This window comes from Rhizobium sp. PvP014, from assembly GCF_017876855.1.
In the GTDB taxonomy this organism is placed as follows: Bacteria; Pseudomonadota; Alphaproteobacteria; order Rhizobiales; family Rhizobiaceae; genus Neorhizobium; species Neorhizobium soli.
The window spans coordinates 773,529-831,199 of sequence record NZ_JAGIOT010000001.1 but is presented as its reverse complement, the minus strand read 5'-3'; the positions used below and the strand labels follow the sequence as shown (position 1 = coordinate 831,199).

Below are 57,671 nucleotides of genomic sequence, written 5' to 3'. Positions count from 1 at the left end.
TGGATGGGTCGGTCAGCTTCTTGGCGGTCTCGAGCAACTCGTCCCAGGTCTGCGGCGGCTTTTCCGGATCGAGGCCCGCGGCTTTGAACAGATCCTTGTTGTAGTAAAGCGCGATCGTATTCGTCGCTTTCGGCACGCCGTAATATTTTCCGTCCCAGGTGGCGGAGGCGAGCGGGCCGGGGAAGTAGTTTTCCGGTTTGATCGTGCTTGAACCGGCAATCATGTCGGTAAGGTCCAGAAATGCCTTGCGGGACGCAAACATGGCATGATTTGGGTTGTCGATTGCGATAATGTCAGGTGCTTTACCGGTCGAATAGGCTCGCATCGCCTCGCTGACCACATCGTCGAACTGAATCTGGCGATATTCGATCTGGATGCCGTTCTTCTGGGCGTTGAATTCCTTGATGAGACTGGGGGCGGGCTGAATGTCGCGGTCGAGCGACCATAGCGTCAGCTTGACGTCTTCTGCCTGAGCGCTGAGCGCAAAGAGCGATGCAGTTGCTGCAAACGCCGTAGCGATGGCGATCGTATATGTTCGGATACCCATATTGTCCTCCTTTGTGGTTCTCCGGAATGCACTTTCGCGCGGCGCGGCCTCCTCCTTGCCGCGCCAACATTGAACGATCTAAACCGGGTCGACGACGAAATCGCCGCCGCGCGCCTGTTTCAGGTGATTGAGACCGTGAACCTGTCCGGTCATCTCCAGTCCATCCCGATAGACCGGGTCGTGCCAGCCTTCGATGTCGATGGAGCCGGACCAGCCCGCCAGTCGCAGCTCGGAGATGATGTCCGTCCAGTTGCTGTCGCCGAAACCGGGTGTGCGCATCAAGACGAACGGATGTTTGCCGAAAATGCCATGTTCGCGAATGACGTCCCACCGAATGGTCGCATCCTTGCCGTGGACGTGAAAGATCTTCGAAGCCCATTTGCGGATCTGCGGCAGTGGGTCGATGAGATAGACCATCTGATGGCAGGGTTCCCATTCAAGCCCGATATTGTCATCGGGGGTCTCGTTGAACATCAGCTCCCAGGCATCCGGATTGTGAGCGATATTCCAGTCGCCCGTCGCCCAGTTGCCGTCCATGGCGCAGTTCTCAAAAGCGATTTTCACACCCTTGTCCGCCGCCCGCTTGGCGAGCTCACTCCAAATCTGCTTGTAACGTGGAAGGCTGTCGGGCAGGGGCTTGTTGCGGATGCGGCCGGTAAAGCCGGCAACGCACGTCGCTCCAAAATGGTGGGCGTTGTCGATGCAATCCTTCCAACCCTGCAACGTCTGAAGGTCCATGTCGGTCTCTTCGAGCGGGTTACCGAACATGCCAAGTGTCGACATCGTAATGTCGCGATCTCCAATCGCCTCGCGGCAGCGCTTGCCGAGCTCGGCAATGTCCTGACCATTGGTCGTCTGCCAGAAAAAGGGCTCGAAACTTTCAAACCCCATGTCGGCGATCTGCGAAATGCGTCCTGCAGCCTGCCCCTTCGAGGCGCTGACCATGGTGCCGATGCGAATGGATTTTTCCTGCTGGTTGATCAATGTCACGGTCCCTATGCTGAAATGTCGACGGATTGGCCCGACTTGGCGCTTTCGATGGCGCCAAGCACCATGGCCAGGCTTTTGATATTGTCGTGGTTGACTGTTTCGGGTTCGCGCCCGGTGCTGATGGCATCGAGGAAATCGGCGATCACGCTGGCGTGGCCGTGGGTTTCCTCGTCTCTGGCAGGGGCAGGCACGTCAATTGACGTAAAGCCCGGGAGGAGGCCGGGATCGTTCCCGGCAACTGCAGCCCTAAACGTGTCTTCGCCATCCCAGGTCAGCATGCCTTTCGAGCCGACAATGCGCCACGCGCTTTCCCAGCTGGTGCGCTCGCCTTCGGCACACCAGGAACCTCGATAGGTAAAGACCACATCGTCCGAGAAGCGGAAAATCGCATTGGCCGCAGCGCCATGGGCGTACCATGAGCCGGCCGGATTGGTTTCAACGCAATAGACCGAGAGGGGCGCCTTGCCGGACACGAAACGCGCTGCATCAAACGTATGGATCGCCATGTCGAGGAGCAGGACATTCTCCATCTCTTCTCGAAAGCCACCGAAATGTGGGCCGAGGAAGAAATCGGAATGAATGCCCGTGACCTCACCGATCGCGCCGCTTTCGACCAGACGACGCATGCGGCGGACGCCTGCAATGAAACGTCGGTTCTGAACGACGGCATGAATACGACCCGCTGCGCTGGCGGCACGGCGCAGATCCTGCGCTTCCTCCATGGAGGTTGCCATCGGCTTTTCGCTTAAGACGTGGCAGCCATGGGCGAGGCCGGCGCTGACCACCGAATGGCGAGCGTTGGGGATGACGACATCCAACAGGATGTCTGGCCTGGTCTCCGCGAGAACAACTTCCAGATCCGTCCCGATAACCGCTTGTTGAAGATTGAATTCGGTTGCAAGCGCCTCAGCTGTCGCTCGGTCGAGATCAACGAGGCCAACGATTTCTATGGCATCTTTGATGTGGGGCGTGTCCCGCACCGCCCGGAGCCAGCCTTTGGCCATAGCTCCGCATCCACACAAAACAGCATTGTATGTCACTGGTATCCTCCTCCTTACGGAAATCGAAACTCCTCTTCCGATTTTCCGTAAACGTTTACGGTAGTATGGACAGGAGCCAGAATTTGTCAATATTGTTTTGGGCGACGCATTCGGGTCCGCGGAAAGGCAGTTCATGAAGGGCATTCGCCAGCTGGCAAATTATCTAGATATATCAATAGGAACTGTGTCCCGCGCCTTGAACGGAAAGGCGGACGTGAATGAAGAGACGCGGCGCCGGGTTCTCGAAGCGGCCACTAGACTGGGCTATGTCGCCAACCAGTCGGGGCGTTCTCTGCGCAAGGGGTCGACAGGCGTCATCGGCTTCATGATGCAGACGGGACCCGAAATTACCGGCCAGGGCGACACGTTCTTTATGAGTGTCTTTGACGGCGTGCAAACCGTCCTTGCCCGTCACAAGCTCGATCTCGTCGCACTGCTGTGTTCATCCGACCAAGACCCGGACGCCTATCTTCAGCGCGTCGTCGCGCGTGGCTTCGCGGATGCTGTCATTCTCTCTGCCACCCGTCTCCACGATGCGCGTTTCGAACTGCTCGCTCGCCACAATATTCCCTTCATCACCTTGGGGCGAAGCCAGACCGATGTCGGCCAGCCTTGGATCGATCTGGATTTCGAGGGCATGGCAGAGGTCGCCATCGAGCGGCTTGTGAAAAGCGGTCACCGGCACATCGGCCTGATCTGGCCGAATGGTGATCTGAACCTCGGCCATCTGTTCGTTCACCGATCCCAGGAGGTTCTTGCCCGGCACAATCTGTCGCTTTCGCCGGAGCACATTTTTCGTGCCACGCCGAGCGAAACGGGTGGCTATGGCGTGGCTCGTCAGATCATGGACTGCGAAACCCGTCCGACGGCTGTTGTCCTTGTCAACGAGACGTTGGTGACCGGGCTCTACCGTGGGCTGGAAGAGGTCGGGCTGATGCCCGGCAAGGACATCGCCATCATCGGGCGGCAGAGCCCGCAGGCCCAGTTTCTCAAACCAAGCCTAACCTGCTTCAGTCTTTCTCTTCGCGATCTCGGCATAAGCCTTGCCGAGGGTCTGTTGTCTGTCATGCCGGAATACAAGCTGCACTACCCTAATGCCGTCAAACGTTTGGTATGGCCCATGGATCTGATTGAAGGTGAGAGCAGCTGAGAACTGCCGCCTCTGTAGATCGGGTCGTCGATCCAAGCCAAACCCAGCAGTGGCGGTAGAATAGACAGGCGCGACGCCAATCGCGTTATGACATACGCGAGGCGGAAGGTCGGATTCTCAGGGCACGCAGGGCGTTGAGAATGACGGCGATATCGATGATTTCCTGAAACAGTGCACCTTGCACCGGCGTCAAATACCCCGCTGCGGCGAGGATCATCGCGCCAACCGACAGACCGATGCCCGCAAAAATACTCTGTAGCGCGATCCGTCGACAGGCGTGCGCAATCGCGATGCCCTCCACAATCCTGTCGAGCCTCTCCACCAACAGAACCGCATCGGCCGACTCGATGGCGGCAGCTGAGCCATGCGCACCCATGGCAAGTCCGATATTCGCTGCAGCAAGGGCAGGCGCGTCATTCACGCCATCGCCGATCATCATCACCGGCGCGCGTGTCTTTTCATCCTTGACGATGTCGATCTTTTGGCCTGGCGAGAGGTCGGCTCTGACCTCATCGAAAGGCAGGCCGGCGGTGATTTGGCGTGCGACAATCGCGCGGTCGCCCGTGGCCAGAATGATCCGCGTTACCCCAATTGCCTTGAAACCGTTCAACGCCGAAGCAGCTCCCGCCCTCAGTTGATCCGAAAACAACAAGATGCCGGCAAATTTCCCGTCGATCGCGACCGCTGCGGCGATGGTTCCCGGTGTGTGTGCGTCGTTGATTTCAACGCCGTAGGCCGAGGCGATGAAGTTGATGCCACCGATGGCAACCTTTCTGTCGCCAACCGTCCCAGCAATTCCTTCGCCGGGTTCCTCGCTCACCTGTTCCGGCGAAACAAGGCTCAAGTTCCGGGCATGCGCTGCATCAACCAGCCCCTTGGCTGCCACGTGGCTCGATGCTTGATCGAGCGAAGCGACGAGCCGCAGAAACTCGTCCTCTGCCCAAGATGTAGAAATTTCTCGCAGGGTCGGTCTGCCATCGGTCAGCGTCCCTGTCTTGTCGAGCACCAGCGTCCGGATCATGCTTAGCTCTTCAAGGATTTTTGCCCCCTTGATCAGAAGACCGGAGCTTGCCGCCCTTGAGACACCAGCAGCCCAAGCGATCGGTACGGCGAGGATGAGTGGGCAGGGTGTTGCGACCACGAGGACAGCGACGGACCTGACAGGATCCCCGGAAATCCACCAAGCTAGCAAAGCGATTGCGATTGTGACGGTCAGGAAGACCAACGCGTACCGGTCTGCCATGCGGGCCATCGGCGCCTTGCTCTGCTGGGCCGCCTCAACAAGCTTCAAGATGCCCGCATAGGTACTGTCGGAGGCTGCTTTTGTGGCGGTCATATTAAAGAGGTCACCGACATTGGCGGCCCCGCTCATGACGATATCGCCCGGGCGTTTCTTGGCAGGCAGCGGTTCGCCTGTCAGTGCGGACTCGTCAAGAACAGCCTCCCCGTCGTTCACGGTGCCGTCGACCGGCACCAGATCGCCACGCCGAACAACAAGACAGTCGCCAACTGCTATGGAATCGACCGACACTTCCTCCATCTGGCTTTCACGGCGCCTCGTTGCCACATGAGGTGCACGCGAAAGAAGCGCGGTCATCTCCCGTCGGGCTCTGCCCTCGGCGACATTCTCGAGATATTGACCGCCGGAATACATCAAGGCCACGATCGTCGCCGCAAGGTATTCGCCAAAAAGAAGGGCTCCGCCCATTGAGAGAAGCGCGATGACATCCAGACCGATTTCACCGGCGCCAATGCGCGCGATGATCTGGGCAACGAGGGCGACCATGACGAGGCCGGTCGCAAGCGCCAGCGATGTGACATAGAGATCCTGAAATCCGCCGTGCCAGGCGATCAATCCTATTGTCAGCCCGAAGATCGGGGCCGCGACGAGAAGGGGCCGTAACGGCCGGAGCCAGTGTTCCAGGGGCATAGTCATCCTCGTCTTCAAGCGCTTGTTGATGAGGCAGGGGACCGTCACCGGGATCCGCTACCAGGGACCGACCGCATGATCAGGATTGCAATCTTAGAGTGCGGTATTCCCACCCCGGTTGCCGCCGAGACGATTTGTATAGGATCGACCGGGTCAGCGACGCGGGAACGTGCTGGACGGACCAAGCCCTGAACCACGAGAACCATCGGGCGCGCGACGGCCATGAGGCCGTCAACGCGCCGGACGGAACGAGAGGCCCGACCGCAGCCGATGCCCCTAAGGTTCGAAGACTGTGCGTGACAGCCGCTCATCGGGCCATGAATATCGGAAAATCCGAAGATTCCAGCAAGGTAGCCGTCACACCGCCGAAGATACGTTCATGCAGCCGCGAATGGCCGTAGGCTCCCATGACGATCATGTCGCAGCCGGTTTCCAATGCATGCTGCGTGAGAATGTCCTCGGTTGCTCGGCCGCCGCTCGCCAGTTGTTCGACGACAACCTTGATGCCATGTCGCGAGAGAAATGCGGCAACGTCTGCGCCAGGCTCGCCCCCGTTTTTGAAGTAGGCACCATCCGGATCGACGAGAACGACATGCACGGCATCGGCTCGTTTCAGAATATCCAGTGCATCCTTGGCGGCTGTTGCGGATTCCGCTCTGGAATTCCAGGCGAGAAGAACATTTTTGGGCGGAAAAGTGATGTTGCCCTTGGAAGGGATCAGCAGGATCGGCGTGCGGGCGTCAAAGGCTGCAGCTGAGACCACCAGACGTCGCAACCCTCTTTCGCGCCGGACGCTGTTGCCGAGAATGACGAGGTCGGCATACATGGCGCGCACGCCGATATTGCTCTGAAGAATGAAGTTGTCGTCGTAAAAGTGATCGATATCAAAGGAAATGGCGCTCTGGCTGCACAGCGCCTCGGCGGCCGTCTTGACGTTGACCAGCGCCTTTATCTCTTCCTGCCGTTGCTCAAGCCAGGCGGTCCCCACGGGATAGTCGGACGTGATCGGCTGCAACGCCGTGCCGATGACCATGATCGAAAGATGCGCGTCTGACTCAATTGTCAGCTCGATGGCCTTGGCAATATCGGCGTTGGCGCCGTGTTCACCGACGACAGCAAGAATAGTTTTGAACGACATGGTTGGCTCCATCCATTTCAGAGGTTTTGGATGAAGCAAGCCTAGAAGCCTCGGAAGAGATGGCGATGATCTTTGTCAATCGATGGGTACGAAAGCGCTTTCGGGAGACCGAACAGGTCCATTATCTTCAGACCGGCCTCTTCGCACACGCGTTGCCCGGACTGGGGCGCTCGAAGCGGTGATCGTTGATGAAGATCAAGGACGGCCCGAGCCGCGGGTTTAACCTCCCGACAACGAGGGAGAAAAGACCATGCAGACCGTGCGATCAATCATGACGGCAGATCCGATTTCTGTTCACCCAGACGCCAAGATCTGGGAGGCGGCCAACACCATGTTGGATTGCGGCTTCAGCGGTCTGCCGGTAATCGATAATGACGAGCAGGTGCTGGGCGTGATCAGTGAAAGCGATTTCCTGCGACGCGGGGAGCTTCGGTCGCAGGCTTCGCCCGGGATATGGCGTAGGCTGTTTTTGTCATGCGGTGCGTTGGCGGAGGATTACGCGAAAGCTTTCGGGAAAGAGGTGAGCGAAGTCATGTCCTCGCCGGCGATCACGGTCGAGCCATGGATAACCGTCGAAGATGCCGCGAACCTGATGGGCGATCGCGGCATCAAACGCCTGCCGGTTGTCGAAAATGAAAAGCTTGTCGGCATCGTCACGCGAGCCGACATCATGCGCACCCTGATCCGACAGATGTCAGCGTCCGCCGTCGATCGGATCGATGCGGATATCAAAGCCGGACTTGAGGCTGAATATGACCGGCAACGCTGGGGTGACACCATCACGGTGGCCGTCGACGCGACTGTGGTCACACTGGAAGGCAGGGTACTGGATGCACGCGAAAAGACGGCTGCGCGGGTCGCGGCTGAGAACACTCTGGGTGTCACCAAGGTGATCGATCAGATTCTGGTTGTCGGACTACCGGAAATGCCAGTCTCACCTCCAGGATTTTAAGCCGAACAGTGCCTGCGCAGGACGGACCGTACGAAATCGCTCGCGCATGATCGTCTTCGTTTTGAGGGGCGGTCGCGGCCTGCGCCGCCTATGTGGACAACCGAAAGGCGTCAGAAAGGGCGAACGTCGCGTCAGTGGTCCAGTGTCTCAACGCAGTTGGTTTCGAAAATCAGGCCGGCTACACCAGCAACGCTTTCTGCCACGACTTGCATGGCACGCCTTTGCGCAGGCGAGGGGACAGGGCCGAAGATTTCGACGATCGAATTCCTGACCTCAACTGTAAGTCTCTCTGGCTCGAGGCCGAGCTCCGAGCGCAGCCGCGTCAAAACTGCAAGCCGCAACGCGAGATCTCCTTTTGCCACCGCATCGCGGTTTGCAGTCACGGCCCGTATGATATCGCTCCGACTGATGATCCCCACGAGCCTTTCCGACTGAAGAACGGGCAACCGTTTGATACCATGCGTCCTGACAAGCGCTGCAACATCCGCAAGCGATTGTTGTGGCGAGACGGAGATAACGTCCTTTGTCATGGAATCTGCCACGGTGGTGCCGTGCGCTCGCACGTAATTTTCGAAGAAACTATCGTCAGGGTCTTTCGGTGGAGACTGCGGGCCGAGATTGAAGACGCTCCGACTCAAGAGATCGCCTTCCGTCAGCATCCCGACGACTTGACCATCGTCGCTGATCACCGGCAGACCGCTGACCTTGTGATCGAGCATCAGCTGGATCGCATGTTTGATACTCGTGTTCGCCGACACGCAGATCGGCCTCTGTGTCATGAAGTTCCTTACCAACATCAAACAATCCTCTCGCAGCTTTTGTTCACTTTGACAGATGCGATGCTGGAGACCTTTGATCTTGCGCAACGCAAGGCGCCCGAGACGCAGCCACCGCCGGAATTCACGCCGTCGCCCGTAACGCCGCCATAGGGCTGTCTAGAGATGCTGAAGCGCGTGTGCGCAGGATTGGCAGAACGGCGTGTGCGGGACGACGTCGAGACGTTGGTCGCTGATGGCATTGCCGCATTTGGCGCAGATACCGAAAGTGCCTTCCTTTACCCGGTGAAGGGCGGCCTCGATCGCCAGCAGCTCCGTTTGCCCCGCCTCGCCGAGCTCATCCAGAACCTCGTCGTTGTTGCGTTCGACCGCACGATCGTCGTCGTCGCGATTACGAGGTTGTTCAAAGTCATGCTCGATTTTTTCGAGGCGCGTTTGCAGATACTGCTGTCGTTGGAGGAGGATCGCCTTGAACTTCGTCTCGCGCTGCTCCCGCTGCTCAAATGAGAATGTCGTCATCGTGTCCCCGAGTTTTAAGTGTGAGACCGGATATTCTTCCACTCGCAGGAAAGGGCATTGATCGTGGTCAAGCGGACTTGGTGCTTCCGCTCAAAGCAGCCCGAGCGTGATAGGTCGGGCTGCTTCGTTTGATGTCCGGCCTTTTATCCAACCGTCTTGGAGGTTTTCCATTTCCAGTCGCGAATTTCCGGCATGTCCTCGCCATGTTCGCGGACATAGCGTGTGTGTTCCGCCAGCTTGTCCTCAAGCATCGCGATCACGCTGCCTGCCTTGTCCTTCAAACCGGGTACGCGTTCGATCGCCTCGATCGCGAGATGGAAGCGATCGAGTTCGTTCAGCACCGTCATGTCGAATGGAGTTGTCGTCGTGCCTTCTTCGATGAAGCCTCGAACATGGATGTTCTGGTGGTTGGTGCGTTTGTAGGTCAGCCGGTGGATGAGGTAGGGGTAACCGTGATAGGCGAAGATCACCGGCCTGTCGGTGGTGAACAGACGATCGAACATCTCGTCTGAGAGACCATGGGGATGCTGGTCCTGCGATTGCAGGGCGAGCAGGTCGACGACATTGACGACGCGGATGCTGAGTTCCGGGATCGCGTCCCGCAGCAGGCAAACCGCCGCCAGCGTCTCGAGCGTCGGCACGTCACCGGCGCAGGCCATCACCACGTCGGGTTCGACCGCACCGTCCTCGTTGCCAGCCCAGTCCCAGATGCCGATGCCGGCCTCGCAATGCCGGATCGCTTCGTCCATGGTCAGCCATTGCGGTTCAGGTTGCTTGCCGGCAACGATCACGTTGACGCGGTCCCAGGTCTTCAGGCAGTGGTCGCCGATCCACAACAGAGTATTGGCATCCGGCGGCAGGTAGATGCGCACGATATCCGCCTTCTTGTTGGCAACGAGATCGAGGAAGCCCGGGTCCTGGTGGGAAAAGCCGTTATGGTCCTGCCGCCAGACATGCGAGGTGAGCAGGTAGTTGAGCGAGGAGACGGGCTTGCGCCATGGCAGTTCACTCGACACTTTCAGCCACTTGGCGTGCTGGTTGAACATCGAATCGATGATGTGGATGAAGGCCTCGTAGCAGGAGAAGAGGCCATGCCTGCCGGTCAACAGATAACCTTCCAGCCAGCCCTGGCAAAGATGCTCTGAAAGCACCTCCATCACTCGGCCGTCGCGGGACAGATGCACGTCGTAGGGCTCGATCTTCTCCATCCAGACGCGGTCGGTGACCTCAAAGACATTGCCGAGCCGGTTCGATTCCGTTTCGTCCGGACCAAAGATGCGGAAGTTCGAATTCGCGTCGTTGCGCTTCATTACGTCGCGCAGATACTTCCCGAGGATCTCCGTCGTCTGCACCATGTCGGCGCCCCGCGTCTTTACGGGCACCGCGTAGTCGCGGATGTCGGGGACGATGAGTTCCTTGCGCAAAAGGCCGCCATTGGCGTGCGGGTTGGCACCCATGCGGCGTTCGCCGCCGGGCGAAAGCGCCCGCAATTCCTCTTTCAGCCGGCCGTTGGCGTCGAACAGATCGTCCGGATTGTAGCTCCGCATCCAGTCCTCGAGGACCTTGCGATGCCCGTCGTCCTCGCGGCAGCCGGAGACCGGCACCTGGTGCGCGCGCCAGAAACCTTCGACCTTCTTGCCGTCGACTTCCTTTGGTCCCGTCCAGCCCTTGGGGCTGCGAAACACGATCATCGGCCAGCGTGGGAAGCCTTCCGACACCGTACCGTCGCGGGCTTCGGCCTGTATCGTGCGGATGCGATCGAAAACCGTCTCGAATGCCGCAGCCATCTGCCGGTGCATATCGGCAGGCTCATGGCCCTCCACGAAAAACGGTTCGTAGCCGTGTCCGCGGAAAAGGTGCTCGATGTCTTCGTCGGCCATGCGGCCGAGAAGCGTTGGGTTGGCGATCTTGTAGCCGTTCAGATGCAGGATCGGCAGCACCGCACCGTCGCGGGCGGGGTTCAGGAACTTGTTCGACTGCCAGCTTGCGGAAAGCGGTCCGGTCTCTGCCTCGCCATCGCCGACGACGCAGGCGACGATGAGGTTGGGATTGTCGAAGGCTGCGCCGTAGGCATGCACCAGAGCGTAGCCGAGTTCGCCGCCTTCATGGATCGAGCCCGGGGTTTCCGGGGCCGCATGGCTCGGAATCCCGCCAGGGAAGGAAAACTGCCGGAACAGTTTCCGCATACCTTCGGCATCCTCGGAGATGTCCGGATAGATTTCGCTATAGGTGCCTTCGAGATAGGTGCTCGCCACCATGCCGGGACCGCCATGGCCGGGTCCGCAGACATAGATCATGCTGAGATCGCGGTTGCGGATCATCCGGTTGAGATGCGCATAGATGAAGTTGAGGCCGGGCGTCGTGCCCCAGTGGCCGAGCAACCGTGCCTTGATATGCTCCGGCTTCAAGGGCTCCTTCAACAGTGGGTTGTCGAGAAGATAAATCTGCCCGACGGAGAGATAGTTTGCCGCCCGCCAATAGCGGTCGATGAGCGTCAGCTCCTCAGTGCTGATTTCGGGCGTGACGGGCAGGTTGTTACGTAGCTGCATCTTCTTGCTCCTTTGAAAGGGCGAGTGATCGAAAATTACTGTCGTGACTGGGAGCGACGCCTCCGCGGTGCCGTCAGGTGGCGGGATGTTCCCTCGCGCGAAAAACGGACAGGCACTCCTCTGCGATCATCTGTTCTTCATCCGTAGCGATGACATGAAGGGCAACGCGGCTTGCCGCGGTGCTGATCGTGGGCGCGTTGTTTTGATTGGCCGAACCGTCCAGCTCTACGCCCAGCCACAAAAGCTGGTCTGCAATACGCCTGCGGATCTCCGGTTGGTTCTCGCCAATGCCGGCGGTGAAGACGAGGCCGTCGAGCCCACCGAGCGTGGATGCAAGCCTCCCGACCTCGCCGGCGATCCGGAGCGTGAAGAGATCGATTGCCTCCCGCGCTTCTTCACTGTCGTTCTCCAGGAGCTCGCGCGTATCGCCGCTAAGGCCTGAAACACCCAGCAGGCCGGACTTGTGGTAGAGCATGTCCTCCACGTCTTCGACCGACTTGCCGATCGGCCCCAGAAAATGCAGCAGCACACCGGGATCAAGCCAGCCGGGTCGCGTTGCCATCGGGATTCCGTCCAGCGTCGAAAAGCCCATGCTGGAATCGCGGCTGAGACCGTTTTCGATGGCGCAGAGGCTGGCGCCGCTGCCCAGATGGGCGATGATGACCTTGCCGTCCGCAATACCGGGCGCCTTGGCGGCCAGTGCACCGGCGACGTAGCGATAGGACAGTCCATGGAAGCCGTACCGCTTGATGCCCTCGTCATGATAGGCGCGCGGAATTGCGAGACGCCGCACGAGGTCGGACTGTGTCGCATGGAAAGTCGTATCGAAGGAGCCGGTCTGGAACAGATCAGGGCGCAGGTGCCGGACGGCTTCGATCATCCGCAGCGCCTGGGGCTGATGGAGTGGCGCAAGTGCCGTCAACGACCGAACCTTCGCAACAGTCGCGGTCGTCAGTTCCACGGGACCGTCGAAGACGTCGCCGCCATGGACGATGCGGTGACCGGCGGAGGTGACGGCGTCGAGATCGAAATGGGCACTCAGTTCCCCGAACACCTTGTCCATCAGGCCGGCAAGATCGTCGCCGGAAGCGCCTTCCAGCGACAGTTCGAACTGCGCCGGACCTTCCTTGAGATGCAGCGACACGGGGTCGCTTGCAAAATCGACCACGGCTTTGCCGATCCGCTCAGGCCTTTCACCGTCCACCCTGAAGATGCCGATTTTCACGGATGAAGATCCGGCATTGAAGGTGAGGAGAAGCTTGTCCGTCATAAAGGCGTCCTTGTTTCACGTCCTCTTGCAGCCCGCGGCTCGACACGGCGCTGTAATGGCAATCATTCAGTAGTCCTGCGAACGCATGGCTGGGCTTTGGGGCCGCGTGTTCAAAACGGTCGTTCTCGGTGGCTCGCCTCCGGTAACTCTTTCACCCGGAATGGTGCGGCTCTCATTGATAAAGCGCAATGCAACGGGGCGTTGATCGTCGAGCCATTGCGGGTCAGGCGTTTGTGGCGCAGCGGATGTTGGCAGAGGACCAGTTGAAGACCGTCGCCTGATTTCCGAGCAGGCATGCCTTCCAGGTTCATCGGGCGAATGGATAAGCACATCCTTGCGCTCTCCTTCGATCCTCACGCTACGCGCTGAAGAAGGCGCTTCAGCGTCCATATTGCGTCTTTCTTCACCCGCGCTGACCCTTCGACATCTGCAGTCGTTGCGTTGACCGCCGTCAATGCAGGCTCAGCCGGTCCACCAAAGAGTAACGGTGCAATGGGGGGATGGAGATGGATGCGGACTATACGGTCAGTGCACTTCGAGCCTCGGACGTTGCTCGTGCTTACGCAATCGTTCGGCATCTCTTTCCGAACATTGATCTTGCCGAGTGGCAGGCAGCGACTTCCACAGAAGACCTCCGGAGAAATTGGCTTACTGTAATCGACCCGGCAGGGGTTGTCCGCGGGATTTCCCTGGTATTTGTCAGCCCGCAAAGTGGCTTGAGCAAACAGCTGGAAGTTCCTGTTCTCGCGTCCGTAAGTCTCCTCAATGAGCACAGCGTGGCAGGGCGCTTGTTGGAGTATGCGAAACGCCGCGCTGGAGAGGAAGGATGCAATCGCATCCACGTCTGGCCCGTCGCCAAAACCGACCACTGGCTTCTGGGCGACACCTCGACTTTCAAAGTACCGCGGGCCGGTTTAACGTATGACCTATCGCCCTCTAAGCAACCTTCGCCACGCTGACGCGTGCGGCGAACATGTAGCCGACGCCCCGGATGGAGCGAATTATTTGCGGCTGTTTGGGGTCGATCTCCACCTTGCGCCGGATCCGGACGATTTGAGCGTCGATTGCCCGATCATAGGCATCGAGATGGCGCCCTTTTGTTTCCTCTAGCAAGAAATCTCGCGACAGCACGCGTCCTGGATGGGCCACAAAGGCAGCAAGGAGGTCGTATTCGCCTGTTGTCAGATGGATACCTTCGCCATCCGCTGATGACAGCTCGCGTCGCGTAAGGTTCAGAGCCCAGCGGTCGAAATGGACGATCTTGTCGGTCTCTTGCTGCTCGGAAGGTTGCACGTTTCGCCTGCGCAGAATGGCTTTCAGCCTGGCGTGCAGCTCCCTGAGGTTAAACGGCTTCGCGAGATAGTCGTCGGCGCCCATCTCAAGCCCGATGATCCGGTCCACAACGTCATTTCGACCGGTCAGCATGATGATCGGGGTATCGGACGCCGCTCGCACCTCCCGAACAAGATCAAAACCATCGGCCCCTCCGGGCAAAGAGACGTCCAGCAGGATGAGATCGACCTGTGTGTGCGCAAGTTGCAGGCGCATCTCCTCACCGTCCTTGGCCTCGCTGGTTAAATAACCCTCTTCGTTGAGATATCGCTTCAACATTTGAGTGATCCTCACATCATCATCGACGATGAGGATGTGAGCTGTCGCAGGATTTTGCCGCGCCATTATCCCCTCCTGTTACAATGTGTTACGCAATTCCATAGATTGTCACGGAAACAGCATCCGCCCGTCACGCCACGCGAGTCAACTGCGCGCATCGAGATTGGAGGCACGGTTATGCTCAGTACAACTCAGAATTATGAAAGTGGGACGACTGCTCTTCACGCAGTCCATCACCAAACCAGCCTTCACAGCCTGTTCTGCAAGCAGCCGTTTGAACATTTGACAGCGGGAAAAGCGCTTTTCTTTGAGAGCGACGATGCGGTCGATGTTTTCGAAATTCTCGAAGGTACGTTGAGGATTTTTCGGATCATCGCCGACGGACGGCGGGTGATTACCGGCTTCCTCTATCCAAACGATATCGTCGGCATCTCGCTTGGCGGGCGTTATCTCTACAGTGCCGAGGCGGTGACGTCTGTAACCCTGAGGCGATTGTCACGACGCCGGTTCGATGCAGCGGTGACCGAGAGTGATCACTTGCGCCCACAGCTCTTCGCTCTGGTCTCCGACGAGATGGCGGCAGCGCAGGATCAGATGGTACTCCTGTCGTCCAAGAACGCGGAGGAACGCCTTTGTTCCTTTCTGCTGGCGACACTCCGGCGCCAAGCGGCTTCCTCAGGCAACCGGACCACGCTGGAGCTTCCCATGGGGAGGCAGGACATAGCCGATTACCTTGGACTGACAATCGAAACAGTCTCGCGCACCATGACAAAGCTCATCGGCAAGGGTGCCATCCAAATCGACGGTGTGGCGGCTCGAAACGCGATAACGATCTGCCGTCCGGTTCTGCTTGCGCAGATGGCCGGAGATGAAGATGATCGCTCCCGCGAGCCCCGGTTAACGATCGTCCGCGGGGGACGGTCCCACTGAGCGTGCGATCATGGGAAAGCTATGTCATATAGAGGCAGTCGAGATGAGCTCGAACGACAGCTTTCTGCTGTTACAGGCTTGCTGGATGCGGCAAACATCATTGTTCACGGAACGGATGGTATCATCCGCAGCTGGACTGCAGGATGCGAAAACCTCTACGGATGGTCACGCATCGAGGCCGTTGGCCAAGAGGTTCACGAGCTTCTCGGCACGCAGTTCCCTGAATCTGTTGAAGAACAACGAAACCGGTTCTTGGCTGCGCAGTCTTGGAGCGGCGAAGTCATTCATCACCACAAGGATGGCCGTCCTCTCTTCATTGCGACCCACTGGGTTCTTCTGTCGCCGCTGGGCTCGGCCGAGCAGGTCGTGGTCCAGACAAACAACGATGTCACGGCAATGAAAGTGATGCAGGAAACCGTCGCCGAGCGCGAGGCCCACCAGCTTTCTATCCTGGATACCGTTCCTGACGGGATGGTCGTCATTGATGAAGCGGGCATCATCTCGTCGTTCAGCGCGGCTGCGGAACGGCTGTTCGGATACAAGGCAGCAGAAGTCTGCGGACTGAACGTCAAAGTTTTGATGCCCGACCCCGACCGCGCGGCGCACGATAGCTACATTTCCAATTACCTGACGACCGGCGAACGGCGCATCATCGGATATGGCCGGGTTGTGACCGGACGACGCAAGGACGGCTCGACCTTTCCGATGGAGCTTTCGGTGGGCGAAGCAGCAACCCGCAACAAGCGGATCTTTACGGGGTTCATCCGGGACCTGACGAGCCGACACAAGATCGAGGAAGAACTGCGCCAATCGCAGAAGATGGAGGCAATTGGCCAGCTGACCGGCGGTTTGGCTCATGATTTCAACAATCTTCTGACCGTGGTCAGCGGCAATCTGGAAATGATCGACAACAAGCTTGAGGATCCAAAGCTTCGAGTGCTCCTGCGTGAGGCGCAAAGCGCGGCAGATGACGGTGCCAAACTGACGAGCCAGCTTCTCGCATTCGGACGGCGTCAAAGCCTCAATCCGAGAACGGTGGACATAGGGCAACTCGTCGGCGGCTTTTCGGACCTGTTGCGCAGAACCCTTGGAGAAGCCGTTGAGCTTCGCACGGTTATATCAGGCGCGGCCATCGAGGCTTCGGTCGACGGATCGCAGCTTCAGAATGCCATCCTGAACTTGGCGATAAATGCGCGCGACGCTATGCCAAAAGGCGGAAGGCTGACGATCGATATCTCCAGCGTCAAACTCGATGCTGACTACGCGAAAACCTATCCGTCAGTAAGGACTGGTGACTTTGTCTTGATCTCAGTAACGGACACGGGTTCGGGAATGACGGCCGAGGTTCGCGAAAAGGCTTTTGACCCGTTCTTCACAACGAAGGGCCTTGGTGCCGGCACAGGTCTGGGTTTGAGTATGGTCTACGGTTTTGCCAAGCAATCCGGTGGAAACATCCAGCTCTACAGCGAGCCCGGGCAGGGAACGAGCGTCCGGCTCTTTCTGCCTTCCGCCCGGTCAAAAGCTGACGAAGAGATCACGCATTTCGACACGGCAGAAACCGCTCCGTTGCCCCGAGGCTGGGAAAAGATTCTGGTCGTCGAAGACGATCCGAGGGTGCGTCGAGTGGTGGTCGCACGGCTTGCAGACCTCGGCTACCAAATCATCGAAGCAGCAACTGGAATTGAGGCGCTCGAACTCCTCCAAAAGCACGATGACATCTCGCTCCTCTTTACCGACATCGTCATGCCAGGCGGCATGACAGGCAACGAGCTTGCGGATCAAGTGAGGATGGCAAAGCCGACGATAAAGGTTCTGTTCACGTCCGGATACGCCGAGCCAACCATCGCCGGTAAAGAACTGGCTCAGTCAGGACGATGGTTGCGGAAACCACATACTGCTCGGGAGCTCGCGACCGTCTTGCGCGAACTTTTGGATTGACTCCCCTGAACACGGCGTCCGTTTTTCTTCTGCTTTCGCATACGCTTTGAATGATCGGTCTTTCACCCCGTGTAACTCTATCCGTGACCGCAACGGCTCGCGCGGATGAACCTTTCCACGGCGACCGGTACGGTGTTCGGGCCGTCCGGAACGGGACGTCGTGGCGGCTGGGTCTCTCTAGCTGGTGCAATCACGAAACGCTTCGAGACCGCGTCATGGCAGCGGAAGCAGGCGTTGGGAAATGACCCTGACCGCCTTCAGTTCAATGTCAGCTTCGGCCTCTAGTCGATCATCGTGACAACCGAAGGAATGAAACGGTGCGTGTGAGACTGAAGTCCCCGCACCAAGCGATCTCGATGATCAAACCCAATGCCCCGTCGACGCTCACCATCCGATCGCCCCATGCGACGTCTGAGACAACCACGATGGAAGGATCACCAATGACAACGTCTAGACCTCTATCATTTTCCGTATCTCAACGCGTCCTGCACTGGCTTACCGCTGCGCTCGTCACTTTCAACCTCGTCCTGCCCGATGGCATGAGCGACTGGAACCGGAGTATGGAGCGAGACGGGATGGCCTCTGCCGACCAAGTGGCAAGTGCCAATATTCACGCCTATGTGGGCATTTCTATTCTGGCTCTCGTCGTGCTTCGCCTGATCATCCGCTTCACCCGTGGCGTTCCGGCATCCCCGCCGCAGGAACCCCCGATTTTTCGGATGGCTGCCACAGCCGCGCATGCCGCGCTCTACATTCTGCTCGTCGCAATGCCGCTGACTGGCATGGCTGCATACTATCTTGGCTACGGCAGTGCAGGGGAACTGCATGCCGATGTCCTCAAAGTCGCCTTATGGGTGCTGATCTCCGGCCATGTGCTGGGCGCTCTTGTCCACCAGTTCTATTGGAAAACAAATGTTCTGCGCAGGATGACGACTGGCTAGAAGGCTGCGCCGGCCAACACAGGTGACGCCGGCCCAGGCTCACGCCCTCGGATAGACTCGCCTCGTCAATCAAACGGCCGCTCGAGAGAGGACGACGGCTGCGTGAAGAAGGCGGGCCCCTCTTCGGTCATGTAGATGATGTCTTCCAGGCGGACGCCGCATTCGCCGTAAAGTGCCAGCATCGGCTCGTCGGAAAACACCATGCCGGGAGCAAGCGGTGTCTTGTTGCCGCGAACGATGTAGGGGTCTTCGTGCATGTCCATGCCGAGCCCGTGTCCGGTCCGGTGGGGCAGTCCGGGCACCTGGTAATCGGGGCCGTAACCGGCGTCGGTCAGCACCTTGCGGGCGGCAAAATCAACCTCTTCGCAGGCGATCCCGATCTTTGCCGCGTCAAAGGCGGCGCGATGGGCTTTCTGTTCGAGCGACCAGATCTCGCGCTGCCGTTCCGTCGGCTCTCCGAAGACATAGGTGCGGGTGATATCAGAGCAGTAGCGGTGGATATGCGCGCCGAGATCGATCAGCACCATGTCGCCCGCCTTCAGCGTCTGCGCATAGGGAACGCCGTGCGGATAGGCGGTCGCTTCGCCGAACTGCGCGGCGGCAAAGATGTGACGCATGCCGAGCTTGGCATGGGCGGCGGCGATGAAATCGGTGACTTCCGTTGTCTTCACGCCCTCGTAGAGACCTTCCCAGACGGCCTTGTGAACACGAAGGCTCGCGGTCATCGCGGCCTGGATGATCGCGATCTCGTTCGCCGACTTGATCTGCCGGCACTGGGCAATCAAGTCCTTGGCGCCGGTAACCGTCAGGCGGTCGCCGAGATGCGTGGTGATTGGGCTGGAAAATGCGAACGGCGTCGCCGGATCGAAGGCCAGAATGTTCCCGTCTGCGGCAAGGCTGCAGATCAGGTCAGCGACCAAACGGGCCGGATCCTCATGCTCCTCCCAGACCGCGATCTCGCCGGGGATCGTGATTAGCGTCTGGGTCTTCGGCTCCTCGAAGGCTGGGCTGATATAGATCGGAGCGCCGCGCGAAGGGATGATCGCACCATGCATGCGTTCGCTCGCCCCGAGCGTCATGGCGGTAAAATAGGTGAGGCTCGTCGATGTATCGAGATAGACCGCCTTGACGCCTCCGTCGCGCATCAGCCCCTGCAGCTTGGCTATGCGCGCGTTCAGTTCCTCCTTCGAGATCGGCGGAACCGCGGCAGCAATATTGTCAAAACTGGCAAGCGACTGTTCGAACGATATGTAGGCAGGGGCACTCATGCTGGGACTTTCTTGAAAGCGCTGTTCGGCCGGCGGGGCCTACGCGAGGGGTGAGATCTTTGAGCGTGCGCAGTTGGCGTAGCGGTAGCGTTTGGCGATGAATATGCTGCTGGCGACGGTCGTCAAGACTTTCGTTCAAATTGCCGGACGGGCTGACGACGAGGAGAGGATGCAGTAGTGCATGAATGACAGATAAAAACTTTGTGGGTGCCGGCATGGACGACAGCAATCAAAATCATGCGCTGGAGCGCAAGAGGGGGTCCGGCGCGAGGCAGGTCTATGACCTCTTGCGGGATGAAATCCTTGATCTTCGCCTCGCCCCCGGAAGTGCGATCGACGAAGTGCAACTGGCAACGCGGTTCGGCATGTCGCGCACGCCGATTCGTGAAGCTCTGGTGCGGCTTGCCGGAGAGGGGCTGATCGAGACCCTGCCGAACCGGTCGACCATGGTGTCGAACATCGACTTTCTCGGCATGCACGCCTATTTCGATGCGCTGGGTCTGATGTACCGGGTCACGACGCGGCTCGCCGCGCAGCACCACAAGGCAGGCGACCTCGACATCATTCGAGCTCATCAGGTAGAATTCAAAGCGGCTGTCGAAGCCCAAGACGCCTTGGCCATGATCGCAACCAATGCAGACTTTCACGCGGCGATCGCTGCGGCTGGCCGCAATGAATACTATGCGCGCTTCTTCGAGCGTCTGCTGGGCGAAGGGCGGAGGATGCTGCGTCTCTACTACCAATCCTATGATGATCGGCTGCCATCCCGCTTTGTGGACGAACACGAGGAAATCATCGCGGCGATCGAAGCGCGAGACGTCGAGGCCGCGGACAGGCTCGGCCGCGCTCACAGTGAGCAGATCGAAGCCCAGATCGAGCGGTTGCTCACCCGCCATGACAGGCTCGACATCCTCCTGTAGGTCCTTGTATTTTTCTTGTCGACAAGATTGAAGAAGACGCTATGCTGCTCGTCGATAGGGATAGGGGCGTGTTTCCGTGCGCCGAAACGAAGGAGCTTTCCGTGACTGCAAGCATATTTTCGGGCGTCGTTCCGGCGCTGATGACACCGTGCACCGCAGACCGCATGCCGGATTTTGACGCGATGGTCCGTAAGGCACAGCAGTTGATCGAAACGGGCATGTCGGCAGTGGTCTATTGCGGATCCATGGGTGACTGGCCCCTGCTCACCGATGCGCAGCGCATGGAAGGCGTCTCGCGTCTGGTTGAGGCTGGCATCCCCGTGATTGTCGGCACTGGCGCGATCAACTCCGCATCTGCCGTCGCGCTTGCCGCACACGCCCAGAAGGTCGGCGCAAATGGTCTCATGGTCATCCCGCGTGTTCTGTCGCGCGGCTCCGTGATCGCTGCTCAGAAGGCGCATTTCAAGGCAATCCTGTCCGCGGCACCGAACCTGCCAGCGGTCATCTACAACAGCCCCTATTACGGCTTTGCCACGCGCGCCGATCTGTTTTTCGCGCTTCGCGCCGAGCACCCGAACCTCGTTGGTTTCAAGGAATTCGGCGGTCCGGCCGACATGCGCTATGCGGCCGAAACCATTACCAGCCGCGATGACGGCGTGTCTTTGATGATCGGCGTCGATACGGCCGTCTACCACGGCTACGTCAATTGCGGCGCAACCGGCGCCATTACAGGCATCGGCAACGTTCTTCCCAAGGAAGTGCTGCATCTGTGCAACCTCGCGAAAGCCGCGGCCACGGGTAACGCAGATGCACGCTTGCGCGCCAAGGAACTGGAAGAAGCGCTCGGCGTGCTTTCCTCCTTCGATGAAGGCCCGGATCTGGTTCTCTATTTCAAGCACATGATGGTCCTGAAGGGCGATGCAGAATATGCACTGAACTTCATCGAGACGGACGTGCTCAGCGACAGCCAGCGCGGCTATGTGGAAGCCCAGCTGACGCTGTTCGACACCTGGTATGCCGACTGGTGCACGCTCCCCGGCGCTGTACAGACCTGCAAGCCCTGATCTTTGCGCTCGCGGGTAAAACGGTTCCTGTTTCCGCGACGATAAATGCCGTGGCCGTGTTGAACTCAACGCGGCCCCGGCACTGCGGTGATCAAAGTCATTGTTGCCCCGAAGATTTCCGGCCGCCAGTGAACCTGCAGGATTTCAAATCAACGCGCCCTGGAGCGTAAGCGCTGCCCGCACGTCGTCGGCCGAAACTGTGGTGCTCGAGGCGCGCAATGCTGCGGCAATGCCGGCTGCATGCCCTGTTGCGAAAGCGGTTCCCATCACCCGCAGCGAACCATAGGCTGCCTGATCGGCCCCGGCGACGCGGCCCGCGAGGAAAAGATTGGATGCTCCGGCAGCCTCGATCGATCCCATCGGGATGTCTGCAAATCCTTCTCCCCCAAGATCGACGAAACGTACTTTCCCAGGCGCCTCATGAACTTCCATCGGCCACGCTGCGCGGCCGATACCGTCTTCGCGCCGCTCGCCTTTTGCCAGGGCCGCGCCGGTCAGATCGTCGCGCGACCGTGGCCGGCGCGTTTCGCGGATGCCGATCTGCGGTCCGGTCGCCGCGATGAAGGCCTTTTCAAAGCCCGGTAGCTGCCGCAACAACTGAAGGTTTCGCCACGCTTCTCGTCGTGCCTGGCGTTCCGCTGATCCAAGACTTGCGCCGCTCAAACCGTCCGTGTCGAGGTCGATCGTCATCCACCAGTAGTCGTTCGATGTCGGAAGCCGCAGCATAACGCCCCCGTCTGCACGGTGAATTTGCGTATCGCCGCTCTCGTTGTGCCTTGCAATCAGGTCTGCCATCCGCGCCCGGTCGAATGAGACCCCTGGCGCTACTCCGCCGATGCGAACCGGCATGGAGGCCGGCTGAACCTTGTCGCCTGCCATGCTGTTGACTGTCATTTCGAACCCGGCGAGCGATGCGAGCGCTGCCTCGCCACTGGCATCGACGAATGCGGCGGCAGTGATCTCGTAGCAACCGGCGTGGTCAGTCACGGTGATTGCGGTCAGGCCGTCCGAGCCGGTTGCGACGGCTGTCACGCGAGAGTGCAGCAACACGTCGATACCGGCAGCGTCGGTCATCTGGTCGAAGCCGAACTTGATTGCCTCCGGATCCAGCATGACGATCCAGTTGCCGCTGCTCGACCTGATCGGCGCGACCTCCTGGCCGAGCGTGCGGAGGGTGTGCAAGAGATCCGCACCTATTCCGCGCACGGCAAAGACCGGTTCGGGGCCTTTCTGGTAGAAGCCGCAATAGGCGAGAACCAGAGAATTTGCGGCTGCGCCGCCGAGAAATCCGTACCGCTCGACGAGCAGAACTCGTGCGCCCGATCGGGATGCGGCCACCGCCGCGCTCATGCCGGCTGCACCGCCTCCGACCACCACGACATCATATCGACCACCACGCATAATGCTCATCCTATGGTTCTCAATCGATGATGCTCACTGCGGTTGCGAGCATAAAGGCGACGATAGGCGGCCGCGGGTATTGACGCCAATACAGTTTCCGAACCAGGGTATAACCCGGATTTATAGGACGGAGACCCGTGGCGGATGCCGAACCCCAAGCTCAAGGAACGGCAGATCGAGATTTTTCGGACGATCATGGCGACGGGTTCGCTGACGGTTGCCGCAAGACATCTCGGCGTTTCGCAGCCCAGCCTGTCGACCGCGATCAAGCGTCTGGAGGACCAGCTCGGCATCGCGCTGTTTGCCCGCATCTCCGGCCGGCTGGTCCCGACGCAGGAGGCCGAACTCATTCTTGCCGAGGTCGAGCATGTTCATCAGCAGTCGGAAATACTGTCCGATGTCATCTACTCGATTGCCCGGGGCGACGCGTCCACCTTCCGCTTCGGCTCCACGCCAAGCCTTGGCGCCCGGCTGATCCCGAAGGCACTGAAGCGCTTGCAGCAGCAAGGCACCGCCGGCACTTTCTACAGCGATTCCTTGTCGCAGCGCGATGTGCGTGACTACCTCCTCTTTGGCCAAGGGGCCTGCGTCGCGACGATCGCGGAGGTTAACGATCCGGTTATCCAGACTGTCCCGATCGCCACCGCTGGCCTGGTCTGCGTGGTGCCTGCTGGCCATCCGCTGGCAGGTAGACGGTCCGTCAGGCCAGCGGATCTTTCGGACGAACAACTAATTTCGTTTGGCGCGACCACGACGCACGGTCTTCTGATCGATCAGACCTATCAGCGCTGGGGCGAGACGCGCAAAACGGCGGTCTACGTCCATTTTGTCGACGCCGCTCTCGCCTTCGTCGCCGAACGTATCGGCATCAGCGTTCTCGATGCCTTTTCGGCAATCGACTGCGATGTCCATGGGTTGGTGGCAATACCGATCGAAAACAGCGCCAGCGTTTCCGCCTATGTTCACGTCTGCGACCGTCGTCCAAGACAGAAAGGCGTCGACAGCCTAATAACCGCGCTCCGAGAAATCGCGGCAGCTGTGACAAACACGCAAGCAGGAGCAAAAACCGATGAGTAGACCGGCAAACGCCCTGTTCCCGGGGTTCAAGGACCGTCGCGTCCAGACGGCTGATGTCGATTTCGCCGTCCTCACCTCAGGCTCCGGCCCTGCCATCCTGCTGCTGCACGGCTATCCGGAAACCCGTTCGGCCTGGCACCGGATCGCGCCCGTGCTCGCTGCTTCCTATTCCGTGGTCGTGCCCGACCTGCCGGGTTACGGCGATAGCCGGGTCACCGGGACGCTCATGGATATGGGGTCCAAGCGCCAGATGGCGAAGAGCCTGCACGAGATGATGCGAGCCCTTGGGCACGACCGCTTCGTCGTCGTCGGCCACGATCGCGGCGGAAGGGTTGCCTATCGGCTCGCGCTCGATTTCGAGGAGGAGGTGCGCGCACTGGTTTCCGTCACCGTCGTGCCGACGCCGGAAATGTGGGAAGGGGCAGGCAAGGCTTTCGGGCTTGGCGCCTGGCACTGGTTCATGCTGGCGCAACCCGCACCGCTGCCTGAAACGCTGATGGCGGCCGATCCGCGTTTTCTTATCGACTTGACGCTCGGCAAGATGGCCGGCGACATCCGCCTGATCGATCCTGTGGCACTGGAAGACTACCGGATGGCCTTCGGCAGCGCCGAGGTCCGTCATGCGATGTGCGAAGACTACAGGGCTGGCGCGTCGGTGGACGAGGCAGACGACCTTGCCGATCGCAACTCCGGTCGAAAGATACAGGCGCCGGTGCTGGTGCTCTCCGAACAAGGCCGGCTCTACGGTGGCGGACGCACGCCGCTCGACATCTGGGCGGACTGGGCGGTCTCGGTAGAAGGCGAGGGCCTTCCAGGCGGACATCTGCTGCCCGAAACGTCGGCTGACCAGATGATCGAGAGGTTGCTCGCCTTCCTTGGGAAAATCACCGATGCCCGCTGAGAACGACGACGACCAGCACAGGGTGCCGGCCGCCACCGACGGATTGCTGAGCCTGCGCCAGATGGAGGTTTTCCATGCGGTAATGCAGGCGCGTTCGATCACCGGCGCCTCCAAGGTTCTCACCATATCGCAACCGGCGCTCAGCCGCACGATCCGCCGGATTGAGGACCTACTTGGAATCGCGCTTTTCGCCCGTGATCGTAACGGGCTGGTGCCGACGTCCGAGGCGCTGGAAATATACGCGGAAATCGATCCGTTGATCCGCCAGCTGACCGGTGTTGGAACGCAGATCGGCCGTATCGCGCGCGGCGAAACCGCCGTGTTTCGGGTCGGTTCGACGGCCAGCGTGGCGCGGGCGCTGGTTCCGCAGGCGCTGCGGACGCTCTCCGTCGAAGTGCCGGGTATCGAGTTGTTCTTCGACGTGCTGCCGGTCGACCAGATCGAGGAATATCTGATTACCGGCCGCGGTGAAGCGGTGGTGACGATTGCATCGCTGGACCATCCGCTGATCGAAAGGGAACATGTCGGGCGCGTCGATCTGGTCGCCGTCATTCCCAAGAGCCATAGCCTTGCGGCCCGTCCCGTCATCCATGCAACGGATCTTGCCGACGTGGATTTCATCAGCTTTGCCGCCGGGGGTGCCCATCAGACAATCGTTGATCGTTTCCTCAGCCGCGAGAAGCTCAAGGTCAACACCCGTGCCGTTGCGCGCTTTTCCGACACTGCCTTGGCGCTGGCGAACGAAGCCATGGGTATCGTCCTTGTCGACTACGTCACGACCCTCGGCCCGGTTGGCAGCAATCTTGTCATCCGGCCGATCCACAACGCACCTCAGTTCTCGATATCCGTCCTGTGGAACCGTCGTCGCTCGCACTCTGCCAACCTGCGCAAACTGATCGAGATCCTCGCCGCACGACTGTCAGCCCTGCCGCCGCTGCCCTGAGAGGCCAGGTAACATGCTCTGAAGGCATGGGAGGCATAATCATTGTTTGTTGTCTTCTGGTGCGGTGAGTGGCAATGAGGGGCACTGGCGTAACGCAACGCCGTCCTTGGAGGAGGATAATCATGAAGTTTCAAATGAACCGCCGTCAGGCACTCATCGGCATGGGTGCACTCGGCAGCGCTGCGGCTTTTGGTCTGCCTGCGCGGGCTGCAACCCGTAACCTCGCCGTGCTTCACCTTGCCAGCCACGCACCGAGCTTCATTGCCTTCGAACGCGGTTACTACAAGGACGCAGGGCTGGACATCGAACTGAAGTTCTTCGAAGCAGCGCAGCCGATGGCCGTGTCAATCGCTTCAGGTGATGCCGACTTCGGCGTTACGGCGATGAGCGGTGGCCTGATCAGCCTCGCGCAAAAGGACGCCATCAAGGTTATCGGCGGCGCGCTGACCGAACAGAAGGGCGTTACCGGCGCGATCATCCTGGCGTCGAACAAGGCTTATGAGGCCGGTCTCACCGACCCTTCGAAACTGTCCGGCAAGAGTTTCGGCATCACAACGGCCGGTTCCTCCTTCCATTTCATGGCGCACAAGATTGCCACAGCCAACAACATCAAGCTGTCCGACATCCAGCTGCGTCCGCTGCAGAAGCTCGGCGCAATCGTCGGCGCCCTGACCACGGGTCAGATCGATGCCTGGGCCATTCAGCCGAATGTCGCCAAGAAGATGATCCGCGAAGGCGCTGCCAAGCAAATCGGCCTCGTGTCGGACTACGCACCGGATTACCAGGTGACGACCGCCTTTACCTCGACCAAAAACGCCGCCAACGAGCGCGACATGACAGCGTCTTTCGTCAAGGCCTATTCGCGGGCGATCGCCGACTACAACGCTGCCTTCGTTGACAACAAGGCAGATGACGCCGAGCGCGACGCTCTGGCCAAGATCGTCCACAAGTATGTGGAAAGCGACAGCCCATTCGAAACGGCCAAGCAGAACCTGATCGAAGGCGCCATGCGCGTCAACGAGGGCCTCGCATTGTCGCTTGGAAGCTGTGTCGAACAGCTCGAATGGTTCAAGTCCGAAGGCATGGTCAAGGACGCGATCACCAACGAACAGCTGTTCGATACGTCCTACGTCAAGACCATCTGACCGGTCGAACCCGCGGCAGCACTGTGGCCTGCCTGGAGTACCCATGGATCTGAAGCTCAACAACATCAGCCACTCCTATGGAGCCGTCGAGGTTCTGAAGGATATTTCGCTCGACATTCCGCAAGGGCAGATCATCTGCCTGATTGGACCGTCTGGCTGCGGCAAGTCGACCCTGCTTCGGTTCCTGGGTGGCCTGGAGCGGCCGACCTCCGGCAACGTGCTGCAGGTCGGCAATCCGCCGGCAGATTCGCTCAACCCGCTGACATACGTCTTCCAGCATTTCGCTCTGCTGCCCTGGCGCACGGTCGAGGGCAATATCCGGTTGGTCCTCGAGGACCATGGGCTGAGCGGACGTCAGATGGACGAAATCGTGACGGATGTTCTCGATCGCACCCGCCTTTCCGAGTTCCGCAAAGCGCTCCCCAAGCAACTGTCGGGCGGCATGCGCCAGCGTGTGGCAATCAGCCGGGCGCTTGCGGTCCGTCCCGCAGTCATGCTGATGGACGAACCGCTATCAGCCCTCGACAGCCAGACCCGCGAACTGCTGATGGATGACCTGATCTCGCTCTGGACGCGCCAGCCGTTCACCTCGGTTTATGTAACCCACAATCTCAACGAAGCGGTCCGGCTCGGGCACCGCGTCGTCGTCTTGTCCCGCCGGCCAGGCCGGATCCGCGAGATCGTCGATATCGACATTCCACTGTCGGATCGGCATCTCGGCGATCCTGTACTGGAAGAAAAACAGAAGCAGCTCTGGGACTTGATGCGCGAAGAGGCCATGGCGGCCGACAAGGAGTTGGTCAATGTCTGACGTCACCACGTTTTCCAGCCCTGTAGAGACATCAAGCAAGGGTGAAACAGGAAAGATATCGACCGTATCGTTCCGCGGTGGCGGCTTTGCGCCGATCCCGGTGCAGGGCGTCGGCATTGCAGTCTTTGTCGTTCTGATTGCGCTCGCCGAAATCGGCACCCGTAGCGGGTTCATCTCGAACCTGACGCTGCCACGGCCCTCGGCGGTCCTCGATACCTTTGTCCAGCTTTGGCAGACGGGTCTGCTGTGGAAGCATCTTCTGCCTTCACTGCAGCGGCTTTTCGTCGGTGCGTTCATGGGCATTAGCGTCGGCATAGCGGTCGGTGTGCTGATCGGTCTTTTCAGTTATGTCCGCGCCGGACTGGTCCCGCTTGTCGCGGCGCTGTTCCCGATCCCCAAGATCGCGCTCCTGCCTCTGTTCGTCATCTGGTTCGGCATCGACGAAATGTCGAAATACGCACTGATCGCTTTTGGCACGTTTACGCCAACCGTGGTTGCCACCTATGGAGCCGTCGACAACGTCGATCGCACGCTGATCCGCATGGGCCAGAGCTTCGGGCTGAATTGGTGGTCGATCGTCCGCAAGATCGTCCTGCCCGGGGCATTCCCGGCCATCCTTTCGGGTCTGCGCGTCTCGATTTCGATCGCGATCATTCTTCTCGTTGCCGCAGAGATGCTCGGTGCGCAATACGGCGTCGGCTCTTACATCCTCGAGGCCGGCTCGCTCTACGACCTGGAAAAGCTCTTTGCCGGCGTCACCATCCTCTCGGTCATGGGACTGCTCGTGAATTTTGTAATCGGGCAGGTCGAAAAGCGCTTTCTGAGCTGGCGCGGCTGAACACCTAAATATTATCGAAGGGAACGACACCATGCTGGCATTGCAAAAGGTCCGGCCCGCCAAAGGCGTGGAGTTTCGCGAGATCGGCGTGCCGGAAGCTCTTGCTCCGCGCGACGTTCTGGTCCGTGTCCATTCGGCCGGCATCTGCGGAACAGACCTGCACATCGCGGAGTGGACCCCGGGTTACGAGTCGATGGAGCGCGCCATGCCCGTCACCCTTGGCCACGAGTTTGCGGGCACGATCGAACGGGTAGGGGAGGCTTTGTCGGAAACGATTATCGGCACCCGCGTTACCGCAAGACCCTCTACCACCTGCGGCCGTTGCGATGCCTGCCTTCGCGGCGACGAAGACAATTGCACGGCGCGCAAAGGCATCGGCATCGGCCGCAACGGCGCATTTGCAGGGTTCGTGTGTGTGCCCTACCATAACTGCCACGTCCTTCCCGACAGTCTCGACATGGATGTCGCGGCTTTGACAGAGCCGATGACCGTCTGCGCCGAGGCGGTCGCGACTGCGGAGGTCCAGTCGGGGCAAACCATTCTGGTGATCGGTCCGGGTTTCATCGGGCAGGGCATCGCCATCATGGCACGGGCGATAGGTGCCAAGGTCGTAGTGATCGGCCGCGATGACGGGCCGCGGCTGGATGCCCTCCGCGCGGCCGGTTTCGAGCAACTGATCGATACGGCGAAGACAGACATGGCGGGCGCCCTGGCGGACCTTGCGCCGTTCGACGCGATCATCGAGGCGGCCGGTGTACCCGCGCTCGTCAGCGCGACGCTGCCGTATCTCAAGAAGCGCGGGATCTTCACCGTTGTCGGCATCCACCCTCGGCCAGCCGAAATCGACCTCACATCCGTCGTGCGCATGCATCAGCAGATCCGCGGCTCCTACCGGGCACCTGCTGCCGACTGGGACGGCGTCATTGCCTTTCTTGACGCCAATCAGCCGCTGATGCGACAGCTGATTTCGCACACGCTCCCACTGTCGGACGCGCTAACGGGTTTCCAGGCCGCGCAGGATCGGGTCGCGTCTAAGGTCGTCCTGCGCATGGGAGAGCCCTGATGAGCCCCGCCATTCTAGCGCTCTGGAACGATTACCCCGCCACCATGGCCGAAGAATACGAGGCCTGGCACACATTCGAGCACGTGCCCGAGCGCCTCACGGTCCCCGGCATGCGTGCCGCCCGTCGATACGTGTCGGCAGCCGGAAAAGAGAGCTATTTCACCCTCTACGAGCTTGAAAGTCTCGCGGTGATCGAGCAGCCGTCCTATCTCGATCTTGTGCGAAATCCGACGCCCTGGTCTCAGAAAATGCGGCAGCATTTTTCGAGCGTGCTGCGGATCCCGGGCGAGATCGCTGTGAAAGCTGGAAGCGGTATCGGAGGCGCAACACTCGTGCAGGCCTATTCTGTCGAAAGCGGAAAGGCCCATGCATCGATACCGACGATGGAAGAAATTCTGCGCCAGCTGATGACCCAGACCCGCATAACGGGCTTCCAGGTCGTACTCGCCGAGCCCAACCAGGTGTACGAGGTTTTCGAGCAGGATGAAGCGACCGACCCTGATACGGTCAATGTTGTCATCATCGCCGAAGGAACCTCCGTCGAAGCTTTATCGGTCATGCAGGCCGCATTGACGCGGCAGATCGAGCACCGTCTCGAACCCCGCAAAAGGCTGCGCAGCGACCTGTTCAAGCTGCTGATCAGCTACCGCGGCGAAGACTTTCCCTCGCATCGGTCCGAGATCGACACCAACACGATGTGGCATAGCGGCGATCACACCTGATCCAAATCGACGTCAGAAACGGAATGGATCGACCTCTTTCGAAAGACCGATTCCGCGGTCGCTTGGTGGGTGCCGCAGCCGTGCCGATGTGACGATGAACAGGACCGGGGTTGAGTACTGCTCATCGCCTCAAGATGGCGTGATTAGCGGATGTTCTGCGTCGCCAGCAGGAGAATGACATAGGCGAGGACGGTCAGGACCAGTCCGCGGAAGGCGAACGACACGCACTTGTACTTACGGCGCGAGATCAGCGACAGGATGTCGGCGTTATCGAGATATTCGTTGAACAGGTAAGAGACATCGCGGTTCGCCGCAGCGAGCTCGAACAGCGGGCGATGATGCGGCCAGGTTCCCCAGAAGAGAGACGTCGAGCGGGGGATGTTGCGGGGGAGGACAACCAGGATTGCGCAAATGATTGAAAAGACTGACGCGCAGGCCAGTATCGCGCGAAGCAATGCCTCCGGAATGTCTGCCTTTGCATAGAGCGCCCAGTCGAACACACTTCGCCCTTCCGCAGAAGAGATCAAGAAAGCCAGCATGAACGTGAAGATATAGGCGGCCTTTTGGTCAGCTATCTTGATCTGGTCATAGAAGACGTCGTTGATCTTTCGGATGTGGTTTATGTACTCCTCCGTCACCTCACCGCTCGCCATGGTCAGGTCAAGCATCTCCGTAGGTGCGCTATCAAAGTCACTCACGTGAAAATTCTCCGCTTACAAAGTATCCTCTCTAATAAGACTCTGGCGGCTATTCAATAGTCTTGCTAGGGCGACTACGACACTTAGTTGCTTAAGGGTGGAGCGGCGGGGGATGCCGGATTGTAGAGTGAAACTTTTTAAGGCAGCAACAGTGCTGTCGCTGACGACGGCTGTTCTGTTGTCGGCTGCACTTGAGCCTGCGGGTGCGGAGCCCGTTCCGCGCTCAGGTACTGCAGCTGGGGCCGTCATCGCACGCAAGACCGGCGAGGAAGTCCGCTTTATTGACGTGTCCGACTGGCAGTCCGTCGATCTCAAACAGGACCTGATGAGCGGCGATATCCTGCGCACGAACGAGGTCGGCCAGCTCGCCATCGTTTTCTCGGACCGTACCCAGGTCAGGCTCGGCCGCAACACCTCGATGGTCGTGAAGCAGATCACCAGCGAGACGAGTTCCGACACGGTGTTGCAGCTTCAGTCAGGAACGATCTGGGCCCGGGCCGAGCGCGGAGGGCCCGGCGTACAGGTCCAGACTGCCGCAGCGGCTGCCGCTATTCGAGGGACCGACTGGACCATGACGGTCAGCGGCAACGACACGTCGCTGACGGTTCTCGACGGGGTCGTGCAACTCGCCAATCCACAAGGCATGGTCGACGTGCGTGCGGGTGAGGCGGCAGCAGCCACCTTGGGTCAGGCGCCTCGCAAGGTGGTTATCGTCGACTCCGATGACCGCGAACAAATGCTGTTCTACCTTCCGCCGCGAGAAGCGTTCGAGCGTATGCCGCCAGCAGCGGTCCCATTTGCAGACATGCGCCGAAATGCCGATCGTATTCTGGCGATTCCACCTGCGAAGCGTTCGACCGCCGACCTGGTCGATCTTGCGGAAGCGCAGTTGTCGCTTGAAGGCCCGGCAAAGACAATGGAGATGCTTGGTGCGCTGGAGCGCACGCAGTTATCATCAACCCAACGGGACCGGCTGATCCTGATCAAGGCCATCATCGCAGCCAACCAAGCGCGATACGGTGAAGCGGCGGCCCTTTTCGCGCAGGTTTCTCACCGCCTCGATCCCCGCAGGAGAGCGATCGCGCTCTGGGGTGGCTATTATGCTCGGTCGCTGGCAGATCCAAGCCGTGTCGAGCCGCTGCCACCGAGCGCTGGAGGACCGGAAGCCGCTTTTCTGCGGGCCTATGCGGTCGGTTTCCTGAAGGACCTGAACGCGTCGATCGAGGCTCTTCGCGAAGCGGAGCGACAGTACCCTTCCGACCCCTCGCTTCCGGCCTATCGCGGCTGGATCGCACTGTTGTTGAATGACCGCAAGCAGGCGGAGGAGGCGATAAACCGCTCACTGTCTCTCGATCCGCATGAGCCCACTGCGCTGGAGGCGCGATCTCATTTCAAGGCAGGGTTCCAGGGCGATAACGACGGAGCGCTGGCAGATCTCTACGAGGTTCTGAAGGTAACGCCGGGAAGCAGCACCACCTGGAATGCGATCGCCGACATACACTCGACCAGGGGTGCCAATCGAGAGGCAGAGGCAGCGCTTCGAAAGGCGATCGAGCTGGATCCGATCGATCCTATATCGCACTCGAATCTGGCGATCTTCTATCTGGACACAAACCGGGTGAAGGAGGCGAAGCGCGAGATCGATCTTGCCATGGCTGCGGATCCGGCGCTGGATCAGGTTCTGATTGCGAGAGGTCGCTACTATCTCCAGACAGGCGAGCCCGACAAGGCGGTCGAAGACCTGCTTGCAGGCACCGTTTCCAATCCGGCGGATGCCCAAGGGCAGATCGTCCTTGGTGCAGCCTACTACCAGAAAGGGGACCGTGTCGCTGCAGAACAGGCGATCGACAATGCCGATAGACTGGATGACAATGATCCCGTCATCTCGGCGGTTCGGGCCTCGGTGGCCATTTCGGAGTATGATGCGCCGGGTGCGATCCAACATGCGCGAGACTACGTCCTGCGTGCGCGAGCGCGCGGTGGTGAGTACACGTCGCTTGGCGCAAACCAGCAGGCGGGTTCGATTCTCAACAGTGCGTTCCGCTTTCAAGGCCTGAACGCCTGGGGCGAATTCTACAGCGATGCCGTCTTCGATCCATTTTCCGGTGCTGCCTATATCGATGAAAGCATCCGTGGCAGCGTCAACCCTTTCGCGAACAGCTACCTCTATGGTGAAGACGTCATCAACAACGCCCCGAACGGGCAATTCTTTTCATCAACGCTTCAGGGGCTCCTGCTGGAGCCGACACTGATCTCGTCTCCCAGTCGCGGGTTTGACATTCTCACCCGGCCGTTCTTCGAAGTATCTGTCGGAGGTGGCTTCACTGCGGCGGGCGGAGGCACCGGCGGGACGGGCGAGGCAGAGATTCAGGGCTATACGAACTTCCCGAACCCGACGAGCTACTATGCCAATTTCGAATGGCAGAAGTCACTCGACGCCCGCGACGCCGGCTTGATCACGGATATCGGGACAGAGCTGGAGGTGCTCGGCGGCAATGTCTTCCTGACCACCAGTCCGACCTATTACGATCGCATCGTTCTCTATTACAACGACGCCAAGAGCACCTTCGACCAAGAGGTGACAAGCTCTGGAGCCTTCCCCCTTGTGAGGAATGAGATCGTCGGGAGAAGCCGCAACGGCGGCTTAGGCTGGAGCCACACATTCGCCTACGAGAATGTCATGAACGCGGCCATTCTGTACAGCGGGACGAGGCGCAATGACACCCGGTACAGCGAGATCGACTTTGGACCTCCGTTCCCGACCCTTCCATTCGCGCGGGAAAGCGATGAGTTTGAAGAAAATGCTTATATTGCCGCAGCCAGCCATACGTTCAATGCGGGTGATCTGACCTGGCGCTATGGTGTTGAAGGAGGCTGGATCTCCGAATCCCAGTCACAGACGTTAGAAGACCTTCTTAACGGGGGTGCTAGGACCGCCAGCAGCTCGGATCGCACGAGCGTCGCAAGCGTTTATGTCGATCTGCTCCACGAGATCCAGTCAAACTTGAAGGCTGAGTACGCCGTATTCGGTAACTACCTCAGCAACGACGCATCTGACGGTGTTCGCCTTGAGCCGCGTCTCGGCCTTGCCTGGTCACCGGTCGAGGGACAGTGGCTCCGCGCTGCCGTGATGCGCAGCAGCACGGATCTGTCGACGCCGACGCTGTCGCCGGTCTCTGTCGTCGGCCTGCAGCCGAATGCTTTCGACGTTGCACCCGAAGGACGTGCCGATACGGTCGCACTTCGGTGGGATGCCGAGTGGACAGACCGGTTCTTCACGGCTGCGGAGTTCCAGCACCAGGACGTGCGCGACATGCAGATCGCAGTTCCACTGACAGCCGTTCCCTTCACCACCAGCGAGGGACGCATCGATAGGGCGAGTCTGACAGGCAATCTTCTCTTAGGGCACGGCTTCGGTCTCTCGTCCACGATCGCCTACGCGGATTCGGAAGAAAAAGGCGGCAGCCTGCCCGCCGGCTCATCCTTGCCGTTCATCCCGGAATGGGCAGGCCAGCTGGCGCTCACCTATGTCAATCCGGCCAATGTCCAGGTTTCGCTGGCCGCCAACTACATTGGCGAGCGGATAGGCAGTGCCGGGACTGGCCTTGGTGACTACTGGACCCTCGACAGCAAGCTGACCTGGGAGCCTCTCGACAAGCGGATGGCGCTGGAACTGGAGGCTTTCAATCTGCTCGACGAAGAGTTCGAAGTCGACGCCGGCGTTCCCGCCTGGGGAAGATCCTTCAAGGGTACGTTGAAGGTTCGTTTCTAGATGTCAGGTAGTCGGTCGAATGCCCGCGGCGGGCCCATGCTCCGGTCTCGGCAGCTAAAGCTCACGGCGCTGTCACTGATAATCTACGTCGCATTGACGTTGATCGCTCAGCTTCCAGCTTGGTCGCTGCTCGACAACCGTGCGTTCGACTATCTCTCGACCCTCAACCCTTTGCCGCTTGCCTCGGACAGCCCGATCGTCGTTGCGATCGACGAACCTTCTTTCGCCGAAATCCAGAGCCAGTGGCCGTGGCCACGAGGCCTGCATGCCAGACTGATCACGGCGTTGCGCGCGGCCGGTGCCAGGACGATCGGTATGGACATCATCTTCGCGGAGCCGTCCAATCCGGGAGACGACGCCGCCCTTGCCGCAGCGCTTGGACCAGACGTCGTGCTCGCCGGTGACGAAACGCTTGTGACGTCTGCGCAGGCGGATCAGTTTGTGCGGGTTCTGCCGCTGCAAATGTTCAGTGACGCCTATGCTTTGACGGGCATTGCCTCGATTACGCTTGATCGCGACGGCGTTCTGCGTCGTCTGCCACCCTATGACGATGGCTTCGCCGCCACGGTTGCGACTGCTGCAGGTTTCGAAATTCCTGTGGGAGTGCCGAACAAACTGCTTCAGGTTTACGGGCCAGCCCGCACATACCCGACAGTTTCCTATTACCAGGCGCTCGAGCCGGAGCGGTTCCTGCCCGAAGGGTTTTTCAAGGATAGGATCGTTCTGGTCGGTCTAAGCCTTCAAACCGCAGCGACGGTGGAGAAGGGCGGAGCGGACGCTTATGCAACACCCTACACCGTCCACACCGGTCACCTGACGGCCGGCGCTGAAATCCAGGCGACGATCGTCGACAACATCAGACTGGGATCTTCCGTTACAGAAGCTGACCAGGCACTGCGTCAACTTCTGCTGTTTGGTGCGGTCGTCATCGGGGCGTTGCTGGTTCGCAAGGATACGGGTTGGAAAATCGTGTTGTACAACAGTGTCGCGCTTGTCGTGTTGCTGGGTGGAGCTTACGCGGCGTTGCGGCTCGGGAGGGTCTTTGTGTCTCCGGTCTCACCCGCATTGGCGATGCTCAGCCTGAGCACTGCGCAGGCGGGGCTGGATTACGCGAAGGAGCGGGCGGGCCGTCGCCAGATCACGCAAGCGTTCGCTCAGTACCTATCGCCTGACCTTGTTTCTCAACTAGCCAGCGATCCGACCCGTTTGAAGCTTGGCGGTGAGAAGAAGAAGCTGAGCGTCCTTTTCTGCGATGTCCGCGGGTTCACGACAATCGCCGAGCAGCTAAAGGATGACCCTCAACACCTCACCGAGCTGATAAACCGGCTGTTGACGCCGCTGTCGGATATCGTGCTCTCCCATGGGGGAACGATCGACAAATATATCGGCGACTGCCTGATGGCATTCTGGAATGCGCCGCTCGACGATCCCCACCATGCCGATCACGCGGTTTCAGCCGCGCTCTCAATGCTCGCTTCAATGGAGAGCCTGAACGCCGAGCTCGCGCGTGAGGCGGAGATCGCCGGTCGAACGCATCACGAGCTGCGTATCGGCATCGGCATCAACACGGGTGATTGCGTCGTGGGCAACATGGGTTCGACCCGGCGCTTTGACTATTCCGCACTCGGCGATGCCGTCAATCTGGCAGCACGTCTCGAGGGGGAATCCAAGAACCTCGGCGTCTCCCTATTGATCGGGGCAGGGACTGCGGCCAGCCTGGCCGACACGAGCGGTGTGAGGGAGCTCGGCCGCATCCTCGTCAAAGGCAAGAGCGAGGAAGTCTCGGTTTTCACTGTTGTGCGGTAGGAGATCGGACAGGAAGAATTTGACGGGAGAAAGCGTGCATCGATAGAGACGAGCCGAAGAGTGTGATCCCGATCAACTGCCGTCGGAATGTCCACCGGCCGGAAGAATGAGCATTCCAATCTTTGATTTGGTCGAGCTATAGTCCAATCCGCGGCGCCGCACCGTCCGGTCACCATGCGGGCCCGCCTGAATATGGGGGTTCACGTGCCGTATCATTTCCTGGAAGTCGCCGTGACGCCGAGCGTCAGAGCCGCACAGGCGGATATGGGTGTGGATCAAATATGGTTGGGCGACCACGACCGCCCCTCAGATACATTCACGCAAAACGAAATCGCCTTCATCGCCTCGCGCGACAGCTTCTACATGGCATCGGTGTCTGAAACCGGGTGGCCATACGTTCAACACCGTGGAGGGAGAGCTGGTTTTTTGAAGGTCGTCGATCATCGAACCATGGCATTTGCCGACTATCGAGGTAATCGCCAGTACATCAGTGCAGGAAATTTCGCAGCAAACGACCGGGCCTGCCTGTTCATGATGGACTACGTCCGACGAGCCCGGCTCAAAATCTACGCACATGTCGAGCGGCTAACGCTCGATGCCGATCAGGCTCTTACAGATCTGGTCTCCGATCCCACCTACAAAGGCAGGCCTGAGCGGTTATTCAAGCTTCGGCTCGAGGCTTACGACTGGAACTGCCCACAACACATCATCCCGCGCTATACCGAGCAGCAGGTCGAGGAAGCGGTAGCACCCCTTCGTCAAAGACTGCATCAGCTGGAAGCCGAAAACGCGACACTGCGGGCCCGTTTGGAAGGCAAAGCCTTGTGACCGACGCTCGAACGATCGTCTAAGACTTACACACGAGATTGCATGGTCGGTCGCCGGGCAGAGTTACCTCAGCCGCTGGTCTCAACGTTCGTCGCCGGATGATGGTATAGCAGGCGATCCCAGCTGTACGTGGCTCGCCCGTTCGCTGATGTGACGATCAAGGGACGCGATCATCTCTTGGGGACTGTCGCAGCCAGCGCTATATGCCCTCAACAGATAGGCAACTGCTTCCTCCCCCAACACGCTGGTCGGCTCAACGGTGTTAACGGCGCACCAGTCGAGGTGCGCGTCTCTGATCAAGTTGAGTTGCGTAACATCAAATACACCCGCCGCCATCGTCGTCTCCATTGTCGATCTCTTCGCAGTTACCATGAGACCGTTGCGACGATAACGCATGGACGTGGTTCTTGTTGCCGGCGACGACGCCTGTTTCTTGTGACAATGCCTCGTCCAGGAGACACGGAGAACCTTTATGACGTAGGCCCCGCGCTGAAGGATGGGCATCGCCCGCAGACTTGAACACGGCTGCTCGGCATCACATCTATTGCCAGTAAAGTCCGCTCCATCTTGAAAATCTCATCAAACTGGAACGGTAACGTTTGTTTTCTGCACGCTTCGGTGCAGACTGTCACTTGGAACGATTCCGGTTTTTACTCTTCAGTCGACTCCACGACGGGCTTACTTAACGAGGTACTCGGTGATTGATTTCTTCGGCACAACGCAAGGTTTCATGACGTTGGGAGCGCTGATTGGCGCTGGTAGCTTTGCTCTGGGATCCGCCAGTCGGTCCATCCACAAACTCGGCATTCTCGTCCGTCCGGGACAGACAAACCGGAACGCGCGCAGCCTTGCAATGCGAACGATGCTGGCGCTCGATGACTACGTCGGGGCTGCCTACGCAGCCGTCCATGACCGGCCTGAGTTCAATCCTATGGACCAGGAGGAGTTCGCGTTCCATCTTCCCGAACCAGTGCTGATCCTTCCTGACGACGCGGACTGGCAACTTTTCGGGGCGGATCTTGGCGAAGAGATATTGTGGTTTTCAAACCGTGTTAGCAACCACGAGAACGCTCTCGAAAGCCTCGATTTGTCGAAACCCGCGCATGACGGCTTTTTCGAGCGCCGCATTGAGGGTTACGCCCGGCTTGCTGCAAGAGCGATGGATCTGATTGCTCGGATCAGCAGCGAGTTCGACCTGACCCTTCCTGAAAAACCGGACTACTATCGTCAGGCGGAAGGGCTAGCAAAGATTCTGCACGGCCTCGATAAGGCGACCGCAAACAAGCTCCAACCCGCCACCGGGAATGCAACCACGAATGTGACTCCACTGTTCCCAAAGTCAGTGTGATCTCCCGCCGGCATCTGCTGATCGACATTTCCAACGTCAGGCTATGCGATCAGGCTGAGCCTGATACGGGCCTTTTTTGTCAGAACTTGTACCGGACCCCTACGACATTGGCGTTCGAGCCGCCGTGCATGTCGCCCAGCGTTCCCCATGCGCCTGAGCGATGGTGGAGCCGCCAGAACACCTCCGTGTTCGGGAGCTTGTCGCTCGAAAGGCTCAGCTCGGGTCCAAGGTAGAACAGGGTGCGTGCGTTGCCGTCCCGTTCCTGCTCGTGATCCCGCTCCCGACCTTTCTGGCTTTTGGTGACATGGCTGAGGCCGAACGTGAAAGATGGCGAGACACGCACAGGGCCGAGCCTGACGCCGTCATGTCGACCTACGACACCGCCCCACACCTCGCCGCTCGTGCTCTCGCCGAACCGACCAGCAAGACCCGCCTCCAGGCCGAAGCTGAACGTCCCAAACTGGTATGGGAACACCTGGTACCCCAGCCCAATCAACGCGTTATCTTCGTAGTCAGAACCGAACACGTTGGCAGCGTCGAGCATATTCTCATCGACCATAGCGCCACCGAACACCATCACCGACTGATCCAGATCAGGACGGTCTGCTCGCGCATGACCGAGACCCAACTGCAAGACGACGGCCACCAAAGCCATCCTCGGGAAGAAATTCATTCCAGCTTTCCTCCTCAGGAGTTGTTTCGCGCGCCGTAACGTTAGCAAGACAACATACGACCTGATCCGTTGTAGGCAAGACGTCATCGACTGTCGAGAGTTGTGGCAGATCCGAAACGACCGATGGAATTCTGCCACCGTTCGTGTTCCGTTTATAACGAGAGGCGTATTTGGCTCGGCCGCACCTGGTGGCCGAAGGCCTCGATCGGTATGGGTCGCGAGAAAAGGTAACCTTGCAGCTCGTCGCATCCCGCTGCGATCAGGAACTCCCTCTGCTCCTCGGTTTCGACACCCTCGGCCGTTGTTGCCTTGCCCAATGTCCGGCTCAGACTGGCGATAGCGGAGACGATGGCGGCACCTTCTGCCTTGCAGCCCAGCAATTGGACGAAGGACCTGTCAATCTTTACGCGGTCGATTTTGAGGTCGATCAAATGGCTCAGCGACGAAAAGCCGGTGCCGAAATCGTCGAGCGCAATTCTCACCCCGCGTGACCTGAGTAGGTTCAGGTTCTCGGCCGCGCCTTCGTCGAGGTTGAAAATGGCAGCCTCTGTTACTTCAAGCTCCAAGCGATCCGGGGAAAGCCCGCAATCCCTCAGAATCGACAGAACCATCTGGGCAAAGTTGCGCTGTCCGATTTGTGACGGGGAAACGTTGACGGCAATCGAGAGATGAGCCGGCCAGGACGCAGCAGCGGCGGCCGCCGTGAGCAAGACCCATCGGCCAAGCTGGTTGATCATCCCGGCTTCTTCAGCAATCGGAATAAACTTGTCGGGCGACAGAAGCCCCCTTGTCGGGTGGCGCCATCGGACAAGAGCTTCCGCACCTGTAAGATCACCTGACCTGTCTGCCTGATGGACCCCTTGGGCAAAAACTTCCAGATGACCTACCCGGTTGTCGCGGATCACCCCTTGCGTGTCACCCGGACCTTCATCTCTTTCGAGCATGATGCGCAGTTCGTTCCGCAGTTCGGTGCGTTCGTTTGCGCGGGTGTCCAGCGAACTATTGTATTCTGCCGCGCGGCCGCGGCCACTTTCCTTGGCATCGTAGAGTGCGACGTCTGCCCGACGAAGGAGTTCCCGGGCAGTGGTAAACGCGCCCTCAGGGGCCGTGTATCCGATGGAGCCGCCGATAGAGACAACGACAGTACCGTTCACAAGATGAAACGGGTCGCTGATGCGCGCCATGATCTCGTTGCACAAACCGATGATGCTTCGGTTGTGGCCGAGAGAGGGGATGAGGAGGGCAAACTCGTCGCCGCCGAAACGCGCAAGTGTGTCACCAGGCCGAAGAAGCGACTTCATCCGCTCTACGGCGATACGCAACAGCTCATCGCCAGCGAGATGGCCGTAGACGTCGTTGACCTGCTTGAATCGGTCGAGGTCGATCAGCGCGACGACAGTCTCGCGGTCTTGTGTCCCGAGTTCGGTAAGACATTGCTCAAGTCTTGTCGCAAACAAAGCGCGGTTGGGAAGACCGGTCAGCACGTCGTGATGGGAAAGATGCCGCGCATGGGTCTCGCTAGCAGCGAGTTGTTTCAGGCTATAGCGCAGGCGCAGCAGCAGGGCGGAAAACAAGATGGTGACGACAAGTCCGGCGGCAGACAGGAAGGGCAGGAGACGCGCGATAACGCGAGAACCAGGCAGGTCCGGTTTCCAGACGATAAATCCGATGGGCTCTGCCGTGCGGGTGGACGCCACCTGGAACGCGACCTCACCCGGTTCGTAATCCGCTGTGCGAGCGTAACGTGCCCCCGCGAGACCCTGCTCCCTGCTCAACATATCGAGCGTCGGGCCGTCCAGGAACCGGATGGCGATCAGATAGTATTCCGCCTTCACCTTACCTGGATCATCTTGCACCTGATGAACCACCGGAACGATGCCCGCAATCGAGGGCCTGCCTTCCAGCCGGAGCAACTCCACCTGGTTCTTTTGGGGAGCGGGAGCGTGCTGCCCATCGGTTTCCAGGCCTTTTGTTACGGCCGAGATCATTGGCCAAAGGACGGGACGAACCCATTTGAAACGACGCACGCTATCGGGGTCAGGCTGGAGTGCGAGTTCTCCGTCGGGCGAAATCAGAAAAACGGCGCTGTAGCCAAAGACGGATGTGGCGATCCGACCAAACGTCTGGATCGACGCGCTTCTGGATATCTCCGTGCCGCTGTCCGAAGAGCCGGGCGATAAGAATGAAGCATAGCCTTCCGCCAGCAGTTGCATATCCTGTGCAACGCGGTCGACCTGATTTTGCAGCCTGCCGTCAACCAGCTCTCGTTGCCTGTCGCGCGCCGCAGAGTCGCTTTCACTTCCGGCCCAAATGGCTGCGAGAACAACGAGCCCTAATATTGCAAGACCGGTTCCGGTCAGCAGGATCAAAACCGACTGCGACGACGAACGAGCCGACAGTCGCGTCAACAATGAAAACACCCAGTTTGAAGACACGGAATCTCCCCTCGCCCAGGGAAGTGTAGAGGGGATTAATTACGAAATGCTTTTAAAGCATGTGTCAAAATTGAAGCATTCGCGATTGATGACGAAAACACGCAATGCCGGAGGCGGCCGGGGTCACGATGAGCTTCTGGTTGGCCGCTGACAAGCATGCGAGAGAAGCTCTTAATCCTTGTATGTTCTAATATTCCCAATACGGGAATCGAGCCCGGACGACAAGAGGAGAGCCAGATGCCGAAAATGAACCCCAGAGCGCTGATCACACTGTGTATAGCTGCTTCGTGGCTCCTTTTGCCCACACATAACCTTAGAGAGGCAGTCGCTGCCGACCGGGCAGGAGATCAGAAGATCAAGGTTGCGTTTGAGGGAGGCTTTCCTCCCTTCAACTACGTGGACTCCAGCGGTCAACTGCAGGGTTTCGACGTCGACATCGCCAAGGCCCTTTGTGAGACGGCACGGCTTTCCTGCGAACTGGTCGTCCAGGAATGGACCGACATGATCCCCAATCTGCTTTCGAACAAATACGACATGATCGTATCGTCCATGTCGATGAGTGCAGAGAGACGCAAACTCGTGACATTCTCGGACAAATACTACGACAGTCCCTCCGTCTTTATCGCACGCAAAGACTCGGTCTTGACCACCATATCGGACGAAAGCCTCAAGGGCCTGCGCGTCGGCATCGCGGCGGAGACCTCACAGCAGGCATACATCAAGAAGTTTTTCCCAAGCGCCGAGACAACGGTGTTTCGCTCCTCGCCGGAGCTTTACAAGGCGCTGGCAAACGAGGACGTTGACGTCATGCTTGAAGACAAGCTTGCCGTGTACGACTGGCTCACGAACACAAATGAAGGACGTTGCTGCAAGTTCGTTGGCACCGACGTCAAGGACACATCGATCTTCGGCGAAGGTGCGGGCATCGCTTTCCGCAAGGACGATGCTGCGTTGACGGCAAAGATCAATACGGCCCTGGCGGAGCTTCAGGCTGGCGAAGTCTATGACAGCATCAACGCGAAATATTTCCCCTTCAGCATCCGTTGATGCGGGCCATCTGGCATTCCTGAAGATCGAAACGGGATGTCGGGTCGACACCCTGCCGCGAACCGGCCTAAGCCGGAATCCTGATACAGCTCAGCGAATGTCGTAGTGGAGATCCGCTCGCATCATTTCGGTCAGTTCCGCACCGTTCCATAGGGCCCGTTCAGCTCCCGAGCAACCGTTTGGCAGGCGCGTGTTTGGTTGCTGTCTGGCTCGCTCACGCCCGCCAGACAGCAACCTCATACGGGCGAAGAGTGCGCTCGCCGAGCACGATGCGGATCCCGGTTGGTACCGTCCAGTCCTCCGCACCGTAGTTAAACGCGAAGACGAGCTCGCCGCGTCGCCGCATACGAACATGTTCCGGCAGCTCAAACGTGGGGATGTCCGCAGCGTCCAGAACCAGGCTCATCGTTGCGGCAAGGAGTGACTCATCCGGCCAGCAGGCCAGGTAATGGATCTTCTCCTTGCGGGTGAGGGCCGGCATGCCATCGCCGAAGCGGGCGAGAACATCGCCGGTTGCTTCTATATCTTCGCGCCAGCGGATTGCTGCGCCTGAGATCTGTCCCGTCACAGGCTGGGCAAGGCCCGGCCTCAGTGTCGCGACCTGCAACACGCGGTGGCCGGTGAGATCGGAGAGCGGACCGGGCGGCAGATTGTCGGGAATGGTGAAATTGCGCGTGCGCGATCCGGTCCGGGGGCCGATCAGGACTACACCGTCGAATTGGCGGAGTTCCCTCTCCAGATCCGCTGATATTTCCGTGACGCAGGGCAAAATAACCAGCGCGTAGCCATCCAGCGGCGCGCCGGGGCGCACGAAGTCGATATCGACGCCGAGGCGCCGAAGGCTTTCATACCAGCGGAAGGTCAGTTCTTCGTAACGGAAGTCCTTGCCCTGTGGCTGGATCACCGTCGTCCAGTAGCTCTGGTAATCGAAGACAACAGCAACTTTAGCCGTCTGTGTTTCCGGCAGAGTTCCGAAGGTGGCGAGCTCGCTCGCTACCTGTCCAGCTTCGCGGCCGCCGGGCGAAAGTTCGTCTAGGCCGGGAAGGTTCAGACCCGCATGCATCTGCTCCTGCGCGAAGGGTGCCTGCCTCCAGCGGAAATAGCTGACGACTTCCGCGCCATGGGCCAGCGCTTCCCAGGTCCAGAGGCGCACCATGCCGGGCTTCGGGATCGGGTTCCAGGGCGCCCAGTTTACCGGGCCGGGTTGCTGTTCCATCACCCAGAACCGGCCACGGCCCACCGCGCGATAAAGATCGTGGTGGAACGGCGCGATATCCGGATGCGACGTCTCCGCCCAGCGATTGCGCTCCGCCTCCGAGAACGGAAATTTTTCGACGAAACCGATCGGGTAGCTGTCCCAGGAGGCAAGGTCGAGATTGTCGGCCACCTGGAAATGGTCGAAGTCGAGAACGAAACCCATGAAGTTATGAGTGATCCAGCGATCCGGCGAATGCCGGCGGATGATCTCGCACTGCATCGCGTCATAGGCTGCGACCTGATCCGAATGAAAACGCCAGAAATCGAGCCGCGTCGCCGGGTTGCTTTCGGTCACAGTGAGGTTCGGCAGCGCGACATCGTCGAAGCTTCCGACTTCCATCGACCAGAACACCGAACCCCAGGCTTCGTTGAGCTGCTCGGCAGACTGGTAACGCAGCCGCAGCCAGCGGCGGAATGCCTTCAGGTCTTCAGGTCCAAAGGAAAGCGTCGTGTCGTGGCAGCCGTATTCGTTGTCGGTCTGCCAGCCGGCGAGGCCCGGATGGTCGCCGTACCGTTTTGCGACCGCCTCGACGATGCGGGCGCTCTCGCGCCACCAAGTCTCTGAGGAAAACGTGTAATGACGCCTCGAGCCGAAACCGCGCAGACGGCCGTGTTCGTCATAGGGCAGGATGTCGGGATACTCGTCGATCAACCACTTTGGTGGTGTCGCCGTCGGCGTGCCGAGCACGATTTTGAGGCCAGCCTTTGTCAGGACGTCCATCGCCCGGTCGAGCCAGGCGAAGTCGAAGTTGCCGCGGCTCGGCTCAAGCCGTGACCAGGCGAATTCGCCGATGCGCACGAAGGAAATGCCAAGTTCGCGCATGCGCCGGGCATCGGTTTCCCAGCGGTCTTCGTTCCAGTGTTCCGGATAGTAGCAGACGCCAAGCATTATCGTGTGAGATCTCCATTGACGACGGCAAGGCCGTCGGTATCGAACAGATGGCAGGCCCTGGCCGGAACACCGACGCGGATAGGGTCGCCCGCGCGCTGGCTTGCAAGGCCGTCGGCCTTGACCGCAATCTCAGAACCATCGGCGAGCGAAACGAAGAACAGGGTCTCGGAGCCGAGATGTTCGGCGAGCTTCACGCGGCCTTCGAGAACGATATCGCCATTGCCGGTCGCATCCAGATGTTCGGGGCGGACGCCCAGCGTCATCGTTCCGCCTTTCACTGAGGCGCCGTGCGTGTCGAGCGAAAGCGATGCGCCGCCGGGAAGGCTTGCGGTGACGCGGCCGTTCTCGCCGGGTGTCACGGGAACCGTCAGAAAGTTCATCTTCGGCGAACCGATGAAACCGGCGACGAACAGGTTTTTCGGCCGGTGATAGAGCTCGAGCGGCGCACCGACCTGCTCGATGCGACCTGCCGACAGCACGACGATCTTGTCGGCCATGGTCATCGCCTCGACCTGATCGTGGGTCACGTAGATCATCGTCGCCTTCAGATCCTGATGCAGGTTCGAGAGCTCCGAGCGCATCTGCACGCGCAGCGCCGCATCCAGATTGGAGAGCGGTTCGTCGAACAGGAAGACGTCCGGATTGCGGACAATCGCACGGCCGATTGCAACACGCTGGCGCTGACCACCCGACAACTGCCCCGGCTTGCGCTGCAGCAGCGGCTCAAGCTGCAGCATCTTTGCCGCATAGGCTGTGCGCTCTGCGACCAGGGCCTTCGGATGGCCCGTCATCTTCAGGCCAAAACCGATGTTTTCCGCCACAGTCATATGCGGATAGAGCGCATAGGACTGGAACACCATGGCGACACCGCGCTCGGAAGGGCCGACGTCGGTCATCTCCTGGCCGCCGATCGACAGCGTGCCCTCGGAAATCCTCTCAAGGCCGGCGATCATCCGCAACAGCGTGGACTTGCCGCAGCCGGACGGGCCGACGAAAACGCAGAACTCGCCATCGGCAATATCGAGATCGACACCCTTGATGACATTGACGGCGCCAAAGCTTTTCTTGACGGCGCGCAGGCTGACGTCGCTCATCGCGTCTGTCTCCCATTGTGAGGTGTTAGTTCGAGAAGCAGGGCACTTTCGGGCCGAAGCATCGGCAAGGGCAGGCCTGCAAGCCCGGAATTTGCCAGATCGAAAGCGATCTCGCCGGAAAGCAGTCGCTTCTGACCGTCCGATATGCGGATGAAATCAGGCTCTGTGGGCAGAACAGTTTCGATGCGCCAGGTTCCCCCGAAGCGTATGATCTGTTCAGGCAACCGCAGGGTTGCGGGTTGTTCGCCCACCATCTGCGGTCCCTGCGCAACGATGACGACGATCTTTTCAGCGCTTGCGGCACCCCAGACATAACGGCCATCGATTGGCTCAAGCCGGAAGTTGGCGCCGGGCGCATGCAGAAGCGGGCGAAGCCGCTTGTGGGTTTCGATATAGAGCGCCAGCTCGCCGCGCTCTTTGACTGAGAGTTCCAGCGGGTTGAGTTCGACGCCGAAATGATAGGCCATTGCCACCAGCGCCCGGAAGCTCAGGGTATGGCGACGGTTGGTCTGGTGGTTGGGGTCTGCCGAGATGTGGCTGCCGAGAATTTCCGGCGGAACGAAAAGCAAGGCGCCGCGCTGGATTTCCAGCCGCTCCAGCGCATCGGTGCAGTCCGATGTCCAGACGCGATGGGTGCGGGCGAGCGCGCCAAAATCGATCCGGCCACCGCCCGACGCGCAGCTTTCGATCTCGACATCGGGATGAGCGGCGCGAACGCGGTCCATCAGGGCGTAGACGGCGCGTGTCTGGGCGGCGGTCCTTGCTTTGCCGTCGCGACCGCCGCTATGGGTCAGGTCGCGGTTCATGTCCCATTTGACATAGGAAACCGCGTGGGCGCCAAGCACCGCATCAATCTTTGAAAACAGATAGTCGGAGACGTCCCGCCGGGTGAGATCGAGCACGAGCTGGTTGCGGGACGCGAGCAGGGGCCGCCCTTCCACCTGCAGCACCCAGTCCGGGTGGGCGGTAAATAGGTCGGACAAGGGATTGACCATTTCCGGTTCGAACCAGATGCCGAACTGCATGCCAAGGCTTGTCACGTGATCGACGAGCGGTTTCAGTCCGTCCGGATATTTGCGGGGGTCGATATCCCAGTCGCCAAGGCTCGTCGTGTCGTCGTCACGTTTACCGAACCAGCCATCGTCCAGAACGAAACGCTCGATGCCGAGTGCTGCAGCTGCAGACGCCTGCGCCTTGAGCGAGTCCAGCAGGTGGTCGAAATAGTTGCCTTCCCAGGTGTTGAGCGTGACAGGCCTTGGGCTCATGGAGCCGCCCGGCCACTGGACAAGCTCGGTGCGGACGAAGGCATGAAATGCCTCGCCATGCGGCCCGGCATAGGCAGTTGGGCTCTGGTAGCTCTCGCCGGGCGCAAGAATGATCTCGCCGGGTTCGAACAGTTCGCCGAGATGGACGAGGCGCTGGCCGTCATCAGTACGGTCGATGGCGATCTGGTGATTGCCGCTCCAGCCGAGCGTGACGCCAAAACGCTGGTCAGCGCTTTCGACGAACAGCATTGGAAGACGGTCGTGCGAGGTGCGGCCGCGGCGGTTTTCCTGCATCCACAGGCCATTGCCGAGCGTCTCGCGACGCGTCTGGAATTCACGTCCCCATGAGCCGGTAAAACTGGTGATCGTTGTGTCACCTGAGGGCGCCAGGAAGCTCGCGGCCATGCAGCGATCGAGCTGGTAGTCGGTATCGCCGGCATTGGAGAGCCGGGTTGCGATCGACAGCACGCCGGCAGTATGTTCCGTAAGCGCGATGGCGATCTCGATCCGCGCGACCGGGTCGCTTGCGGAAAGAACGGTCTGTGCTCCGTTCCGTGCAACCGACCAGCCGCTGAACGCGAGAATGAAATCGCGGCCGGCGCGGTGGCCTGCAATCGCCGGCCAGCCGAAAAAGCCCATTCCGCCAGATGGCAGCAGGACGGCCGAGGGGACGGCGACGTCCATGCCGTTGATACGGCTCGATCGTTCGATCTCAAATAGCGGATCGGCGACAACCGGCGGGCGGCCGAAGGCCAGAAACTCGGGCATTCCGGTTTCGGGCAGGCGCAGGCTCAGCGCGAAATCGCCCGAGCCGACAGTTACGATGTCACTCATCCCTTGGTCGCTCCAAGTGTCAGGCCGGCAATGAAATGCCGTTGCATCAGAAAGAACATGGCGACCGGCGGCAGGGCCGCGATGATCGATCCGGCGGACACCAGATGCCAGGCGGCAACCCATTGGCCGTTCAGCGAATAGAGGCCGGCGGTGACAGGCATGGCGTGCTGGCCTTGCACGAGCACGGTCGCCCAGAAATAGTCGTTCCAGACGAAGGTGAAGATCAGGACGGATAGCGCCGCAATCGCCGGCCGCATCAGCGGCAGCACGATATGGCGGAAGATCTTCCATTCGGACACGCCTTCGACGCGTGCGGATTCAATGAGGGCAAAAGGCAGGCCCTTGATGAAGTTGCGCATGAAGAGCGTGCAGAAACCGGTCTGGAAGGCTGCGTGGAAAAGGACCAGTCCAGTTACGGTGTCGTAGAGGCCGAGTTTCAGCGTCAGGTCGCGCACCGGCACCATCAGGATCTGGAAGGGAATGAAATTGCCCGCGACGAACATGAAGAACAGGACGAGATTGCCCTTGAAGCGATAGACCGCCAGCGCAAAGCCGGTCAGGCAGGAAATACCGACCGCGCCGATGACCGTTGGGATCGTCACCTTGAACGAGTTCAGGATGTAGAGACCGATCGGAGAATCCCGGAAGACGACCGTGTAGTTCTCGACACCGGCAAAACCGGAGGGCATTCCGAAGTAATTGCCGGCTGCAAGATCGCCCGCCGGCCTCACCGAGGTGATGGCGACGCCGATCAGAGGCAGGAGCCAGAGGACGAGCGAGACAGGCAGGAGCACCTTGTAGCCGGTCCGCATCCATGGCGATGCGTTCTGAATGGGGGAGGGGAACATCAGGCGTTCCTTTCCTGGACAAGCATCCGCACGATGAAGAGCGAGATGAACACCATCATGATCAGGAACAGCACGACTGCGATGGCGGCGCCATACCCCATGCGGAAACCGTATTCCGACAATGCCTGTTCGAACATGAAGTAGGAGAGAACCTGGCTCGATCCGTAAGGGCCGCCGGCGGTCATGATCGACACGAGGTCGAAGGAGCGCAGCGAACCGATGACGGTGACGACCATCGCGATGAAAGTCGCCGGCGCAAGCTGCGGCAGGACGACGTACCAGAGAAGCTTGAGCCCCTTGGCGCCATCCATCCGCGCGGCCTCGACCTGTTCCGGATTGATGTTGTTGAGACCTGTCAGGTAGAGGATCATGCAATAGGCCGTCTGTGGCCACAGGCCGGCGATGATGATGCCGTAGGTGACGTAGCGCTCATCCGCCAGAACCGCCAGCTGCTCGCCCGTCAGCCACTCCAGCAGTTTCGAAAACGGCCCGAAATCCGGCGCGTAGAACCAGGTAAAGATCAGGCCGACCACGACTTGGCTTATGACGAACGGGAAAAAGAACAGCGACTTGTAGAGCCGGATCCCGGTGACCGACTGGTTGAGAAAAAGTGCTACGGCAAGGCCTGCAGGGATCGCCAGAAGATAGAGCAGCAGCCAGATGACGTTGTTCTTCAGGGAAACGTAGAAGGAGTCGTCATCCAGAAGTTCGCGGTAATTGCCAAGCCCGATCCAGACCTTTTCGCCAAGCCCGTCCCAGTCATGAAAGCTGATCCAGATCGACTGGAAGATCGGCAAAAGGACATAGACGATGAACATGAAAAGGCCGGGGGCGAGAAACAGCCATGGCGTGAGCCATTCCCTGTTGTTCTTCGAGCGGCGCGACGGCTGCGTGGCGGAATAGCTCACAACGATACCCCTGCAGATTATCTTAGAATTGCGGCCGGGCGCAGGACCTCTCGGTCGCTGCGCCCGGTCGTCCGGGAGGAAGCGCTATTTATAGACGCGGGCGCGAACCTTCTCGAGCCGCGCCAGGATGGCGTCGATCTTGTCCGGCTTGACCATGAACTCCTGGAAGCCTTCCATGCCGGCCTTTGCCATTTCGGCATTGGCATCGCGGTCGTAGAACTGCGCGAGGCCCTGGGCGCCCGATAGCATCGTAAAGCCCGCCTCGAGGAAGACGTCCTTCGGCTTTTCCGCCTGATTGTTGACGGGCAGCTGGCCAAGGGTCGCATTCATCGTCGACTGTGCCTGGGCCGAGCCGACGTAAGCCAGGAATTTCTTGGCGTCTTCCTTGTTCTTTGCCTTGGCTGGAATGTGGAACGTATCCGTCGGCGCTTCTTCGGCCCTCGGCAGGCCGGGGGTGATTTCAGGGAAGGGAAGGAAGCCGATCTGCTCCTCCTTCAGACCACCGTCCTTCATGGTGGCAACGGCGAAATTGCCCATCAGATACATGGCGGCCTTGCCCTGGACGAGCTGCGGGACTGCATCCTGCCAGTCGATCGCCGCATGGTTCTCGATGAAATAACCGGGCTTGACGAGCTCGGCCCACTTCTCGAACACGGCCTTTACCTTGGGATCGGTGTAAGGAACCTTGCCGGCTGTCAGGTCCATGTGGAACTGGTAGCCGTTGACGCGAAGATTGAGATAGTCGAACCAGCCGCCGGTCGGCCAGAGCGCCTTGGTGCCGATCGTGAAGGGCGTGATCCCCGCAGCCTTGAGCTTGGCGCTCGCGGCGATCAGCTCGGCCCAGGTCTTTGGCGGGGTGATGCCCTTTTCGGCAAAGATGTCCTTACGGTAGTAGATGCCCCACTGGTAGTAGGTGTAGGGCATGCCCCACTTCTTGCCGTCGATCGTCATTGACGGTACGGCAGCCTTCATCTGCTGATCGTAGCCATTGGCCGCCCAGACATCGCTCACATCGGCAAACAGTCCCGCCTTGACGAAGGGCTCCATGCGATTGCCGGCATACCAGGCGACGACATCAGGCGCGTCAGCGGTCAGGAAGTTGCGGATCGCGGCCTTGTAGCCTTCGTGGTCAAAGTTGTTCCACTTGACCTTGATGTCGGGGTTGGCCTTCTCGAAGGCCGCAATCAGATCGCCCATCGCCTTTTTCGGGACGGGATCCGAATGGTCTGAATTGACTGTGATTTCGCCCGCGAAAACCGATGGCGCAATTAGAAAAGTCGACAATACGAGGCCAAGCAGCCTCTTTCTTAGAACGGTCATGTGTTCCTCCCTTGTGACCATCGGTAACCGGATGAAGTCCTAGATTTCAGCCTTACCGATCGAGCTCCTCCAGCCCGTCTTGATGTTCCGCCACAAACCCGTAGAGTTCCACCGTATTTCAGGGAATGTTTTACGGGATCCTAAGATGGATAAGGCCGCATCAACCATTTCAAAGGACGGATCGGTTCCGGCACATCCCGATCTCGATCCGCGGCACCCGCTTGTCGTGTTCGGCGACCATCGGTTCTGCGCCGGCGAAACTCTTGTCGTGCAGCGGATGGCAGGCCCGCATATGCACAGTCAGATCGAACTGAATTTTCTTACCCAAGGCCAGATGACTTACTGGTTCGACGGGCGGGAACTGACGATCGGCGCGGGTCGTCTCTGCCTTTTCTGGGGAATGGTTCCGCATCAGGTGACGGAGATCGAAAAAGGTACGCGGTTTGTCTGTCTCTATGTTCCCATGTCCGTTTTTCTTGGTCTTGCCACTCTCAGCCGGTTCCGGGATGCCGTCTTCCGTGGTGCGGTCATCGAAGCGACCGTTATCAGGCCTTTCGATGAGGACGTCTTTCTCAGATGGCGCGAGGAACTCTTGCAGGGTGACGAGGGACTGGCAGAGATCGTCCGAACCGAGCTCACGGCCCGGGTTTTGAGGATCGAACGGGAAGGTTGGCGGGATCTGCGCGAACACGCCCCTGCCATTGCCGGCCTCTCATCCAGTGACAGCGGGCGCGCCGGTCATGTGGAGCAGATGTTGCGTTTCATTGCCGAACACGCCCTCGGCGATATTTCCGTCGATCACGTGGCGCGGGATGTGGGACTTCATCCAAATTATGCCATGAGCCTGTTCAAGCGGGCGGTCGGCCAGACGATGAACCAGGCGATTGCCCGCCACCGGCTGGACACGGCTCGCTCGCTTTTGATCTCGACAGACATGTCGATCACGAATGTCGCCTTCGAATCCGGCTTCGGCTCGGTCTCGCGCTTCTATGAAGCCTTTACCGACCGCTTCGCCGACCGGCCATCCGCGTTTCGCCGCAGGATGCAGGCAAATGCGCGACGCGACTGACACTGCGTGATGACCAGCCGTTCTGGTTGAACGTTCGATTTCAAGTTGAATAGAGCCTTCGCAGGCAATTCCTGCAGGCCGCGCTGAGCAGCGGCCCTAACGTGGTCGTGCACGTCGATTGAGGTTGAGTTTGCATTCTGGGCGATACCTCCGTACATCGCGCAGACACAACCGCTAAGCCCTGTAGGAGTATAATTTTGCCGGAGTTCGAACAGACCCTGGGAGCGGGTACGCTCATATCCATTGCGGCTGGCGCCGTTGCGCTGCTGCTGGTTCTTATCATCCAGTTTCGCATCCACGCTTTTGTCTCGCTCATTCTCGTCAGTTTCCTGACCGCGCTCGTGACGGGAATTCCGGCGGGGAATATCCTTACCACCCTCACGTCCGCGTTTGGCTCGACCCTCGGGGGCGTTGCTCTGCTTGTCGGCCTTGGCGCCATGCTGGGTCGCCTGCTGGAAGTATCGGGTGGTGCGCAGGCTCTTGCGGATGACCTCGTCCGCCGATTTGGCGAAAAACGTGCACCGCTGGCGTTGGGCATCGCGTCGCTGTTCTTCGGCTTCCCGATCTTCTTCGATGCAGGCCTCGTCGTCATGCTTCCGGTGATGTTCACGGTAGGGCGTCGCCTTGGCGGAAGCCTTCTTCTCTACGGCATCCCGGTCGCGACCGCGTTCTCGTGCATGCACGTTTTCGTGCCGCCGCATCCCGGGCCTGTCGCCGCAGCCGAACTGCTGGGCGCCGACGTCGGACTTCTGATCATCGTCGGTCTGTTGGTCGCCATCCCGACCTGGGTCGTTGCGGGTCATTTTTTCGGAAGCTGGATCGGCAAACGCATCTACCTGCCGGTGCCTGACAACGTCACTGATGAGCAATCCTCCGACGACGAGAGAATCTCCCTGCCGAGCCCTGGCCTCGTCGTTGCACTTCTTCTTTTGCCGCTCGTTCTCATCTTCATGAATACCGGCCTCGATTTCGCGCGCGCACAGGAATGGGTCAGCAAGGATGCCAGCTGGTTCCAGCTTGCCCGCACCGTAGGCTCTACTCCAATCGCACTTCTGATTTCGGTTCTCGTCGCCGGCTACGTTCTTGGGCCAATGCGCGGTCGCGATCCCATCAAGGTGGAGCGCATCGTTGACTCTGCTCTTGGACCTGTCTGCTCTGTTATCCTCATCACCGGCGCGGGCGGCATGTTTGGCGGCGTTCTGCGTGCTTCGGGGATCGGCAACGCTTTGTCGGATGTACTTGCCGATATCGGTATGCCCATACTGGTGGCAGGCTTCCTGATCTCGACCGCGCTGCGCGTTGCACAGGGCTCCGCGACGGTTGCACTCATCACGGCTGCTGGTCTGGTGCAGCCTGCGGTGCAGGCTGCCGGTTATCAGGGTATTCAGCTGTCAGCGATCGTCATCGCGGTCGCATCCGGTTCTGTCATGCTGTCGCATGTCAATGACTCCGGCTTTTGGCTGGTCGGTCGCTTCTTCAACATGGACATCAAGACCACGTTCAAGACCTGGACCGCGATGCAGACCTTGGTGGGCCTCGTTGGCTTTGCGCTTTCCGGGATCATCTTCTGGCTGGCCTAACAACCCGGTTTCATAGCCAGGCACGCTCTTGATGAAGGCGTGCCTGGCTTCCCCCGCGCTAATCGGCAAATTTCGAGACGGTCGGCAGCAAGCCGCGTTCAGACAGCGCCGTGACCACGGTATCCATTACCGGAAAAACTTCTGCAGAGACGGCCTCAGTCGCAGGAACCCCCGATAGGCCATCTCGAACAATGGCGTGGCGGGAGGCCAGCCTGCGATGAGACCGAGCGGGCGCAAAAGGGGTATCGCCCGCCACATTGCGGCAAAGGCTGCCGCCCCCGACAAAAGCTTGCCTCCTTCTTCGGCATGAAACCGCGACAGGATCTCCACACGATCGACAGGACACGATGCGATGGGATCGCAGGCGTCGATGAAGCGGATTGCATTGCGGCGGTCCAGCCTCCGGATGATCGCGATCTCGCGCCGGCAAAGCGGGCAGCCGCTGTCAAACCAGACGGTGACTTGCTCCATCATGACGTGTGCTTCGTAGTGTTGATGAGCATGGCTAATACCTCGAGTGCGAAGAATGCCAAACCATCCCATCTGCACAGATGTTCCGCAAGCATAGGTTACATCACAGCCTACCTGCTGGATCGGTGCTCTCTACCCCCGATACAGGGCACCTTGCGCCCACGAGCGCCCAAGTATTCAACCAAGGCCGCATCCAAGATGGAAACCAGAGACGCAGCCTGATCGGCTTGCGGCGGCGGAACCTATGGGGCATTGATGGCCTCAGCCACCGCCGGAGATCGACAGACATGGCAAGACGAATACGACTGGGCATTGTCGGTGCAGGGATCGCCGGCCTGACTCTGGCCAGAGCCATGGCCGACTGTGCCGATGTCAGGATTTTCGAGAAAAGCAGAGGCGTCGGCGGACGGATGGCGACACGGCGAACCGATGCCGTGACTTTTGATCATGGAGCGCAGTATTTCACCATCAGGGACGGACGTTTCCGTGCAGCGTTGGAGACGGCGCAGGCCGACGGAGTGGTTCAGCCCTGGACCGGTGCGCTTGCAACGCTGCCCGACGGCAATCTCGCGGCTTTGTCGGAGGGCGACACAACGCGTTATGTCGGGAGCCCTTCGATGAACGCGCTTGCGAAAGCGATGGCGGCAGGCCTTGATATCCAGACCGACGCGCCTGTGGAGGCGATCAGCGGCACGGCGGGTAAGTGGTTCTTGAAAATCGGCGATCGCCGCGAGGGCCCGTTCGACTGGCTGGTTTTAGCGGCGCCAGCCCCGCAGTCGGCATTGCTTCTTCCTGACGAGTTTACGCATCACGGGGCGCTGGCAAAAACCCGGATGAATGCCTGCTTCACGCTGATGATCCGCCAGACCGAGGATGCAAAGCTTCCCTTTGCTGCCGCCCGTGCCGATGATCCGGTCATCGGCTGGATCTCCCGCAACAATTCCAAGCCGGAACGGCCTGACGAGCCCTGTCTGGTGGTCAACGCGACGGCCAAGTGGTCGGACGATCATTTGGAGGAGCCACTGGAAGACGTTCGTCGGACGATGCTGGAGGCGCTCCAGCGCTATATTCCGATCTCCCCGAGTGAGGCTGAGGCTGCAACCATCCATCGTTGGCGCTATGCCAATGTCGATCGGCCGGCCGGACAGGCTTTCCTTCTCGATGATGTGTCCCAATTGGCGGCTTGCGGAGACTGGTGCATCGCAGGGCGGGTCGAGGCAGCGTTCCTCAGCGCCGCGGCCCTTGGCGATGCGCTCAAACAGATCGTAAAGGTAGCGCCATGACAATGACCCCGCGGACCATCTCCACGCTTCTGACCTATTGCGGGGCCCTGCCGTTCTGGCTGCTGGCATTTGCCCCCTCGACCGTTCTCGGTTTTGAAACGGCACCCGCATTCCTGTCCTACGGGGCAGTCATCGCATCCTTTATGGCCGGAGCCCTCTGGGGAAGCGCTCAAACAGGCAGGGGCGACCTGGTGATCATTGTCGCCAGTAACGTGCTGGCTCTCATTGCCTTTGTGACACTGGTTGCCAGTCCTTTGCCGATAGCCCTGCTGGTACAGGTGTTGCTGTTTGCCCTTCTGCTGATCGCCGACCACAGGACCCTTTCTACGGATCTTTCACGGCAGTGGTATTGGAAACTGCGCATTCGGGTGACTGCGCTTGTCGCGCTTGCCTATGGCGTCATGCTTTTCCGCTACGCCTTTTGAACGGGTGGCTGGAACTGCGCTCTCAAGTGTCATCAACTCGATAGGTTGGCGAAGCCGCAGGTATCTCGATGGCACACTTCCGGTGGCCGTCTCAAGACCGCCTGTCCGTCCTTTTCTAGCTCGCAGGCCCGGTGCGTCATTTCCCTGAGGCTTTAAGCTCCCGGTTGATCCGATCGGCCGCATCCGCCAATGCTGTCCTGTCTGATTTTGCCCCCGACAATGCGTCATGCACTTCCTCGCCAAGGATCCTTTCGATCGCTGAATATTGCGGAATATTGGGTCGCTGCCAGGTGTGCAGCAGGTTTTTCTTCGCGAGCTGATCGACAAAACGCACGATCGGCGAACTCGCCGCAGCTTCCGGGTCCGCACTCACCGAGAAGCGCGGGGCGATCGGAAAGCCGTTCTTGACATGGGCCTTCATGGCCTCGCGCGACGCCATCCAGGCGATTGCGTCGGCGGCAAGTTCCACCCGGGCTTCGGGCAGATTGGACGGAATGCAGAAAAGGAAACCGCCGATCGGCGAAGCGCGGGTGCCGCCAGGCCCGGAGGGCTGTGGCAGGTACTCGACCCGCCGCTTGACCACGGACTGGACGTCGTACTCGAACCTCGCCGCGCGCATCGTCCAGAAATAGCCGAGACTGGCCTTTCCCTTCATGAACACGTCAAGCGTCTTGTCCCACGCCATGTTGAGAATGCCGGGCGGCGAGATCTCGATTAGGCGGCGCATGAAGTCCAGCGCGGATAGGGCGGCATCCGACTGGATGGTACAGTGCAGTTCTTCGAGGTTCACACCCTCCAGCGTAAAGCCCGCCCGGGACTTGCGCAGTGAAATGGTCGGCTGGCCGCAGGCGCCGAGAAAGAACATGAAGCTCGACGCGATCGGCATGCCGCGGGCACCGTCCCAGACTGCGCCATACATGCCGTGCTGCGGGGCGTGGAAATGCCGGCCTGCGGCAAGCACGTCCTCGAACTTTCGCGGGAAATCCAGCCCGGCATCGGCAAACAGGTCCCGCCGGGCGGCGAGGATCTCAATCGTGCAGTAGCCCGGAACGCCATAGTCCTGGCCATCCCAACGGGCCGTCGACCAGATGGAGGGATGGAAGTCGAGCGGGTTAATACCGGTTTTCTGAATCAGGGCATCGAAGGGGCGGATGATGTCCTTTTCGGCAAACTCGCCAAGCCAGGGCATGTTGATGGCGAGAACATCGTAGTCAGAGACCGGTTTGTTGCGATTGTCCAGGATGCGGCGATAGAGATCTGGCAGTGGCAGAAGGTCGAAGTTCTTCTTCGATGCGAGGTTGTTGCGGAAGTCGGCCCACATGTTGCGCATGGACGAAAAGTAGTTGTCGTCGTTGAGGAGGAAGCGCAGTTCGATATGCGACTC

General features: G+C 59.7%; 46 protein-coding genes and 1 pseudogene (2 of these 47 cut by a window edge). 24 read left to right on the top strand and 23 right to left on the bottom strand.

Translation table 11 applies throughout. The annotated features are described in order from the left end of the window. From J3A65_RS03755 to J3A65_RS03745, 3 genes and pseudogenes are all read right to left on the bottom strand, one after another. A pseudogene (locus J3A65_RS03755) lies at window positions 1–547 on the bottom strand (sugar ABC transporter substrate-binding protein); it reaches 689 nt to the left of the window's first position. Window positions 548–625: 78 nt separating this feature from the next. Beyond that, a complete protein-coding gene (locus tag J3A65_RS03750) occupies window positions 626–1,528 on the bottom strand; it encodes a sugar phosphate isomerase/epimerase (RefSeq protein WP_062460509.1) in 903 nt (300 codons plus the stop codon). Window positions 1,529–1,542: 14 nt separating this feature from the next. After that, the gene (locus J3A65_RS03745) at window positions 1,543–2,577 is read right to left on the bottom strand and encodes a Gfo/Idh/MocA family oxidoreductase (RefSeq protein WP_062459951.1); all 1,035 of its coding nucleotides are present in this window, start codon (window positions 2,575–2,577) and stop codon (window positions 1,543–1,545) included. Between the two features lie 133 nt (window positions 2,578–2,710). On the opposite strand from J3A65_RS03745, the gene J3A65_RS03740 reads away from it, so the two are divergent. Further along, window positions 2,711–3,727: a LacI family DNA-binding transcriptional regulator gene (locus J3A65_RS03740; protein ID WP_209899529.1), complete on the top strand. Its 1,017-nt coding sequence runs from the start codon at window positions 2,711–2,713 to the stop codon at window positions 3,725–3,727. Between the two features lie 85 nt (window positions 3,728–3,812). Here J3A65_RS03740 and J3A65_RS03735 read toward each other — a convergent pair whose 3' ends face one another. Next, entirely contained in the window at window positions 3,813–5,663 is a 1,851-nt protein-coding gene (locus J3A65_RS03735) for a heavy metal translocating P-type ATPase (RefSeq protein ID WP_245341431.1), read from the bottom strand. A 301-nt stretch (window positions 5,664–5,964) separates the two neighbouring features. After that, window positions 5,965–6,795: a universal stress protein gene (locus J3A65_RS03730; RefSeq protein WP_092662899.1), complete on the bottom strand. Its 831-nt coding sequence runs from the start codon at window positions 6,793–6,795 to the stop codon at window positions 5,965–5,967. 271 nt (window positions 6,796–7,066) lie between these two features. Here J3A65_RS03730 and J3A65_RS03725 point away from each other — a divergent pair, with 271 nt between their 5' ends. Then, window positions 7,067–7,747 (top strand): CBS domain-containing protein, encoded by a 681-nt coding sequence (locus J3A65_RS03725; RefSeq protein ID WP_209899526.1) that lies wholly within the window; start codon window positions 7,067–7,069, stop codon window positions 7,745–7,747. A gap of 131 nt (window positions 7,748–7,878) precedes the next feature. On the opposite strand, the gene J3A65_RS03720 is transcribed toward J3A65_RS03725, so the two are convergent. The 5 genes from J3A65_RS03720 to J3A65_RS03700 all read right to left on the bottom strand — a co-directional run bounded on the left by J3A65_RS03720 (window position 7,879) and on the right by J3A65_RS03700 (window position 14,538). Further along, window positions 7,879–8,613, bottom strand: a complete 735-nt coding sequence (locus J3A65_RS03720) for a CBS domain-containing protein (protein ID WP_209899522.1) — start codon at window positions 8,611–8,613, stop codon at window positions 7,879–7,881. Window positions 8,614–8,682: 69 nt separating this feature from the next. Further along, complete coding sequence (locus J3A65_RS03715) at window positions 8,683–9,042, bottom strand: TraR/DksA C4-type zinc finger protein (RefSeq protein WP_092662907.1); 360 nt, start codon at window positions 9,040–9,042, stop codon at window positions 8,683–8,685. A 143-nt stretch (window positions 9,043–9,185) separates the two neighbouring features. Beyond that, window positions 9,186–11,591: a phosphoketolase family protein gene (locus tag J3A65_RS03710; protein ID WP_209899519.1), complete on the bottom strand. Its 2,406-nt coding sequence runs from the start codon at window positions 11,589–11,591 to the stop codon at window positions 9,186–9,188. Between the two features lie 73 nt (window positions 11,592–11,664). Further along, a complete protein-coding gene (locus J3A65_RS03705; RefSeq protein ID WP_209899516.1) occupies window positions 11,665–12,861 on the bottom strand; it encodes an acetate/propionate family kinase in 1,197 nt (398 codons plus the stop codon). A 936-nt stretch (window positions 12,862–13,797) separates the two neighbouring features. Next, window positions 13,798–14,538: a response regulator gene (locus J3A65_RS03700; RefSeq protein ID WP_209899513.1), complete on the bottom strand. Its 741-nt coding sequence runs from the start codon at window positions 14,536–14,538 to the stop codon at window positions 13,798–13,800. Window positions 14,539–14,577: 39 nt separating this feature from the next. Between J3A65_RS03700 and J3A65_RS03695 the strand changes: the two genes are divergently transcribed. The 3 genes from J3A65_RS03695 to J3A65_RS03685 all read left to right on the top strand — a co-directional run bounded on the left by J3A65_RS03695 (window position 14,578) and on the right by J3A65_RS03685 (window position 18,281). Further along, window positions 14,578–15,402, top strand: a complete 825-nt coding sequence (locus tag J3A65_RS03695; protein ID WP_244473959.1) for a helix-turn-helix domain-containing protein — start codon at window positions 14,578–14,580, stop codon at window positions 15,400–15,402. A 21-nt stretch (window positions 15,403–15,423) separates the two neighbouring features. Then, a complete protein-coding gene (locus J3A65_RS03690; protein WP_209899510.1) occupies window positions 15,424–17,340 on the top strand; it encodes a PAS domain-containing sensor histidine kinase in 1,917 nt (638 codons plus the stop codon). 440 nt (window positions 17,341–17,780) lie between these two features. Further along, window positions 17,781–18,281: a cytochrome b/b6 domain-containing protein gene (locus J3A65_RS03685; protein ID WP_062578392.1), complete on the top strand. Its 501-nt coding sequence runs from the start codon at window positions 17,781–17,783 to the stop codon at window positions 18,279–18,281. 65 nt (window positions 18,282–18,346) lie between these two features. Here the strand turns inward: J3A65_RS03685 and J3A65_RS03680 are convergent, their stop codons facing one another. Continuing rightward, entirely contained in the window at window positions 18,347–19,549 is a 1,203-nt protein-coding gene (locus J3A65_RS03680) for a Xaa-Pro peptidase family protein (protein ID WP_209899507.1), read from the bottom strand. A gap of 215 nt (window positions 19,550–19,764) precedes the next feature. Here J3A65_RS03680 and J3A65_RS03675 point away from each other — a divergent pair, with 215 nt between their 5' ends. Then, a complete protein-coding gene (locus J3A65_RS03675; RefSeq protein ID WP_209899954.1) occupies window positions 19,765–20,469 on the top strand; it encodes a GntR family transcriptional regulator in 705 nt (234 codons plus the stop codon). Window positions 20,470–20,570: 101 nt separating this feature from the next. After that, on the top strand, window positions 20,571–21,533 hold the full coding sequence (locus J3A65_RS03670; RefSeq protein WP_209899504.1) for a dihydrodipicolinate synthase family protein: 963 nt from the start codon (window positions 20,571–20,573) through the stop codon (window positions 21,531–21,533). Window positions 21,534–21,677: 144 nt separating this feature from the next. Here J3A65_RS03670 and J3A65_RS03665 read toward each other — a convergent pair whose 3' ends face one another. After that, window positions 21,678–22,934 (bottom strand): FAD-dependent oxidoreductase, encoded by a 1,257-nt coding sequence (locus J3A65_RS03665; RefSeq protein WP_245341429.1) that lies wholly within the window; start codon window positions 22,932–22,934, stop codon window positions 21,678–21,680. 144 nt (window positions 22,935–23,078) lie between these two features. On the opposite strand from J3A65_RS03665, the gene J3A65_RS03660 reads away from it, so the two are divergent. The 8 genes from J3A65_RS03660 (at window position 23,079) to J3A65_RS03625 (ending at window position 30,434) form a co-directional block, all read left to right on the top strand. Beyond that, window positions 23,079–24,011: a LysR substrate-binding domain-containing protein gene (locus tag J3A65_RS03660; protein ID WP_062459921.1), complete on the top strand. Its 933-nt coding sequence runs from the start codon at window positions 23,079–23,081 to the stop codon at window positions 24,009–24,011. Further along, a complete protein-coding gene (locus J3A65_RS03655; protein WP_209899498.1) occupies window positions 24,004–24,912 on the top strand; it encodes an alpha/beta hydrolase in 909 nt (302 codons plus the stop codon). Before J3A65_RS03660 ends, J3A65_RS03655 begins: the two co-directional genes overlap by 8 nt. Then, entirely contained in the window at window positions 24,902–25,855 is a 954-nt protein-coding gene (locus J3A65_RS03650; RefSeq protein ID WP_209899496.1) for a LysR family transcriptional regulator, read from the top strand. The genes J3A65_RS03655 and J3A65_RS03650 overlap by 11 nt, the downstream gene beginning before the upstream one ends. 122 nt (window positions 25,856–25,977) lie before the next feature. Continuing rightward, window positions 25,978–27,000, top strand: a complete 1,023-nt coding sequence (locus J3A65_RS03645) for an ABC transporter substrate-binding protein (RefSeq protein WP_062459915.1) — start codon at window positions 25,978–25,980, stop codon at window positions 26,998–27,000. A 43-nt stretch (window positions 27,001–27,043) separates the two neighbouring features. Then, a complete protein-coding gene (locus J3A65_RS03640; protein ID WP_062459913.1) occupies window positions 27,044–27,811 on the top strand; it encodes an ABC transporter ATP-binding protein in 768 nt (255 codons plus the stop codon). Beyond that, window positions 27,804–28,649, top strand: coding sequence for an ABC transporter permease (locus J3A65_RS03635; protein WP_113166521.1), 846 nt, complete (start codon window positions 27,804–27,806; stop codon window positions 28,647–28,649). The genes J3A65_RS03640 and J3A65_RS03635 overlap by 8 nt, the downstream gene beginning before the upstream one ends. A gap of 31 nt (window positions 28,650–28,680) precedes the next feature. Beyond that, the gene (locus J3A65_RS03630) at window positions 28,681–29,712 is read left to right on the top strand and encodes an alcohol dehydrogenase catalytic domain-containing protein (RefSeq protein ID WP_209899492.1); all 1,032 of its coding nucleotides are present in this window, start codon (window positions 28,681–28,683) and stop codon (window positions 29,710–29,712) included. Further along, complete coding sequence (locus J3A65_RS03625; RefSeq protein WP_184655825.1) at window positions 29,712–30,434, top strand: hypothetical protein; 723 nt, start codon at window positions 29,712–29,714, stop codon at window positions 30,432–30,434. Before J3A65_RS03630 ends, J3A65_RS03625 begins: the two co-directional genes overlap by 1 nt. A gap of 143 nt (window positions 30,435–30,577) precedes the next feature. Here J3A65_RS03625 and J3A65_RS03620 read toward each other — a convergent pair whose 3' ends face one another. Continuing rightward, a complete protein-coding gene (locus J3A65_RS03620) occupies window positions 30,578–31,132 on the bottom strand; it encodes a Pycsar system effector family protein (protein ID WP_062459905.1) in 555 nt (184 codons plus the stop codon). A 127-nt stretch (window positions 31,133–31,259) separates the two neighbouring features. Here J3A65_RS03620 and J3A65_RS03615 point away from each other — a divergent pair, with 127 nt between their 5' ends. The 4 genes from J3A65_RS03615 (at window position 31,260) to J3A65_RS03600 (ending at window position 38,886) form a co-directional block, all read left to right on the top strand. Continuing rightward, window positions 31,260–34,904 (top strand): FecR domain-containing protein, encoded by a 3,645-nt coding sequence (locus J3A65_RS03615; protein WP_348635238.1) that lies wholly within the window; start codon window positions 31,260–31,262, stop codon window positions 34,902–34,904. A gap of 36 nt (window positions 34,905–34,940) precedes the next feature. Beyond that, a complete protein-coding gene (locus J3A65_RS03610; RefSeq protein ID WP_281064449.1) occupies window positions 34,941–36,710 on the top strand; it encodes an adenylate/guanylate cyclase domain-containing protein in 1,770 nt (589 codons plus the stop codon). Window positions 36,711–36,914: 204 nt separating this feature from the next. Further along, on the top strand, window positions 36,915–37,538 hold the full coding sequence (locus J3A65_RS03605) for a pyridoxamine 5'-phosphate oxidase family protein (RefSeq protein WP_209899483.1): 624 nt from the start codon (window positions 36,915–36,917) through the stop codon (window positions 37,536–37,538). Window positions 37,539–38,235: 697 nt separating this feature from the next. Beyond that, the gene (locus tag J3A65_RS03600; RefSeq protein WP_156466538.1) at window positions 38,236–38,886 is read left to right on the top strand and encodes a hypothetical protein; all 651 of its coding nucleotides are present in this window, start codon (window positions 38,236–38,238) and stop codon (window positions 38,884–38,886) included. 79 nt (window positions 38,887–38,965) lie between these two features. Here the strand turns inward: J3A65_RS03600 and J3A65_RS03595 are convergent, their stop codons facing one another. Both J3A65_RS03595 and J3A65_RS03590 read right to left on the bottom strand, forming a co-directional pair. After that, complete coding sequence (locus tag J3A65_RS03595) at window positions 38,966–39,559, bottom strand: hypothetical protein (protein ID WP_162728385.1); 594 nt, start codon at window positions 39,557–39,559, stop codon at window positions 38,966–38,968. Window positions 39,560–39,711: 152 nt separating this feature from the next. Continuing rightward, entirely contained in the window at window positions 39,712–41,928 is a 2,217-nt protein-coding gene (locus tag J3A65_RS03590; protein WP_244476202.1) for an EAL domain-containing protein, read from the bottom strand. 303 nt (window positions 41,929–42,231) lie between these two features. On the opposite strand from J3A65_RS03590, the gene J3A65_RS03585 reads away from it, so the two are divergent. Continuing rightward, entirely contained in the window at window positions 42,232–43,041 is an 810-nt protein-coding gene (locus J3A65_RS03585; protein WP_245341428.1) for a transporter substrate-binding domain-containing protein, read from the top strand. A 214-nt stretch (window positions 43,042–43,255) separates the two neighbouring features. On the opposite strand, the gene J3A65_RS03580 is transcribed toward J3A65_RS03585, so the two are convergent. The 6 genes from J3A65_RS03580 to J3A65_RS03555 all read right to left on the bottom strand — a co-directional run bounded on the left by J3A65_RS03580 (window position 43,256) and on the right by J3A65_RS03555 (window position 51,459). Next, entirely contained in the window at window positions 43,256–45,187 is a 1,932-nt protein-coding gene (locus J3A65_RS03580) for a beta-galactosidase (RefSeq protein WP_209899480.1), read from the bottom strand. Beyond that, window positions 45,187–46,284: a sn-glycerol-3-phosphate ABC transporter ATP-binding protein UgpC gene (gene ugpC / locus J3A65_RS03575; RefSeq protein WP_209899477.1), complete on the bottom strand. Its 1,098-nt coding sequence runs from the start codon at window positions 46,282–46,284 to the stop codon at window positions 45,187–45,189. The genes J3A65_RS03580 and ugpC overlap by 1 nt, the downstream gene beginning before the upstream one ends. Beyond that, window positions 46,281–48,383: an alpha-galactosidase gene (locus tag J3A65_RS03570; RefSeq protein ID WP_209899474.1), complete on the bottom strand. Its 2,103-nt coding sequence runs from the start codon at window positions 48,381–48,383 to the stop codon at window positions 46,281–46,283. Before J3A65_RS03570 ends, ugpC begins: the two co-directional genes overlap by 4 nt. Further along, window positions 48,380–49,231, bottom strand: a complete 852-nt coding sequence (locus J3A65_RS03565) for a carbohydrate ABC transporter permease (protein WP_209899471.1) — start codon at window positions 49,229–49,231, stop codon at window positions 48,380–48,382. Before J3A65_RS03565 ends, J3A65_RS03570 begins: the two co-directional genes overlap by 4 nt. Then, on the bottom strand, window positions 49,231–50,049 hold the full coding sequence (locus tag J3A65_RS03560) for a sugar ABC transporter permease (protein ID WP_113111620.1): 819 nt from the start codon (window positions 50,047–50,049) through the stop codon (window positions 49,231–49,233). Before J3A65_RS03560 ends, J3A65_RS03565 begins: the two co-directional genes overlap by 1 nt. 174 nt (window positions 50,050–50,223) lie before the next feature. After that, entirely contained in the window at window positions 50,224–51,459 is a 1,236-nt protein-coding gene (locus J3A65_RS03555) for an extracellular solute-binding protein (protein ID WP_209899468.1), read from the bottom strand. Window positions 51,460–51,604: 145 nt separating this feature from the next. Here J3A65_RS03555 and J3A65_RS03550 point away from each other — a divergent pair, with 145 nt between their 5' ends. Both J3A65_RS03550 and J3A65_RS03545 read left to right on the top strand, forming a co-directional pair. Then, window positions 51,605–52,528 carry a helix-turn-helix domain-containing protein gene (locus tag J3A65_RS03550; RefSeq protein ID WP_209899465.1) on the top strand — a complete coding sequence of 308 codons (924 nt, stop codon included), beginning with the start codon at window positions 51,605–51,607 and terminating at the stop codon, window positions 52,526–52,528. Window positions 52,529–52,725: 197 nt separating this feature from the next. Beyond that, a complete protein-coding gene (locus J3A65_RS03545; protein ID WP_062459880.1) occupies window positions 52,726–54,108 on the top strand; it encodes a gluconate:H+ symporter in 1,383 nt (460 codons plus the stop codon). A 126-nt stretch (window positions 54,109–54,234) separates the two neighbouring features. On the opposite strand, the gene J3A65_RS03540 is transcribed toward J3A65_RS03545, so the two are convergent. Further along, entirely contained in the window at window positions 54,235–54,651 is a 417-nt protein-coding gene (locus J3A65_RS03540) for a DUF393 domain-containing protein (RefSeq protein ID WP_245341468.1), read from the bottom strand. Between the two features lie 215 nt (window positions 54,652–54,866). Here J3A65_RS03540 and J3A65_RS03535 point away from each other — a divergent pair, with 215 nt between their 5' ends. Both J3A65_RS03535 and J3A65_RS03530 read left to right on the top strand, forming a co-directional pair. Further along, a complete protein-coding gene (locus J3A65_RS03535) occupies window positions 54,867–55,862 on the top strand; it encodes an FAD-dependent oxidoreductase (protein WP_209899460.1) in 996 nt (331 codons plus the stop codon). Then, a complete protein-coding gene (locus tag J3A65_RS03530) occupies window positions 55,859–56,287 on the top strand; it encodes a DUF3429 domain-containing protein (RefSeq protein WP_209899457.1) in 429 nt (142 codons plus the stop codon). The genes J3A65_RS03535 and J3A65_RS03530 overlap by 4 nt, the downstream gene beginning before the upstream one ends. Before the next feature lie 136 nt (window positions 56,288–56,423). Here the strand turns inward: J3A65_RS03530 and J3A65_RS23295 are convergent, their stop codons facing one another. Then, window positions 56,424–57,671: the 3' portion of an extracellular solute-binding protein gene (locus J3A65_RS23295; protein WP_209899453.1), read on the bottom strand. 450 nt of this gene lie beyond the right edge of the window; 1,248 of the gene's 1,698 nt are visible here — the last part of the coding sequence; its start codon lies beyond the right edge, outside the window; the stop codon is at window positions 56,424–56,426.

Bases quoted from the DNA above. Each gene is read 5' to 3' on its own strand.
- J3A65_RS03740 (WP_209899529.1), top strand. From the start codon at position 2,711: ATGAAGGGCATTCGCCAGCTGGCAAATTATCTAGATATATCAATAGGA.
- J3A65_RS03735 (WP_245341431.1), bottom strand. From the start codon at position 5,663: ATGACTATGCCCCTGGAACACTGGCTCCGGCCGTTACGGCCCCTTCTC.
- J3A65_RS03730 (WP_092662899.1), bottom strand. From the start codon at position 6,795: ATGTCGTTCAAAACTATTCTTGCTGTCGTCGGTGAACACGGCGCCAAC.
- J3A65_RS03725 (WP_209899526.1), top strand. From the start codon at position 7,067: ATGACGGCAGATCCGATTTCTGTTCACCCAGACGCCAAGATCTGGGAG.
- J3A65_RS03715 (WP_092662907.1), bottom strand. From the start codon at position 9,042: ATGACGACATTCTCATTTGAGCAGCGGGAGCAGCGCGAGACGAAGTTC.
- J3A65_RS03710 (WP_209899519.1), bottom strand. From the start codon at position 11,591: ATGCAGCTACGTAACAACCTGCCCGTCACGCCCGAAATCAGCACTGAG.
- J3A65_RS03705 (WP_209899516.1), bottom strand. From the start codon at position 12,861: ATGACGGACAAGCTTCTCCTCACCTTCAATGCCGGATCTTCATCCGTG.
- J3A65_RS03700 (WP_209899513.1), bottom strand. From the start codon at position 14,538: ATGGCGCGGCAAAATCCTGCGACAGCTCACATCCTCATCGTCGATGAT.
- J3A65_RS03690 (WP_209899510.1), top strand. From the start codon at position 15,424: ATGTCATATAGAGGCAGTCGAGATGAGCTCGAACGACAGCTTTCTGCT.
- J3A65_RS03685 (WP_062578392.1), top strand. From the start codon at position 17,781: ATGACAACGTCTAGACCTCTATCATTTTCCGTATCTCAACGCGTCCTG.
- J3A65_RS03680 (WP_209899507.1), bottom strand. From the start codon at position 19,549: ATGAGTGCCCCTGCCTACATATCGTTCGAACAGTCGCTTGCCAGTTTT.
- J3A65_RS03675 (WP_209899954.1), top strand. From the start codon at position 19,765: ATGGACGACAGCAATCAAAATCATGCGCTGGAGCGCAAGAGGGGGTCC.
- J3A65_RS03665 (WP_245341429.1), bottom strand. From the start codon at position 22,934: ATGCGTGGTGGTCGATATGATGTCGTGGTGGTCGGAGGCGGTGCAGCC.
- J3A65_RS03660 (WP_062459921.1), top strand. From the start codon at position 23,079: ATGCCGAACCCCAAGCTCAAGGAACGGCAGATCGAGATTTTTCGGACG.
- J3A65_RS03655 (WP_209899498.1), top strand. From the start codon at position 24,004: ATGAGTAGACCGGCAAACGCCCTGTTCCCGGGGTTCAAGGACCGTCGC.
- J3A65_RS03650 (WP_209899496.1), top strand. From the start codon at position 24,902: ATGCCCGCTGAGAACGACGACGACCAGCACAGGGTGCCGGCCGCCACC.
- J3A65_RS03645 (WP_062459915.1), top strand. From the start codon at position 25,978: ATGAAGTTTCAAATGAACCGCCGTCAGGCACTCATCGGCATGGGTGCA.
- J3A65_RS03640 (WP_062459913.1), top strand. From the start codon at position 27,044: ATGGATCTGAAGCTCAACAACATCAGCCACTCCTATGGAGCCGTCGAG.
- J3A65_RS03635 (WP_113166521.1), top strand. From the start codon at position 27,804: ATGTCTGACGTCACCACGTTTTCCAGCCCTGTAGAGACATCAAGCAAG.
- J3A65_RS03630 (WP_209899492.1), top strand. From the start codon at position 28,681: ATGCTGGCATTGCAAAAGGTCCGGCCCGCCAAAGGCGTGGAGTTTCGC.
- J3A65_RS03625 (WP_184655825.1), top strand. From the start codon at position 29,712: ATGAGCCCCGCCATTCTAGCGCTCTGGAACGATTACCCCGCCACCATG.
- J3A65_RS03610 (WP_281064449.1), top strand. From the start codon at position 34,941: ATGCTCCGGTCTCGGCAGCTAAAGCTCACGGCGCTGTCACTGATAATC.
- J3A65_RS03595 (WP_162728385.1), bottom strand. From the start codon at position 39,559: ATGAATTTCTTCCCGAGGATGGCTTTGGTGGCCGTCGTCTTGCAGTTG.
- J3A65_RS03585 (WP_245341428.1), top strand. From the start codon at position 42,232: ATGCCGAAAATGAACCCCAGAGCGCTGATCACACTGTGTATAGCTGCT.
- J3A65_RS03580 (WP_209899480.1), bottom strand. From the start codon at position 45,187: ATGCTTGGCGTCTGCTACTATCCGGAACACTGGAACGAAGACCGCTGG.
- ugpC (WP_209899477.1), bottom strand. From the start codon at position 46,284: ATGAGCGACGTCAGCCTGCGCGCCGTCAAGAAAAGCTTTGGCGCCGTC.
- J3A65_RS03570 (WP_209899474.1), bottom strand. From the start codon at position 48,383: ATGAGTGACATCGTAACTGTCGGCTCGGGCGATTTCGCGCTGAGCCTG.
- J3A65_RS03565 (WP_209899471.1), bottom strand. From the start codon at position 49,231: ATGTTCCCCTCCCCCATTCAGAACGCATCGCCATGGATGCGGACCGGC.
- J3A65_RS03560 (WP_113111620.1), bottom strand. From the start codon at position 50,049: ATGTTCATCGTCTATGTCCTTTTGCCGATCTTCCAGTCGATCTGGATC.
- J3A65_RS03555 (WP_209899468.1), bottom strand. From the start codon at position 51,459: ATGACCGTTCTAAGAAAGAGGCTGCTTGGCCTCGTATTGTCGACTTTT.
- J3A65_RS03550 (WP_209899465.1), top strand. From the start codon at position 51,605: ATGGATAAGGCCGCATCAACCATTTCAAAGGACGGATCGGTTCCGGCA.
- J3A65_RS03540 (WP_245341468.1), bottom strand. From the start codon at position 54,651: ATGGGATGGTTTGGCATTCTTCGCACTCGAGGTATTAGCCATGCTCAT.
- J3A65_RS03535 (WP_209899460.1), top strand. From the start codon at position 54,867: ATGGCAAGACGAATACGACTGGGCATTGTCGGTGCAGGGATCGCCGGC.
- J3A65_RS03530 (WP_209899457.1), top strand. From the start codon at position 55,859: ATGACAATGACCCCGCGGACCATCTCCACGCTTCTGACCTATTGCGGG.